This window comes from Ramlibacter pallidus, assembly GCF_015070875.1.
Taxonomy (GTDB): Bacteria; Pseudomonadota; Gammaproteobacteria; order Burkholderiales; family Burkholderiaceae_C; genus Ramlibacter; species Ramlibacter pallidus.
In genome coordinates, this window is sequence record NZ_JADDIV010000003.1 from 1 (window position 1) to 57671 (window position 57671).

41 protein-coding genes (1 of these 41 running past the window's edge) are annotated in these 57671 nt (G+C 71.1%); 31 read left to right on the forward strand and 10 right to left on the reverse strand.

Going from position 1 to position 57671, the window contains the following annotated elements; translation table 11 throughout:
* The first annotated feature begins 277 nt into the window (after nucleotides 1–277).
* The 12 genes from ccoG to IM787_RS09265 all read left to right on the forward strand — a co-directional run bounded on the left by ccoG (nucleotide 278) and on the right by IM787_RS09265 (nucleotide 17267).
* Nucleotides 278–1696 (forward strand): cytochrome c oxidase accessory protein CcoG, encoded by a 1419-nt coding sequence (gene ccoG / locus IM787_RS09210; RefSeq protein WP_193676387.1) that lies wholly within the window; start codon nucleotides 278–280, stop codon nucleotides 1694–1696.
* Between the two features lie 16 nt (nucleotides 1697–1712).
* Nucleotides 1713–1979: a FixH family protein gene (locus IM787_RS09215; RefSeq protein ID WP_193676388.1), complete on the forward strand. Its 267-nt coding sequence runs from the start codon at nucleotides 1713–1715 to the stop codon at nucleotides 1977–1979.
* 35 nt (nucleotides 1980–2014) lie between these two features.
* Nucleotides 2015–2311, forward strand: a complete 297-nt coding sequence (locus tag IM787_RS09220) for a hypothetical protein (protein ID WP_193676389.1) — start codon at nucleotides 2015–2017, stop codon at nucleotides 2309–2311.
* Between the two features lie 329 nt (nucleotides 2312–2640).
* Nucleotides 2641–3765, forward strand: a complete 1125-nt coding sequence (gene wecB, locus IM787_RS09225; RefSeq protein WP_193676390.1) for a non-hydrolyzing UDP-N-acetylglucosamine 2-epimerase — start codon at nucleotides 2641–2643, stop codon at nucleotides 3763–3765.
* 17 nt (nucleotides 3766–3782) lie between these two features.
* Nucleotides 3783–4181: a hypothetical protein gene (locus IM787_RS09230; protein WP_193676391.1), complete on the forward strand. Its 399-nt coding sequence runs from the start codon at nucleotides 3783–3785 to the stop codon at nucleotides 4179–4181.
* A 15-nt stretch (nucleotides 4182–4196) separates the two neighbouring features.
* Entirely contained in the window at nucleotides 4197–5888 is a 1692-nt protein-coding gene (locus tag IM787_RS09235) for a DUF2334 domain-containing protein (RefSeq protein WP_193676392.1), read from the forward strand.
* A gap of 34 nt (nucleotides 5889–5922) precedes the next feature.
* Nucleotides 5923–7992 carry a cellulose biosynthesis cyclic di-GMP-binding regulatory protein BcsB gene (locus IM787_RS09240; RefSeq protein ID WP_193676393.1) on the forward strand — a complete coding sequence of 690 codons (2070 nt, stop codon included), beginning with the start codon at nucleotides 5923–5925 and terminating at the stop codon, nucleotides 7990–7992.
* Nucleotides 7993–8031: 39 nt separating this feature from the next.
* Nucleotides 8032–10203, forward strand: a complete 2172-nt coding sequence (locus IM787_RS09245; protein WP_193676394.1) for a glycosyl transferase family protein — start codon at nucleotides 8032–8034, stop codon at nucleotides 10201–10203.
* 8 nt (nucleotides 10204–10211) lie between these two features.
* Nucleotides 10212–12509 (forward strand): NfrA family protein, encoded by a 2298-nt coding sequence (locus tag IM787_RS09250; protein WP_193676395.1) that lies wholly within the window; start codon nucleotides 10212–10214, stop codon nucleotides 12507–12509.
* Between the two features lie 2 nt (nucleotides 12510–12511).
* Nucleotides 12512–13342: an alpha-amylase family protein gene (locus tag IM787_RS09255; RefSeq protein WP_227494248.1), complete on the forward strand. Its 831-nt coding sequence runs from the start codon at nucleotides 12512–12514 to the stop codon at nucleotides 13340–13342.
* Between the two features lie 74 nt (nucleotides 13343–13416).
* Nucleotides 13417–15351, forward strand: a complete 1935-nt coding sequence (locus tag IM787_RS09260; RefSeq protein WP_193676396.1) for a hypothetical protein — start codon at nucleotides 13417–13419, stop codon at nucleotides 15349–15351.
* Between the two features lie 17 nt (nucleotides 15352–15368).
* On the forward strand, nucleotides 15369–17267 hold the full coding sequence (locus IM787_RS09265) for a putative bifunctional diguanylate cyclase/phosphodiesterase (RefSeq protein ID WP_193676397.1): 1899 nt from the start codon (nucleotides 15369–15371) through the stop codon (nucleotides 17265–17267).
* A gap of 31 nt (nucleotides 17268–17298) precedes the next feature.
* Here IM787_RS09265 and IM787_RS09270 read toward each other — a convergent pair whose 3' ends face one another.
* Nucleotides 17299–18555, reverse strand: coding sequence for a histidine kinase (locus tag IM787_RS09270; RefSeq protein WP_193676398.1), 1257 nt, complete (start codon nucleotides 18553–18555; stop codon nucleotides 17299–17301).
* Nucleotides 18552–18974 (reverse strand): response regulator, encoded by a 423-nt coding sequence (locus tag IM787_RS09275; protein ID WP_193676399.1) that lies wholly within the window; start codon nucleotides 18972–18974, stop codon nucleotides 18552–18554. Before IM787_RS09275 ends, IM787_RS09270 begins: the two co-directional genes overlap by 4 nt.
* A 158-nt stretch (nucleotides 18975–19132) precedes the next feature.
* On the opposite strand from IM787_RS09275, the gene IM787_RS09280 reads away from it, so the two are divergent.
* Nucleotides 19133–21613, forward strand: a complete 2481-nt coding sequence (locus tag IM787_RS09280; protein WP_193676400.1) for a sensor domain-containing protein — start codon at nucleotides 19133–19135, stop codon at nucleotides 21611–21613.
* Here the strand turns inward: IM787_RS09280 and IM787_RS09285 are convergent.
* Nucleotides 21582–22331 (reverse strand): hypothetical protein, encoded by a 750-nt coding sequence (locus tag IM787_RS09285; protein ID WP_193676401.1) that lies wholly within the window; start codon nucleotides 22329–22331, stop codon nucleotides 21582–21584. The two genes, IM787_RS09280 and IM787_RS09285, sit on opposite strands and share 32 nt — an antisense overlap.
* A gap of 211 nt (nucleotides 22332–22542) precedes the next feature.
* Here IM787_RS09285 and IM787_RS09290 point away from each other — a divergent pair, with 211 nt between their 5' ends.
* Nucleotides 22543–23598 (forward strand): PAS domain-containing sensor histidine kinase, encoded by a 1056-nt coding sequence (locus IM787_RS09290; protein WP_227494249.1) that lies wholly within the window; start codon nucleotides 22543–22545, stop codon nucleotides 23596–23598.
* On the forward strand, nucleotides 23595–24236 hold the full coding sequence (locus tag IM787_RS09295; protein ID WP_193676402.1) for a response regulator: 642 nt from the start codon (nucleotides 23595–23597) through the stop codon (nucleotides 24234–24236). Before IM787_RS09290 ends, IM787_RS09295 begins: the two co-directional genes overlap by 4 nt.
* A 5-nt stretch (nucleotides 24237–24241) precedes the next feature.
* Here IM787_RS09295 and IM787_RS09300 read toward each other — a convergent pair whose 3' ends face one another.
* Nucleotides 24242–24538: a DUF2917 domain-containing protein gene (locus IM787_RS09300; RefSeq protein ID WP_193676403.1), complete on the reverse strand. Its 297-nt coding sequence runs from the start codon at nucleotides 24536–24538 to the stop codon at nucleotides 24242–24244.
* Nucleotides 24539–24765: 227 nt separating this feature from the next.
* Between IM787_RS09300 and IM787_RS09305 the strand changes: the two genes are divergently transcribed.
* Complete coding sequence (locus IM787_RS09305) at nucleotides 24766–27540, forward strand: transglycosylase domain-containing protein (RefSeq protein ID WP_193676404.1); 2775 nt, start codon at nucleotides 24766–24768, stop codon at nucleotides 27538–27540.
* 61 nt (nucleotides 27541–27601) lie between these two features.
* Here IM787_RS09305 and IM787_RS09310 read toward each other — a convergent pair whose 3' ends face one another.
* Entirely contained in the window at nucleotides 27602–27829 is a 228-nt protein-coding gene (locus IM787_RS09310) for a CsbD family protein (protein WP_193676405.1), read from the reverse strand.
* Nucleotides 27830–27948: 119 nt separating this feature from the next.
* Entirely contained in the window at nucleotides 27949–28698 is a 750-nt protein-coding gene (fnr, locus tag IM787_RS09315; protein WP_193676406.1) for a fumarate/nitrate reduction transcriptional regulator Fnr, read from the reverse strand.
* Between the two features lie 133 nt (nucleotides 28699–28831).
* On the opposite strand from fnr, the gene hemN reads away from it, so the two are divergent.
* From hemN to IM787_RS09375, 12 genes are all read left to right on the forward strand, one after another.
* Nucleotides 28832–30220 carry an oxygen-independent coproporphyrinogen III oxidase gene (hemN, locus tag IM787_RS09320; RefSeq protein ID WP_193676407.1) on the forward strand — a complete coding sequence of 463 codons (1389 nt, stop codon included), beginning with the start codon at nucleotides 28832–28834 and terminating at the stop codon, nucleotides 30218–30220.
* 40 nt (nucleotides 30221–30260) lie between these two features.
* Entirely contained in the window at nucleotides 30261–30908 is a 648-nt protein-coding gene (locus IM787_RS09325) for a sulfite exporter TauE/SafE family protein (RefSeq protein ID WP_193677082.1), read from the forward strand.
* A gap of 55 nt (nucleotides 30909–30963) precedes the next feature.
* Entirely contained in the window at nucleotides 30964–31470 is a 507-nt protein-coding gene (locus IM787_RS09330; protein ID WP_193676408.1) for a hypothetical protein, read from the forward strand.
* A 31-nt stretch (nucleotides 31471–31501) separates the two neighbouring features.
* On the forward strand, nucleotides 31502–31963 hold the full coding sequence (locus tag IM787_RS09335) for a methyltransferase family protein (RefSeq protein ID WP_193676409.1): 462 nt from the start codon (nucleotides 31502–31504) through the stop codon (nucleotides 31961–31963).
* A 23-nt stretch (nucleotides 31964–31986) separates the two neighbouring features.
* A complete protein-coding gene (locus IM787_RS09340) occupies nucleotides 31987–32709 on the forward strand; it encodes a TSUP family transporter (protein WP_193676410.1) in 723 nt (240 codons plus the stop codon).
* Nucleotides 32710–32794: 85 nt separating this feature from the next.
* Nucleotides 32795–33211 carry a PaaI family thioesterase gene (locus tag IM787_RS09345; RefSeq protein ID WP_193676411.1) on the forward strand — a complete coding sequence of 139 codons (417 nt, stop codon included), beginning with the start codon at nucleotides 32795–32797 and terminating at the stop codon, nucleotides 33209–33211.
* 109 nt (nucleotides 33212–33320) lie between these two features.
* Entirely contained in the window at nucleotides 33321–34298 is a 978-nt protein-coding gene (gene murQ, locus IM787_RS09350; protein WP_227494250.1) for an N-acetylmuramic acid 6-phosphate etherase, read from the forward strand.
* Between the two features lie 218 nt (nucleotides 34299–34516).
* The gene (locus IM787_RS09355) at nucleotides 34517–43471 is read left to right on the forward strand and encodes an Ig-like domain-containing protein (protein WP_193676412.1); all 8955 of its coding nucleotides are present in this window, start codon (nucleotides 34517–34519) and stop codon (nucleotides 43469–43471) included.
* 188 nt (nucleotides 43472–43659) lie between these two features.
* On the forward strand, nucleotides 43660–45414 hold the full coding sequence (locus IM787_RS09360; protein ID WP_227494251.1) for a type I secretion system permease/ATPase: 1755 nt from the start codon (nucleotides 43660–43662) through the stop codon (nucleotides 45412–45414).
* Nucleotides 45411–47132, forward strand: coding sequence for a type I secretion system permease/ATPase (locus IM787_RS09365; RefSeq protein ID WP_193676413.1), 1722 nt, complete (start codon nucleotides 45411–45413; stop codon nucleotides 47130–47132). Before IM787_RS09360 ends, IM787_RS09365 begins: the two co-directional genes overlap by 4 nt.
* Nucleotides 47133–47148: 16 nt before the next feature.
* Complete coding sequence (locus IM787_RS09370) at nucleotides 47149–48522, forward strand: HlyD family type I secretion periplasmic adaptor subunit (RefSeq protein WP_255528534.1); 1374 nt, start codon at nucleotides 47149–47151, stop codon at nucleotides 48520–48522.
* 2 nt (nucleotides 48523–48524) lie between these two features.
* On the forward strand, nucleotides 48525–49865 hold the full coding sequence (locus IM787_RS09375) for a TolC family outer membrane protein (RefSeq protein ID WP_354004384.1): 1341 nt from the start codon (nucleotides 48525–48527) through the stop codon (nucleotides 49863–49865).
* A 21-nt stretch (nucleotides 49866–49886) separates the two neighbouring features.
* On the opposite strand, the gene IM787_RS09380 is transcribed toward IM787_RS09375, so the two are convergent.
* The 3 genes from IM787_RS09380 to IM787_RS09390 are packed head-to-tail and all read right to left on the reverse strand — an operon-like array spanning nucleotide 49887 to nucleotide 52828.
* On the reverse strand, nucleotides 49887–50867 hold the full coding sequence (locus IM787_RS09380) for a tripartite tricarboxylate transporter substrate binding protein (protein ID WP_193676415.1): 981 nt from the start codon (nucleotides 50865–50867) through the stop codon (nucleotides 49887–49889).
* 13 nt (nucleotides 50868–50880) lie between these two features.
* Nucleotides 50881–51558, reverse strand: a complete 678-nt coding sequence (locus IM787_RS09385; RefSeq protein ID WP_193676416.1) for an RraA family protein — start codon at nucleotides 51556–51558, stop codon at nucleotides 50881–50883.
* A gap of 28 nt (nucleotides 51559–51586) precedes the next feature.
* Complete coding sequence (locus IM787_RS09390) at nucleotides 51587–52828, reverse strand: alpha-hydroxy acid oxidase (RefSeq protein WP_193676417.1); 1242 nt, start codon at nucleotides 52826–52828, stop codon at nucleotides 51587–51589.
* Between the two features lie 83 nt (nucleotides 52829–52911).
* Between IM787_RS09390 and IM787_RS09395 the strand changes: the two genes are divergently transcribed.
* The 3 genes from IM787_RS09395 (at nucleotide 52912) to IM787_RS09405 (ending at nucleotide 55761) form a co-directional block, all read left to right on the forward strand.
* Nucleotides 52912–53820 (forward strand): LysR family transcriptional regulator, encoded by a 909-nt coding sequence (locus tag IM787_RS09395; protein ID WP_193676418.1) that lies wholly within the window; start codon nucleotides 52912–52914, stop codon nucleotides 53818–53820.
* 103 nt (nucleotides 53821–53923) lie between these two features.
* Nucleotides 53924–54871: a tripartite tricarboxylate transporter substrate binding protein gene (locus IM787_RS09400; protein ID WP_193676419.1), complete on the forward strand. Its 948-nt coding sequence runs from the start codon at nucleotides 53924–53926 to the stop codon at nucleotides 54869–54871.
* Nucleotides 54868–55761 (forward strand): NAD(P)-dependent oxidoreductase, encoded by an 894-nt coding sequence (locus tag IM787_RS09405; RefSeq protein WP_193676420.1) that lies wholly within the window; start codon nucleotides 54868–54870, stop codon nucleotides 55759–55761. Before IM787_RS09400 ends, IM787_RS09405 begins: the two co-directional genes overlap by 4 nt.
* Here the strand turns inward: IM787_RS09405 and IM787_RS09410 are convergent.
* Nucleotides 55758–57671: the 3' portion of a hybrid sensor histidine kinase/response regulator gene (locus IM787_RS09410; RefSeq protein WP_193676421.1), read on the reverse strand. The gene runs 294 nt beyond the window's last position; 1914 of the gene's 2208 nt are visible here — the last part of the coding sequence; its start codon lies beyond the right edge, outside the window — the gene reads right to left on this strand; the stop codon is at nucleotides 55758–55760. The two genes, IM787_RS09405 and IM787_RS09410, sit on opposite strands and share 4 nt — an antisense overlap.

Consider the following 57671-nt stretch of genomic DNA (forward strand, 5'->3'; position numbering starts at 1 on the left):
CTTCTGTTTGAACGGAGAGTTTGCCGCGCGCGGCAAACTCGGAAGTGAGTTAGGCCGGATCGCCGCCGGGAGCAGCCTTCCAGCGCACCCTGCGCGCAGCGCAGGGCGAGGCACCAGCGGGACTGCACCGCGCACCGCCTGCCGCGACGCACCCGGAATGCGGGCGCCCTGGATTCCCGCCTTCGCGGGGATGACGGAAACCGCGAGCCCCACTGATTTCCTTGCGTCTGATCAATGTCAAGTGCCGCCCGCCTCCGGGGCCGCATGATTTCCGGACATGAAAGTCATCCCCATCACTCCCGTCCCGGCCGGCGAGGAAGGCGCCGTCCAGGGCTTGTACGCGTCCGAGAAGAAGGTGTACCCGCGGTCGGTCACCGGCGTCTTCGCCCAGTGGCGCTGGGCCTTCGTGTGGCTGACGCAGCTGGTGTTCTACGGGCTGCCCTGGCTGCAGTGGGGCGAGCGGCAGGCGGTGCTGTTCGACCTGGCGGCCCGCCGCTTCTACATCTTCGGCTACGTCCTCTATCCGCAGGACTTCATCTACCTCACGGGCCTGCTGGTGATCAGCGCCCTGTCGCTGTTCCTCTTCACCGCGGTGGCCGGCCGGCTGTGGTGCGGCTTCGCCTGTCCGCAGACGGTGTACACGGAGATGTTCCTCTGGATCGAGCGCAAGGTGGAGGGCGACCGCCCGCAGCGCATGAAGCTGGATGCGGCGCCGCTGTCCGCGCGCAAGCTGGGCAAGAAGTCGCTCAAGCATTTCCTGTGGATCACGCTGGCCCTGTGGACGGGGTTCACGTTCGTCGGCTACTTCACCCCCGTCCACACGCTGTGGGCCGAGTCCTTCACGCTGTCGTTCGGCCCGTGGGAATGGTTCTGGGTGCTGTTCTACGGGTTCGCCACGTACGGCAACGCCGGCTTCATGCGCGAGCAGGTCTGCAAGTACATGTGCCCCTATGCGCGATTCCAGAGCGCGATGTTCGACAAGGACACCCTGATCGTCAGCTACGACACGGCGCGCGGCGACCCGCGCGGCACCCGCGGCCGGAAGGACGACCGGGCGGCCAAGGGGCTGGGCGACTGCATCGACTGCGGCTTGTGCGTGCAGGTCTGCCCCACCGGCATCGACATCCGCAACGGCCTGCAGTACGAATGCATCGGCTGCGCCGGCTGCGTGGACGTCTGCGACACGGTGATGGACAAGATGCACTACCCGCGCGGGCTGATCCGTTTCACGACGCAGCAGGCGCTGGCCACCGGCGGCAAGCGGCAGGACATCGTGCGCCGCGTGCTGCGGCCCCGCGTGCTGGTCTACACGGCGATCCTGCTGGGCCTCACGGCCGCGATGATGGCGACGCTGGCCATGCGCACGCCGCTGAAGGTGGACGTGGTGCGCGACCGCGCCGCGCTGTCGCGGATCGTCGCCGGCGGCAGGCTGGAGAACGTGTACCGCCTGCAGGTGATGAACGCCACCGAGCAGCCTCAGCGCTACCGCCTCTCCGCCGCCGGCCTGGAAGGGCTGTCGCTGGCTTCCGAGCCCGAGTTCGAGGTCGGTCCCGCCGGGTCGCGCTGGGTGCCGGTGCGGCTGCAGATCCCGTATGGCTCGGCGCCCGCCGGCTCGCACGCCATCCATTTCGACATCGCCACCGTCGGCGGCGACGCGCACGTGCGCGAGAAGTCGGTCTTCCTCGTGCCCCGCTGAACCCGAAGGACAGAACATGAACCCCAACGCCCCCCCATCCGGCGCAACCCCCGCTCCCTGGTGGAAGCACGGCCTCGTCTGGATGGTCATCGCCGGTCCCGCCTTCGTGGTGGTGGCCGGCATCGCCACGCTCGTCATCGCCGTGCGGCAGCCGGATCCGGTCGTCACGCCCGACTACTACCGCCGCGGGATCGAAATCAACAAGGCACTGGCCGCGCGCGACAAGGCCGCCTTGCCCGCGATGCAGGGCCGCAACCACGCGGCCACGCCGACGGCTCCCTGAGCCCCGGCAATGACAACCACGGAGGAGACGAGACGATGGCCAACCGCCTGATGTGGATCGTGTGGCCCGCCTTCCTGGCGGCCTGCGCGCTGGAACTGCTGGTGTTCGCCGTCGTCGACCCACTGGAGCTGCAATGGTCCGGCCACGCGCTCGGCTGGACGCGGCAGGCCGTGTATGCCTTTGGCTTCTTTACATTCTGGCTGGTCACGCTGGCGGCCTGCGGGCTCACCACGCTGCTGCGCATGTCGCCGGCGGAAGTGAACCGCTGCCCCTTCGATCCCGCACAGCGTCCGTCCGGCTGCCCGGGCAACGAAAGCGCCCCGCTTTCGTGAGGCGGGGGCAGCGCGCCGTGCAACGCGGCGCGCTTTACACGGCTCTGCGGTAGGCAGCGTCCTACTCGCGAATGCGGGCGATACCGTCGAACCCGCTGAACTTACAAACCCAACATCCCGTTCGAGTTTGAAACATACACGCTGAAACAAGCGCAGGCGAAAAGGGGCTGCACCTGCCCCGAAACGCACCAAATCGCCATGGACCCCATAGGCGAATCGCGCAGCAGCCGTGGATGTAAACAAGCGTGCAAGCCGACCGTAACCGCGGTTACGTCCGGCGCGAAGCAGTAACAGCCGGGCAGGGCCCGGATCGAACAGGGAGGCACGTCGTGGACAAGCGCATCGTCGGGATCGTGTGCGGCACCCGGCCGGAGATCATCAAGCTCGCACCGGTCTATCACGCGCTGCGTGGGCAGGAGGAGCTCTGCGTGATCTGGGTGCACACGGGGCAGCACGGGGACATGGCGGCGGACATGCTGCGCTCCTTCGGCATCACGCCGGACGAGCAGCTGTGCCGCAAGGGCACGTCGCTCGAGGAATTCAGCGTGGAGTGCCGTTCGCAGCTCGACGCGCTGATGGCGCGCCAGCGCTGGGACTTCTGCATCGTGCAGGGCGACACCGAGAGCGCCTTCCTCGGCGCGCTCACCGCCTTCTACCGCCGCATCCCCGTGGGCCACGTCGAGGCGGGCCTGCGCACCTACAACCTGGAACGCCCCTTCCCCGAGGAAGGCCTGCGCCAGATGATCAGCCGCATCACCAACATGCACTGGGCGCCGACCGAGCGCGCCCGCGCCGCGCTGCTGCGCGAAGGCATCGAGCCCGAGAAGATCGTGCTGACCGGCAACACCGTCGTCGATGCGCAGCAGTGGATCTGCGACAAGCACGGCATCCGCCGCGAAGGCCCCGCCTCGCAAGGCCACATCCTGGTGACGGCGCACCGCCGCGAGAACTGGGGCGAGGAGATGGCGCAGACCTTCCACGCCGTGGCGGACATCGCCCGCGCCTTCCCGCAGCGCCGCGTGCTGTTCCCGGTGCACCTGAACCCGGTGGTGCAGCGTCCGGCGCACGAGATCCTGGACGGCCTGGACAACGTGAAGCTGGTGGCGCCCCTCGACTACCTCGGCATGCAGCAGGCGCTCGTGAACGCGGTGCTGCTGCTCACGGACTCCGGCGGCCTGCAGGAAGAGGCGCCGACCTTCGGCGTCCCGACGCTCGTGCTGCGGCATGAAACCGAGCGCCCCGAAGCAGTCGAAGCCGGCTGCGCGCGACTCGTGGGACCGAAGCGCGATGCGATCGTCCGCGAAGCCACCCGCCTGCTGCAGGACGAGGCGGCCGCCGATGCGATGCGCAAGGTGTCCAACCCGTTCGGCGACGGGCAGGCCGCCCGTCGCATCGCCGACGAAGTGATGACGCGCCTGGTGGTGCGGGCCGACGCGGCCGCGATCGCCGCCTGAAAGCGCAGGAGAACCCGATGACCCTTCACCTGTTCCGCTGCTCGCTGCTGGGTGCGGCGTGCCTGGCCGGCCTCGCCCATGCGCAGGTCACGCCGCCCCCGCTGCCGCCCGGCTCGCACATGGTCCGGCCCGAGCCGGGCCTCAACGAGGAGGAGCGCAAGCGGCACGTCCGCGCGCACCACCACAAGTTCCACCACAAGAAGGACGTGACGCGCGACGACAGCGTCCACGGCCACGAGAGCCTCGTGCCGACCAGCGGCCCCGCCGGGGCTGCCGCCGGAGGGCAGGGCGGGGGCGCCGCCGCCGCACCCGGCCGCGCGGGCGCCGCGGGGCAGGGCGGTGCGGGCACCGGACCGCAGCGAGAGAAGACCGACCGGGGCGCCAGCTCCTATTTCCACGGCAACGACAAGAAGTGAAGTGAGAACCCAGCCATGAAACTCCTCCAGCGATTCCTGCTTCCGGCGCTTGCCGTCGCCGCCTTCGCGGGCACGCAGCTGCCCGCACAGGCCCAGACGCCCACGCGGACCGCCACCACGGCGAGCACGACGACCACCCCCACGACGACGCCGCCCAAGGCCCTGGTGCTGTACGACACCGCGCCCGGCACCGAGTGGGACAAGATGGGCCTCGCGTACTCCATCATGCTGCGCAACCTGCTGGGGCATTTCGACGCGCAGGTCGACCTGCTCCCGGTGCAGCAGTACACCGCCGGCAAGCTGAACAACTATACGGCCACCTTCTACCTTGGCGCCCTGTACGACACGCCGATCCCGGCCGCCTTCCTCGCCGACGCGAACACCACCACCAAGACGGTGGTCTGGTTCAAGTACAACCTGTGGCAGCTCGCCTGGAACCAGGCCTACAACTTCACCGCCGCCAAGGGCATCCAGCTCAATGGCCTGCGCGGCCTGAACGCGGCGCCCACGTCCACGAACCCCGAGCCCGGCTTCTTCAACACGGTGAAGTACAAGGGACTGGACTTCGTCAAGTACTACACCTACGACAGCGTCCGCAACGTCGTCAGCGCGGACCCGGACATGCTCGAGGTCGCGATCACCGACCCGGTCAAGGCGCAGGTCGTCGTCCCGGTGGCCAACCCGAAGGCGAACCAGACGGCGCCCTACGTCACGCGCTCGGGCAACTTCTGGTACGTGGCCGACCTGCCTTTCAGCTTCATCGGGCCGCGCGACCGCTACCTGGTCTTCAGCGACCTGCTGCACGACATCCTCGGCGTGCAGCACGCCGAAAGCCACAAGGCGCTGATCCGCCTGGAGGACGTCGGCGCGCTGGTGTCGGTGGACGCGATGAAGAAGCTCAGCGACTACATGAAGTCGCGCAACGTGCCCTTCTCGGTGGCGGTGATCCCGCGCTACGTCGACGGCCTCGGCGCGTACAACGGCGGCGTGCGGCAGGAGATCCACCTGTCGCAGGCGACCAACCTGCGCTCCTCTCTCGAATATGCCCGTGCCCGCGGCGCCGAGATGGTGATGCACGGCTTCACCCACCAGTACGGCACGATGAAGAACCCGCACACCGGCGTGAGCGGCGACGACTACGAGTTCTGGAACATCGTGGCCAACCAGCCCTTCCCGGAGGACTCGCCCTCCTGGGTGCTCGGCCGCCTGAACCAGGGCCTGACCGACATGAAGGCGCACGGCCTGAACCCCATCGCCTGGGAAGCGCCGCACTACCACACGTCCGCCATCGCGGCGAGGACGGCGCCGCAGCTGTTCAGCACCACCTACCAGCGCGTCGTGTACTACACCGCGGACAAGCCGGTGTTCTTCGGCACCAACAAGGACTTCAGCGTCGGCCAGTTCTACCCGTACGTGATCGGCAAGGACTACTACGGCCAGTACGTGCTGCCGGAGAACCTGGGCAACATCGAGTACGACATCAGCGAGATCGACCCGACCTCCAACTACAACTACACGGCGGACGACCTGCTGCTGAACGCGAAGTACGCCAAGACGGTGCGGGATGGCTTCGCCTCCTTCTTCTTCCACCCCTTCTGGCTCGAACCCAACCTCGGAACGCCCGGCTTCGAGGACTTCAAGAAAACGATCGAGGGGATCAGCGCGCTGGGCTTCACCTGGGTCGCTCCCGGCACGCTGCGCCGCTGAAGCCGCCCCGACATCCACATAACGAGGTACCAACATGAAACTTGCCCGTGTCCTGCCCGCCGCCGCGCTGGCGGCCCTGAGCCTGGTCCCGCTGTGGGGAACGGCGCAACAGGCGTCCCAGCCGCCGCTGCGCCCCGCCCAGCAGATGACCCCGCCCGCCGTGCCGCCGCAGACCTCGGTCTTCCGGCCCGTGGACCCCAACGCACCCGGCGCGCCGGCCGCGGCCGCCGAGGCCAACGCCGGCGTCTGGGTCCCGCGCACCATCACGTTCGCGGAACTGGGGTTCACCGAGCCGGTGGTGCTCGGCTACCCGGACACGATCAAGGAGATCTACCTGCCGGTGCCCCCGGGCGTGAACCTCTCCGGCGGTTCGCTGCAGCTCGATGCGAGCTACGTGCGCGCCGACGGCGGCCGCACGACGCTGGTGTACGCGATCGACGGCGCCCCGGTGCAGGCCATGGGCATGACCGCCGACCGCGGCGACGCCAGCGTCACCGTTCCCGTCGACGGCAAGCCGCGCCCGAGCGGCTTCGTCCGCCTGAACATCGACTGGCGCACCGCCGTCGCCCGCGAGAACACCTGCGCCGACGCCCGCACGCCCGGCAACATCCTGCGGATCGAGCCCACCAGCAAGTTCGTGTTCCGCTACGACGGTTCCGCCATCCAGGACCTGACCACGGCCTGGGGCGCGCTGCCGCCGATGCCGAACGTGCAGATCGCGTCCAGCAACCTGCAGTCGCAGGTGTACGACACTGCGTGGCGCGTGGGCGTGGCGCTGGAGCGCGCCGGCAAGCGGCCCCGCTTCCGCACCGCCGACGGCAGCGGCGCCCCGGCGGCCGCTCAGCCCGGCATGGCAGCCCCCGTGGCCGGCGGCTCCACCGAGCCCGACATCGTGATCGGCGGCCAGGCGGGCCCGAAGGAGATCCGCATCGCCAGCATGAACGGCCGCCCGGTGATCATGGTCGGCGCGGAGGCGGGGGCACAGGCCGCCGGCCTCTTCAGCCAGATCTGGTCGCAGGTCGCCGCAGGCTCCGCGCTGACCGTGAGCGCGATCGATGCGCCCAAGAGCGACTCCAACGCGGTGTCGCTGCAATACCTGGGCGCCAAGCCCGCCAGCTTCGACGTGCTGGCGCACGCGGACTGGAACGCCAGCTTCGACATCGGCGCCGTCGCCGCCGACGGCAAGGGTCCCGGCACGCTGGTGATCGACGTCGCCGCCTCGCCGAGCGCCGCCCGCACGCCCCCGGTCGTCTCGGTCTTCATGAACGACGTGCTGCTGGGCGCCAAGGAGATGGAAGCCAACGGCAAGCGCGAGCGCATCGTCGCGCCGGTGCCGCGGTATGCGCTGCAGACTCGCAACGTGATCCGCGTGTCCTTCGTGCGCCAGCTGGCCTCCGACCGCTGCCGCGAGACGCCCGAGGCGTACCCCGTGAGCGTGCTGGCCTCCAGCCACATGCTGCTGGACAAGATCGAGCCGCGCGGCGACTTCACCGGCCTGATGTCCAAGTTCGCCAACGGCGGGACGCTGCTGGTCCCGCAGTCGCACCTGGCCGACGCCGCCAACACGCTGCCGCGCGTGGTGCGCCTGGCCGCCAGCACCGGCCTGTCGCCGGTCAAGGCGAAGTTCCAGCCGACCTCCGGCAACACCGCCAAGGTGGAGGGCCCGTACCTCGCGATCGACGTCATGCCCGAGGGCGTGGCCGAGGGCGTGAAGCCGGAGCAGGACCGCCTGTTCCTGGCCGGCACCAAGGACCGCCCGCTGCTGGACGTCCGCGGCCTCAACCGGGTCGGCATCATCGAGGTGCACGGCACCGGCGACAACGTGGGCGCCGTCTACCGCACGCTCGGCAACACGCCGCCGTCCATGGAGAAGCCGATCCAGCTGTCCGGCGGCAACCTGGCCATCATGGGCAACAACGGCCTGCGCACGGAGGTCAACACGCACGACCCGTCGGGGCAGGGCGCGATGCGCGAGGCGCAGCCCGGCCTGTTCGAGCGCGGCTACTGGTGGCTGCTGCCGCTGGTGATCCTGGCGCTATTCATCGGCCTGCTGGTCTTCGCCTCCCGCATGCGCCGCCGCAAGGCCATGGCCGGGGACCGTTGAGTTGACGTGTTGCAGCAGTAGGCAACGAGGAGAGAAGCCATGAACTGGGACCTGATGATCGCGGAGTACAACTCCGGCCTCGAAGTGCTCGCCGCGATCCTGACGCTGGTCATCTTCGTCTCCTCGCTCGACGACCTGTTCATCGACCTCTGGTACTGGGTGCGGCGGATCTTCCGCCGGGCCCGGCTCGAGCGCACCCCGCAGTACCGCCGCCTCACCGTGGAACAGCTGCGCGACCGCGAGGAACAGCCGCTGGCGATCATGGTGCCGGCCTGGCAGGAAAGCGACGTGATCGCCGCCATGGTGCAGAACATGGTGGAGGTGCTGGAGTACCGCAACTACCGCGTGTTCGTCGGCACCTATCCCAACGACCAGCCCACCATCGACGAGGTGGAGCGCATGGTCAAGCGTTATCCGCAGCTGCAGCGGGTGCAGGTGCCGCATCCCGGCCCGACCAGCAAGGCCGACTGCCTGAACGCGGTGGTCGCCGCGATCTTCGAACACGAGCGCGAGCACGGCGTCGAGTTCGCGGGCGTGGCGCTGCACGACAGCGAGGACGTGCTCCATCCACTGGAGCTGAAGTTCTTCAACTACCTGCTGCCGCGCAAGGACATGATCCAGTTGCCGGTGGCGTCGCTGGAGCGCGAGTGGTACGAACTCGTCGCCGGCACCTACATGGACGAGTTCGCCGAGAGCCACGCCAAGGAGATGGTGGTGCGCGAGAGCGTCTCCGGCATGGTGCCGTCGGCCGGCGTGGGAACCTGCTTCTCGCGCAAGGCGCTGCTGGCGCTGATCGGCTCCACCCGCAACAAGCCCTTCAACATCGACAGCCTGACCGAGGACTACGACGTGGGCATGCGCCTGGCGCAGCTGAACATGACGTCGATCTTCGGCGTGTTCCCGGTCACCTTCCACATCAGCCGCACGTCCTGGGGCAGCAAGAAGCGCCGCGAGCTGCTGATGCAGATGCCTCTGTGCGTCCGCGAGTACTTCCCCGACAATTTCCGCGCGGCCTACCGGCAGAAGGCGCGCTGGGTGCTCGGCATCGGCCTGCAGAGCTGGGAGCAGATCAAGTGGCGCGGCCAGTCGCTGGCGGCGCGCTACCTGCTGCTGCACGACCGCAAGGGCGTGGTCACCTCGTTCGTCAGCATCCTGGCGTACATCCTGGTGGCGCACTTCATCCTGTTCCACGTCGGGCTTGCGACGGGCTGGTGGCACGCGTACTACCCGTCGCTGTTCCAGGAAGGCAGCATCTGGCGCGCGATGATCTACGTCAACGCCTTCTTCCTCGCGATCCGCGCGGCGCACCGGGTGTACTTCACTTCCGCGCTGTACGGCTGGGAGCACGGCGTGATGTCGCTGCCGCGCATGGTGGTCGGCAACTTCGTCAACTGCATGGCCGTGGCACGCGCCTGGAAGATGTACCTGGGCTACCTGTTCAAGGGCAACCGCCTGGCCTGGGACAAGACCGCGCACGAGTTCCCGAGCAGCACCCAGCTGGCGCGCCGCCGCCAGCGCCTGGGCGAGCTGCTGCAGTCGTGGAATGCGGTGGAGCCCGGCGCGCTGGAACGTGCGCTGGAGAAGCAGCAAAGCGGCGGCGTCCCGCTCGGCCGCGTGCTGGTGTCCAACGGCTGGCTGGACGAGGAGACGCTGGCCGAGGCCATCGCCTACCAGGCCGACCTGCCGCGTGCGCACCTGTCGGCCGAACTGGTGCGGCAGCATGCGGCCGACATGCCGCTGGAGCTGGCCGTGCGCCATCGCGCCGTGCACATGGGCCGCAACAAGAACGGCCGGCCGATCCTCGCGGTGACCAGCCCGCTGTCGGAAATGGCGCTGGCCGACATCACGCAGGCCATCGGCCAGGAGCCGGTGCAGCGCATCGCCCGCGAAGGCGAGCTCGCCGTGGCGCTGCGGCTGCTGCGCGAAACGCAGGGCGAGAAGGCCACCGCCGTGCCCAGCGGCCCGCTGCTGGGCGACATGCTGATCGAGCGCGGCCTGCTGCGCAAGGACGAGTTCGAGCACGCGATGCAGGAGTACAAGCCCAACCAGCATGGCCGCATCGGCGACTACCTCGTGGAGCGCGGCGTCATCGCGCGCGAGATGCTCGAGCAGGTCGTGCAGGAGCAGCGCAGCTTCTTCGCCCGTGCCGCCGCGCAGCCCGAACAACAGCAGAGGGGATTCTTCGGCAAGCCGTCCGCCCAACCCACCTAGGGGTCACGATGAAACAACAACAACGAAAGGCGCTGGCCCTCGCCGCCGTGCTGGCGCTTTCTTCCCTGGCAGCCGCGGCCCAGGCACCGGCGCGCCCGGCCGCACGGGGCGCGCAAGCCGCCCATGCGGCGGCCGACGCCGGCTACAAGGCGTACGCCCGGCGCGACTACGCCGCCGCGATGGCCGCTGCGCAGCGGGCGGTGCAGCTGGCCCCGGCGCGGCGCGACTACTGGCTGCTGCTGGCGCAGTCGCAACTGGCGCTGGGCCGGGCCGACGAGGCCGAGCAATCCCTCAACCGGGCCGCGCAGGCGAGTGGTGACGACGCCGCCCTGGCGCGCGCACGCGCCGACTGGTCCCGCTCGCGCGCCCTGGTGGCCGGCGAGGCCATGTACAAGGCGCTGCAGGCCGGCGACGTGCGCGGCGCGATCACGCAAGGCACCGAGGCCGTGCGGCTGGCGCCGGAGAACGCGGCCTTCCGGCTGGTGCTGGTGCACGCGCTCCTGCGCGACAACCGGCATGCCGACGCCGAGCGCGTCGCCACCGAAACCATCGCGCTGCTGCCGGACAGCGCGGCGCCCCTGGCGCTGCGTGCGTATGCGCGGCAGGGACTGAACCGCCCCTCCGACGCCGCGGCGGACCTGGAGCGCGCCCTGCAGCAGCGCGGCGTGCAGCCGGCCCACCAGCGGCAGTTGCGCCTGCTGGCCGCGGACCTGGCGCTGGCGCAAGGCAACGCCCAGCGGGCGGCGGACCTGCTGGCCGCATTCCCCGCCGACGATGCCGAAGCGGCGTCGCGCCGCGAGCTGGCCCGCCAGCGCATCGCCGGCACCGCGCCGGCGTACGCCTTGCGCGCGCCCGGCATCGACTGCAGCAACGTGGAGGCTTCGCAGACCTGCATCCTGCTGGCGGCGGCCGTGCCGCCGCAACCCGGCTTCGCCAATGCGACGGCCGCCTACCGCGCCCTCGAGGAGCGCGACGTCCAGCGAGCGCTCGCGCAGGCGCGCCTGGCGACGCAGGCGTCTCCCGGCCAGCGCGACTGGCACCTGATGCACATGAACGCGGCCCTGGCCGCCGGCGAGCAGGCCGAGGCGGAGCGCGCGGCGACCGCGGCCCTGGCGCTCGGCGCGGACCCGGTGGTGCTGGCGCAGCGCTCTTCGATCCGGCGCGGCCTCGGCGACGTGGCGGGCGCCAATGCGGACGCCGAAGCGGCCCTGCAGTCGGGCGCGCTGCCGCCCCAGCGCGAAGCCGCACTGCTGGCGGAACTGGGCCGCACGCGCGAAGCCCGCGCCCGGCTGGCGACCTTGCCGCCGACCGCGCAGACGCCCGCGGCCAACCTGGACATGGCGTACCTTTCCACGCGCGTCGGCGACGACAAGGCGGCCCGCGAGGCCTTCGCCAGGGCCGACGCCGCCGGCGGCCTGCCGCCGACGTCGCTGCTGGATGCCGGTTATGCCGCGATGCGCAGCCACCAGGACGGCGAGGCCGTTGCGTACTTCAAACGCGCGATCGACGCCGTGAACGGCCTGCAGCTGAAGATGGAGCCGCAGATGGTGTACGACACCCGCCGCACCATCGCCGACGTGTCGCGCAAGTGGGGCGTGCTGGCCTCGATCACGATGCGCAACGGCAGCGGCGTGCAGCCGGGCTTCGGCCAGGTCGGCGGAGGCGGTGGCCGGCGCACGTGGCAGGCCGGCGCCGAGGCCTACTACCGGCCCTGGGGCTTCCGCAATGGCCAGTTCGTCGAGCTGTTCGCGCGCGGCTTCGCCACGCTGGACGACCAGGCCGGCGGCAACACCGGCGGCGACAGTTTCCAGGGCGGCGTGGGCGTGCGCTGGAAGCCGCTCACGGCGCAGAACCTCGTGCTGTCCTTCAGCCGCGTGTTCGGCCCGAACGTCAACGACGACTGGCTGGCGCAGATCGGCTATTCGCTGGACTACGGCACCGACCTGCGCGTCGATGCCCGCAGCTGGTGGACGTCGCGCATGTATGCCGAGATCGGCCACTACCTGGAGAACGGCAACACCTACGGCATCGCGCAGGCGATGCTGGGGCGCAGCTATCTCGTGGGCGGCGATGGCCGCACGGTGCTGTTCCCGCACGGCTTCGTCGGCGTGGAGTACAGCTCGAACGACCCGGTGGCGAAGACCTCCGCCGGGATCGGGCCGGGCGTGAGCCTGCGGCGCTGGTTCCGCGAGGACACGTACAACGCGCCGCGGTCGTACTGGGACCTCACGCTGCAGTACCGCGCGCGCCTGTCGGGCGACGACCGCATGCGCGGCCTGTTCCTCAACGGGCTGCTGTCGTACTGACGATGCGGCGCTTCATCGTGGGCCTGGCGGCGGCCGCCATGCTGCTGGCGGGCTGCGCCTCGACGGTGCCGCCCATCGAGGGCGTCGTCTGGCAGATCGACAACGAGCACACCGATCCGCGCGGCGACTGGCAGAAGCTGGGCGTGAAGCACCTGCTGGTCCAGTGGAGCGTGGTGGACGACCTGGCTTTCGTGCCGGGGACCGGGCTGGCGCCGGGCAAGGCGATGCCGGACTGGCCGCGCATCGGCCGCGAGCCCTGGGCGGGCGAGGTGATCCTCGGCCTGGCCGGCCGCTTCGACGAACGCAGCGCGCGCGAGAACATCGACGCCCTGGTGCAATTGTCCGCCCGCGTCGCGAAGACGCCGCCGCCGGTGAACGTCACCGGCTGGTACTTCCCGGTGGAGATCGACCCGACCTGGATGGATGCGGCGCGGCTCGGCCCCTTGCTGCGGCAGCTGCCCAAGCCCCTCTGGATCAGCGTCTACGACAGCGCCAACGTCGGGCCGGAAGAACTGGCGCAGAGCCTGGTCGAGTGGCTGCCGCCGGACGTCGGCGTGTTCTTCCAGGACGGCGTGGGCGTGCATGCGCGCGAACCCTTCGTGGCGCGCCACTACGCGAACGTGCTGGTGCGCCGGCTCGGCCGGGACCGCGTGCGCGTCATCGCCGAAGCCTTCCGGCCGAAGGAGGGCGGGGGCTTCCGTCCGGCCACGCTGGAAGAGTTGAAGCCCCAGCTGGCCACCTACCGTGACTTTCGCATCTACTTGTTCGAGGGGCCGCGCTACGTGCCGCCGGCCCTGGTCGAGGGCCTCGCCGCAGGACAGGAACGGAGGTAGTCTGCGTCCTACAAGCTAAGCGCAGCGATTCCTACCCGACCGTCGCTGCCGAGCTTCTTACAGTGCGTAAGCCCATGAAAAAGTTGCTTACGCCCCGGCGGAACCTGGTCCTCGTCCTGTGCGTGGGGGCGTGGACGGGGTGGGCCGCTGCGCAGTCGCTGGGGGCCCCGGCCGCCGAAGCATGGATCGGCCGCCCGCTGGACATGACGGTGCCGGCGCGTTTCCTGTCGCCGGACGCCGAGTGCGTGCATGCCGACGTGTTCTATGGCGAGAACCGGCTGCGGAGCAGCCAGGTGCGCGCCAGCGTGACCGGAGGCGACGCCAAGCGCATCCGCATCCAGGCCGACGCGCTGATCGACGAGCCGATCGTCACCGTCTCCGTGCGGGCCGGCTGCGGCAGCTCCATCACGCGCAACTACACGCTGCTGCCCGAGTTGCCCAGCGAATCGGTGATCGCCGCCTGGAACCGCCAGGCCGCGGCCGTTGCCGCGGCACCGGCCGCTCCGCTGCGCATGGCGAACAGCGCCGCGCTCGCGACGAGCCCGCGCGTGCGCGCGCCACGGCCGGCCGCGGCGCAGGTGGCGGCCGCCCCCGCTCCGTCCGCGCCCGCACCGCGCTCGCGTGCGGCGGAAGCACCGCGCCAGGAAGCCGCCGCGGGCCCGCGCCTGCGGCTCGAGCCTCTGGAATTCGATCAGCAACCCCTGCTGCGCGTGAGCTCCAACCTCGCGGACCCGGCGGGCAATGCCGCGGGCCGGGCCACGGCCGCCTTGCTGTGGCAGGCGATCAACGCGGATCCGCAGGAGATCCTGCGCACCAGCGCCATGCTGCAGAAGCTGGAGACCGACCTCCTGCAGCTGCGCCGCACCAACGACCAGACGCGCGCCGAAATGGCCGCGCTGCGCAGCCGGCTCGACGAAGCGCAGCCCTGGCATGCATCGCCCGTCGTGGCACAGGTGCTGGCGCTGCTCGTGCTGGCGGCCGCCACGGCCGCCGGCGTGCTGTGGTTCCGCGGCCGGCGCGAGGAAGGCGCGCAGGCTTCCTGGTATGCGCAGGCCGAGCCGGCACCGGCCGAGGCCATGGCCGAAGTGCCTGCGGCGGCGCCGCCTCAGCACGTGCCGGTGCATGCGAGCCGGAGCGCCACGCCCGACGTCCCGACGCCGCCGCCTGCCGCAGTGCCCGCGCGGGGGGGCGCCGGGCCGATCGAGTTCGAAGCCGTCGTGCCCGTGCCGAGGCCCCCGCAGCGCCGTCCCGCGGTCATGCGCGTGGAGACGCTGGCGGCCACCTTCGAGGAAGCCGAGTTCCTCGCCTCCCTCGGCCTGGGCAAGGACGCGATGGACGTGCTGAAGGCCTACCTGCAAGACAGCGCCAGCCCGGCGCCGGTCGCCTTCTTCGAACTGATGCGGCTGTGCGAACAGGCCGGGGAACCGGCCGCGGTGGCGATGGTCCGCCGCCGCTACGAGAAGGCGTTCGGCCTCGAGCCGCCGCCGCTCGAGCGCCTGGCGGGGCCGGCGGGCCTGGAAAGCCTGCCTCGACTCAGCGCCCGTATCACGCAGGCCTGGGGCCGGCCCGAAGTCCTGGACATCCTGGAGGAGGCGCTGTTCCACGTCCCCGAGCCCGAGGGGGCGTTCACGCTGCAGGCGGGACGCGAGCTGATCTCCCTGCACGGCCTCGCGGTGGCGCTGGCCGAGGACGGCGAAGGGGCCCCGGTGGGCCACGAGGCCGATCCGCATCCGCTCGCGCCCTGGGCGCATGCCGACGACACCGCGTCCGCCCTGGCGGCGACGCAAGGCAGCGTCGGCGGGGAAGGCGGCCACCATTTCGCCCTCGACTTCGACCTGGGGACCGCGGCCCCGGAGGCCGCGCCGCAGGCCGAGGGCCCGCGCGCCGCGTTGCCGCTGCCGCCGTCGCGGGCGAACGCTTCGCGCGAGGCCGCGCGGCGGACGCGCGAGCAGGAGGACGCCTTCAGCGAGGCCATGCACGGCGAGCGGGTCCCCGTCAGCCGCTTCTGAAGACCCGAAGGAAGTCGATGGCCTTCGTGCAGCACAGTCCCTCGAGCGCCGACCCCGCCGCCCTGTTGCTCGATGCGGCGGGCACGCGGGGCGCGCGCCCGAGCCGCCCGGCCTGGCTGTACACGGCGGCCCTGCATCCCGCCGACGAGCCGCAGCGCATCGCCGAACTCCACGCGTTCGCCATCCTGGACACCGAGCCGGACGAAGACTTCGACCGCCTGGTGCAGCTGGCCACGGTGCTGTGCGGCACGCCGATGGGTGCGCTGACCCTGGTCGACAGCCAGCGGCAGTGGTACAAGTCGCGCGTCGGCGTGCCCGTGCAGCAGGTCGCCCGCGACAAGTCCTTCTGCGCCCACGCGATCCTCGAGACCGACCGCGTGCTGGAGATCCCGGACGTGTCGCGCCTCGGCTGGGCCGACCCGCAGCCCTGGGGCGCGAAGGGCCCCACGCTCGGCTTCTATGCGGGCGTGCCGCTGCGCACCGGCGACGGCAGCGCGATCGGCACGCTCTGCGTGATGGACCAGGTCCCGCGCCGGCTGACCGACAGCCAGCGCGATGGCCTCGTGAAGCTGGCCAAGGCCGTGTCCAGCCTGCTGAACCTGCGCCGCCAGCTGCGCATCGCCACCGAAACCGACCGGCTGACCGGGCTGCCCAACTGGTTCCACTTCGAGGCGGAGTTCGACCACCGCAAGCCGGCCTGCGGCATGGTCTGCTTCGTGCGCCTGAAGACCATCAACCAGATCAACTCGGCCCACGGCTTCCGCGTGGCCGACGGCCTGATCAAGCAGACGGCGGACCGCCTGCGCGTCTTCGGGGAGGGCGGCGCATTCATCGGGCGCATCAAGCGCGGGCTGTTCATCCTGTTCTTCCCGGATGCCAAACCCGGCGACTTCGCGCGCAGGATCGCCCCCGAACTGGCCGCGAGCCTGGGCCGCCCCTACGAGGTCAACAACCTGGCGCTGGTGTGCCCGGTGAACCTGGGCTTCGCCTCCTTCCCGGACGACGGCCGCAGCCTCGACGAGGTGGTGAACGCCGCGGACACCGCGTTGCAGGTGGCGATCGAACGCGAGGAGCCGATGGCCTTCTTCGACCGTTCGGTGCACAACGTCCAGAGCATGCATTACCGCCTGGAGCCGCAGCTGCGCCGGGCCCTCGCGTGCGACGAGTTCGTCAACTACTACCAGCCGAAGGTGGAGCTCGCCACCGGGCGGATCGTCGGCGTCGAGGCCCTGGTGCGCTGGATGGACCCGAACCGCGGCCTGGTGCCGCCGGGGGAGTTCGTGCCGGCGCTGGAGACCACCGGCCTCATCGGCGAGGTGGCGCAGAAGATCATGGAGCGCGCGATCGCCGACTGGTGCACGTGGCGCGATGCCGGCCTGGCCGCCCCGCGCGTCGCGGTGAACGTGGCCGCGACGCAGTTGCGCAACGACGATTTCGTGCCGTCGCTGCGCCGCGCGCTCGCTGCGCTGCGCGGCGACCCGGTGGCGCTGGGCATCGAAGTCACCGAAAGCATCCTGATCTCCAACATGGAGCGCGCCATCGAGGTGCTGCAGCAGGTGCGGGCACTGGGCGTGCCGGTCGCGATCGACGATTTCGGCACCGGCTATTCCTCGCTGGCATACATCGTCACGCTGCCCATCGACGAACTCAAGATCGACCGGGCCTTCGTCAAGAAGATCACGGCCGACAAGGCCTACGAAGGCATCGTGCGCACCTGCGTGTCGCTCGCGCGCGGGCTGAACCTCAAGGTGGTGGCCGAAGGCGTGGAGACCGAAGCGCAGGCCATCAAGCTGCGCGACCTGCAGTGCGACCAGGCGCAGGGCTTCTTCTACAGCCCGCCGGTCCCGGCGGACCAGCTGGTGCGCATGCTCAAGGCCGGCCCCATGGTGGTGCCGGGGGCGGACACGCCGGCCTGAAGGCGGTGGGCACCGGGTGCCCACCGCCCTTTCAGACCATCTTCACCAGCTCGAACAGCACGGTGGGCGGGAGTTCCACCGTCAGCTGCTCGCGCCCCACCTTGGGTGTTTCGAAGCGGTCGAAGCCGCTCAGGTGGAAGGACGGCAGTTCGCGCGTGATCTCCACGAGCGGGCAGCGGTCCTCGCCCCCCAGCACGCCGCCGCGGAAGGCGGCGACTTCCTCCGCCGGCACGTCGTAGGCCGTCACGAGCACGTTGGGGCGGGTGTCGGCGATCAGCGCCGTGGCTTCGGCGGTGCTGGCCGCGCATTGCGCGGCGATGCCCATCTTGCGCAACGACTCCAGCGCCTCGTGGCGCATGCGTTCGTCGCGCGCGACCACCAGCACCCAGGTTTCGCGCAAGGGCGCGGACGTCCCGTCGTGGCCGTCGGTGAGGTCGAGGCACGACAGGCCGTCGGTGCTCAGGAAGGTCTTGGGGAAGTCGATCGTCAACAAGGCGGCGCCCTGTTCACGCGAGCGGGTCACGTCCAGGCTCGACGACGCGGCGATCTGCCGCAGCATCATCCAGTGCAGGCCGTCGTTCAGGCGGCGTCCCCGCGGGCGCACGGTCCAGCCGACGCCGTTGGGATGCGCGCTGGCCGCGGGCGGCGGCGTGGTCACGCGCACCTTCATCTGCGCGGGGCCGGCGCCGCCGCCGCCCGTGCCCAGCGAGAAGTGGAGCTGCTTGCTGAAGCTCAGGGCCCAGTCCAGGATGCTGTTGACCAGGCTGATGGCGACCGGCGGGTCCAGCAGCACGTCGACCGACTCCAGCTCCGACGTCACGGAGGCGCCCGCCGCCTCGATCTCGGCCGTGCGGTCCTCCAGCACGTGGCGGACCAGTTCCGCCAGGTCGACGCGTTCGCGGGCCTGCCGGATGCGCCCGCTGGCCAGGCGCGTGATCTGCTGCGCGCGCAGGCTGGTGCCGCGCAGCTGGTGCATCGCGTCGCTCAGGGCCTTGGCCTCGGTGCGCCGCAGCCGGCCGGCGCCCACCAGGTAGTTCAGGGCGCGCAGCAGCAGGTTGCTGCTTTCCACCGCCTGCTCGGACAGCGCCGCGACGAGGTTGGGCCACTGCTGCGCCATCGACCACGGCGCGTTCGGGTCGGTCTGGACGAAGCCGCCGGCCCCGTCGGACCACCGCCTGCCCATGGCGGGGCCGTTGCTGGCGGGTGCCGGCGCGGGCTCGACGCGGGGCGCGGCGGCCGGCTCGGTCTGGACGAGCGTGAGTTCGGGGAAGTCGATGGTGTTGCTCATGGAGGGCCTCCGGTCGGGTGTTCGGGTGCGAGCGCCGCCTGGGCGCCCATCTGCGTGCAAAGGTGGGAGCAGTAGTCCACCAGCGCATCGATCTCGGTGGACTTGTCGAAGACGGCGTCCACGCCCAGCTGCGCGCAGCGCTTGCGCACGCCGGCATTGACGTAGTTGCTGAACACGATGATCTTCTGTTCGGGGCGCACCCGCTGCGCGCGCTGCACCAGCCGCATGCCGCTGCCGCCCTTGAGGAACAGGTCCACGATCAGCATGTCCCAGTCCAGGTGCGCGGCCAGCCATTCCAGCGCGCCTTCTTCGGTGCCGGTGCCGCCGACCACCTTCACGCACGTGAGTTCTTCCAGGGCCTCCACGAGGTTCTCCTGGATCTCTGCGTTGTCCTCGACGACGAAAACTGCAAGTTGCACGAGGGCTCAATCGGTAAGGTTCAGTGACAAGGCGTAAGGCACTCTATGCGCGTGGCTAGCGCGACCGCTCGGATGCACACGCGTTTGCATGTAGGAGGGTGCCTACGGCCGCACCCGCCGTGTTGCAGCCCCACGTAAGATGCGCGACAAGGAATCACATGGACCCGGTGAACGCGCACAACGCAGGCAACCTGCTGCAGCTGGTCGAACGCAGCGCCTTCCTGGGCTTCTGGCGCATGGACGTGCGGCAGGGGCAGCTGCACTGGTCCGAGCAGCTGGCGCGCCTGCATGGGGCCCCTCCGGGCTACACGCCCACCTTCGAGCACGCGCTGGACCACTACGCCGAGGAACACAAGGCCGAAGTCCAGGCGAAGGTCCGCGCGTGCCAGGAGCAGGGCACGCCCTTCGACATCGAGGTGCAGCTGCATTCGCTGCAGGGCCGGCGCATCTGGGCGCGCCTGGTGGGGCAGCCGTTGCGCGACGCATCCGGCGAGATCGTGGGCGCCGAGGGGCTGGTGCAGGAGATCGCGCCGGCCGGCTACGCTCCGGGCACCCTGCTGCGGCACACCGTCAGCATGGGCGGTGCGCTGGGCAGCGGCGAAGCGTTCGTCACGGTGGACCGCTACGGCCGCATCAGCTATGCGAACGAGCAGGCCGAGCAGCTGCTGGCCGGCGGCGGCGAAGCGCTGGTCGGGCGCAAGATCTGGAGCTTCTTCCAGAAGCGCGCGCGGCTCAAGCTCGAGGAGCGCCTCGTGCACGCGCTGGAGAAGCGCGAAGGCATCGAGCTGGAGGAGATGGACGCGCAGGTGAGCCACTGGCTCGAAGTGCGCGGCTTCCCCTTCGGTGCCGGGCTCGCGCTGCACCTGCGGGACGTCTCCGCCCGGCGGCGCGCGCAGCAGCACCTGATGCTGCTGGAAGGCAGCATCGCGCGCCTGAACGACATCGTCATCATCACGGAGGCCGCGCCGTTCCGTGCGCCGGGGCCCAGGATCGTGTTCGTCAACGAGGCCTTCGAACGCCGCACCGGCTACACGCGCCAGGAGGTGATCGGCCAGTCGCCGCGCTTCCTGCAGGGCGCCGACACCCAGCGCGCGCAGCTCGATCGCATCCGCGCCGCGCTCGAGCAGTGGGAGCGCGTCCGGGTCGACCTGATCAACTACACCAAGGCGGGCGAGCCGTACTGGGTCGACCTGGACGTGTCGCCGGTCTGGGACGACTCGCGCCGCCTCACGCACTGGGTGGCCGTCGGCCGCGACATCACCGAGCGCAAGCGCGACGAGGAGAAGATCCAGTACCTCGCCTTCTACGACCCGCTCACGCAGCTGCCGAACCGGCAGATGCTGCTGGACCGCCTGAACGAGGCCGCGGGCGAGAACGCGCACGGGCGCGACGGCGCGCTGATGTTCATCGACCTGGACAACTTCAAGGTCCTGAACGACACGCTCGGCCACCAGAAGGGCGACCTGCTGCTGCAGCAGGTGGCGCGGCGCCTGCGCAACTGCGTGGCCAAGGGCGACCTGGTCGCGCGCCTGGGCGGCGACGAGTTCGTCGTGCTGCTCGAGAACACGCCGGAGAAGCCGCTCGACCCCCTGACCGCGGCGCAGGTGGTCAGCCAGCGCATCCTGACCGCGCTGGGTGAGCCCTACGTGCTCCCCGGCTACCTGCACCACAGCACCTGCAGCATCGGCGTGACGCTGTTCGGCCGCCTGCCGTCCAGCGTGAACGAGCTCCTCAAGCAGGCCGACCTGGCCATGTACCAGGCGAAGGCGGCGGGGCGCAACGCCGTGCGGTTCTTCGACCCGGAGATGCAGGCGGTCGCCACCGCCAACGCGGCGCTCGCGTCCGACCTGCGCCAGGCGTGGCGCGACAACCACCTGAAGATCGAGTACCAGCCGCAGGTGGGCATGGACGGCGGCATGACGGGCGTGGAGGCCCTGTTGCGCTGGGAGCATCCCGTGCGCGGCACGGTGCAGCCCGACGAGTTCATCCCGACCGCCGAGGAAACCTCGCTGATCATCCCGATCGGCCACTGGGTGCTGGAAGCGGCCTGCGCGCAGCTCGCCGCCTGGGCGAAGCGGCCGGATCGGGCGCACCTCTCCATCGCGGTGAACGTCAGCGTGCGGCAGTTCCGCCATCCCGACTTCATCGATGACGTGATGTCCTGCATCCGCCGCTCGGGCATCCCGCCCGACCGCCTGAAGCTGGAACTGACCGAAAGCCTGCTGGCCAGCAACATCGATGCGGCCGTCGCCAAGATGCGCAACCTGAAGGACATGGGCGTGCGCCTGTCGGTGGACGACTTCGGCATCGGCTACTCGTCGCTGTCGTACCTGAAGCGCCTGCCCATCGACGAACTGAAGATCGACCGCGGCTTCGTGAAGGACATCCTCACCGACACCAACGACGCGGCGATCGCCGCCACCATCATCGGGCTGTGCCGCAGCCTGGGGCTGGAAGTGATCGCCGAAGGCGTGGAGACGGACGAACAGCGCGCTTACCTGGCGCGCCAGGGCTGCCACCGCTACCAGGGTTACCTGTTCTGCCGCCCGCTGCCGCTGGAGCAGCTGGAAGCCTTCATGCAGCGCCTGCCCGGAGGCGGCGGCACGGTCACACCGGAACCATCTTCAGTGGCGTCGTGACGACAGCGCGCGGCAGGCGCAGGATGATCGCCTGGCCGTTGCGCAGCAGCTCCACGTCGTGCTGCACGGCGAGGGCCTGCACTTCCACCCAGGACAGCGGCGGTTCGCCGGACTCGTGCAGCTGCGTGAAGGCGCCTTCGGGCTGCGGCTGGTATTCCACCGCGACGACCCCGTTGGTGGACGACTGTTCGGTGCGGACCACGATCTCGCCCGGGGCCGGCGCCGCATCGGCCAGCGTCAGGACGGCCGCGGCCAGCAGGAAGCGCACGGCGCTGCGGGAGACGTCGAACTCGCCGTCGCCGAACTCGGTGCGCAGGTCGAAGCCGCGGAAGTTCAGGCTGGTGGACAGCAGCCGGACCACCTCGCCGGCGCCTTCGCGCAGGGTGGTCGTGTCGTCCTCGGCCGGCTCCATCCAGGTGCAGACCTCCAGGCAGCGCGCCACCGCCTGGCGCGACAGCCGGTTGAGCTTGGAGACCGAGCCCTGCAGGTCGTCGGACGCGACGCTGCCGCGCTCCATGCGCGCGCTCAGCGCCTCGGCCATCATGCCCAGCGACTGCAGGTGCACCACCATGTCGTGCCTCAGCGGGGGCGTCAACCGGCGCAGGATGTCGTGCTGGGCGGCGCGCGCGAGGCTGCGCAGCCTTTGCGGCGACGGGTCCAGGACGGCCGGTGGCGGCGTCGCGCCGGAGGTGAGGATGGGGTCTTGGATGGCCAACACTTCGGAAGGAAAGGTTCAGGTTGGCAGCGAGTCTGGAGGGCCGCCTTCGCCGGCCTTGTCAGGGTCCCCATGCGCAGGCTGTAGGAATAGGACGGCACTGCGGCGAAGCGCCGCGGCTGCGGCGCGTGGGCTCGCGCCCGCTGCACGGACGCACGATCCCGGCCCGCCGAACGCTTGTGCTGTAATTTGCGGGACCAAGAGGTGACCCGCATTGCCTTTCCCTGACCCTTCCGAGGCGACCGCCGCCGCGCGGCTCGCCGGCCTGCTCGATTCCGCCATGGACGGGATCATCAGCGTGGACGATGCGCAGCGCATCGTGATGTACAACCGTGCCGCCGAAAGGATGTTCGGCTGGACGGCGGCCGAGGTGCTCGACCAGCCGCTGGACCTGCTGATCCCGCAGCGTTTCCGCGGCGGCCATTCGCAGCAGGTGCGCCGCTTCGGGGCCACGGGCACCACGTCGCGCCGCATGGGCGACACCACCGTGCTGTACGCGCTGCGCAAGGACGGCAGCGAATTCCCCATCGACGCCTCGATCTCGCAGCTGCATACCCCGGACGGCAAGCTTTACACCGTGATCCTGCGCGACGTGACGGAGCGCGTGAAGGCGCGGGAGGAGCTTGCCGCCTTCGCCGCGGAATCGGCCGGCGTGCGCGAACAGGAGAAGTCGCGGATCGCCCGCGAGCTGCACGACGAGCTGGCGCAGTCGCTCACGGCGCTGAAGATGGACACCATCTGGATGCGCGACCACCTGCCGGCGGCCGACGCCTCGGCGCAGGACAAGATCGCCAAGATGCTCGCCATGCTCGATGGGGCGGTCGCCTCCACCCGCAGGATCGCCGCCGACCTCCGGCCGCTGGTGCTGGACGACCTGGGGCTGGTCCCGGCCATCGAGTGGGTGGTGCAGAACTTCACGCAGCGCACCGGGGTGCCGTGCGAGCTGCTGGTGGACGAAGCGCTGGAACTCGACGAGCCCTATGCCACCGGCGTGTTCCGGATCGTGCAGGAATCGCTGACCAACGTGGCGAAGCACGCGCAGGCCACCGAGGTGGTCGTGGAGCTGCATCCCAGGGGAGAGATCCTGCTGCTGCGGGTGCAGGACAACGGCGTGGGCTTCCGCACCAGCGACCCGCGCAAGCCGCAGTCGCTGGGACTCGTCGGCCTGCGCGAACGCGCGCACCTGCTGCGCGGCGAGGTGCGCATCGACAGCAGCCCGGGCACGGGCACGCGGGTCGAGGCCCGCATCCCGATCGGGAGGGCGGCATGATCCGGATCGTGCTGGCCGACGACCATGCCATCGTCCGCGAAGGGCTCAAGCGCATCGTCGGCGACGTCGCCGACTTCGCCGTGGCCGGCGAAGCGGCCGACGGCACCGAGGTGATGCGGGTCGTGCGGGAAAAGGACTTCGACATCCTGGTGCTCGACCTGTCGATGCCCGGGCGCAGCGGCATGGAGCTGATCAAGCTGGTGAAGGCCGAAAAGCCGAAGCTGCGCATCCTCGTGCTCAGCATGCACCAGGAGATGCAGTATGCCGTCCGCGCCATCAAGTCCGGCGCCAGCGGCTACCTGACCAAGGAAAGCGCGCCGGCGCAGCTGGAGCAGGCGATCCGCAAGATCGCCGGCGGCGGCGCCTACATCAGCACCGAAGTCGCCGAGCAGCTGGCGCTCGGCGCCATGCCCGGCGCCTCGGACGCACTGCCGCACGAGAACCTGTCCGACCGCGAGTTCGAGGTGTTCCGGCTGCTCGTGGCTGGGGAGGCGGTGACCGACATCGCCGGCAAGTTGAACCTCTCGGTCAAGACGGTGAGCACGCACAAGGCCAACCTGATGCAGAAGCTCGGCCTGTCGAACCAGACCGAGCTGGTGCGGTATGCCCTGAAGAACGGGCTGGCGGACTTGGACTAGCGCCGCTACCCGTCGACCTGGATCTCCAGCACGCAATCCTTCAGCGCGTGCACGCGCATGCGGCGCCGGTCGCCCGCCTTGTAGCTCTCGCTCGCCTGCAGCATGACGTCGCGCGGATCGCCGTCATGGGTGATCCAGGCTTCGCCGCCGCGGCAGTGCACCGTGATGCGGCCCGGCGGCGCCTCGATCTCGCGGGTGCGGCCCGCCCGGACTTCGGCGGCGAACCAGCGGGTGACGCGCGGGCGCGCCGGAGCGGCGAACAGGCGCGCCATGAAGGCAGGGGCTTGGAGGGTGAGCAGCATGGGCGCTGATCATCCGCCGCGGCAACGCTGAAGAAGGCATCCGGACGTGCACCCGCGCGTGGGAGCGCGCCGGGACCGCTTGTCCTTGCACCGCCTACAGCCGCGCGGGAACGTCGTCCGATGGCGCGCGTGCCGCACGGCAAAGCCCCTCGTGCGTCGCGCGGCAGTCCTACAGGCGGCCGATCTGCCGCTCACCTAGATTGGCGCACTACGCAGGAACCTGGACCATGACGAGAAACTTCGAGGGAGTGGCGGGCCGCATCGGCCTGAAGTTGCGCGCCTGGGGCGGCGCGATCCGGCGGCATCCGGTGCGCGCTGCGGCCGCCTTGCCGCTGGCGCTGGTGCTTTACGTGGCCGCGCTCTACCCGTTCACCCCGGGCATCGGCGACATCCGAAAGGCCAAGCAGGAGTCGCCCTCGGTCGTCCTGTCCGCCGACGGCAAGGAGCTCGCCGTCTTCCGCCGCGCCAACCGCGACTGGGTGAAGCTGGAGGAGATCTCGCCCAACGTGAAGGAGGCCCTGATCTCCACCGAGGACCGGCGCTTCTACGACCACCACGGCATCGATTTCGTGCGGACCGCCAAGGCGGTGGTGAACACCCTGACCGGTGACGTCGAGGGCGGCTCCACGCTCACCCAGCAGCTGGCGCGCAACCTGTACCCCGAGGAGATCGGGCGGGAGCAGACCGTCACGCGCAAGGTGAAGGAGGCCATCACCGCGCTGAAGATCGAGGCCCTCTACAGCAAGGACGAGATCCTCGAGACCTACCTGAACTCCGTTTCGTTCCTCTACAACGCGTGGGGCATCGAGATGGCGGCGAAGACCTATTTCCAGAAGTCCGCCAGGGACCTGAACAAGCTGGAGGCGGCCACGCTGGTGGGCATGCTCAAGGGCACGAGCTACTACAACCCCGTGATCAACCCGGAGCGCGCAGTGCAGCGTCGCAACACCGTGCTGGCGATGATGGCGGAAGAGAACAAGATCAGCGGCAGCGAGCTCGAGCGCCTGAAGGCACAGCCGATGAAGCTGGACTTCGAGCGCGTGCCGGAGTTCAACGGCACGGCGCCGCACCTGACGGAGTACCTGCGCAAGTGGCTCACCGAGTGGGCCGACAAGCACGACTACAACATCTATTCCGACGGCCTCGTCGTCCGCACCACGATCGATTCGCGGCTGCAGGCGATGGCCACGCAGGCCGTGGAGCGCCAGGCGAAGAACCTGCAAGCCGTCGCGGACGTGGAGTGGAGCCGCAGCGGGCTGACCGCGCTGGGGAGCGACGCCGCGGCGTACGTCGCGCACCGCAGCAAGGTGCAGCCCTTCGAGTACTTCTGGAACAGCCGCAAGGACCTCGTGCGGTCGTGGATCAAGGACAGCGCGGAATACAAGGCGGCGCGCGAGCAGGGCCTGTCCGAGGAGGACGCGCTCAAGCAGCTACAGGCGGACGACCGCTTCATGGCCGAACTGCGCCGCCAGAAGACGATGCTTCAGGCCGGCTTCCTCGCCCTCGATCCCACCACCGGCCACATCAAGGCCTGGGTCGGCAGCCGCGACTACGCGGAGGACAAGTTCGACCACGTCCAGCAGGCCCGGCGCCAGCCCGGCTCCACCTTCAAGCCGTTCGTCTACGGCGCTGCCTTCGACATGGGCATCCCGGCCAGCGAAACGCTGATGGACGCGCCCGTCGCGATCCAGATCGACCGCAAGCAGGTGTGGCGGCCCACCGACGTGGGCGACGGTCCCACCGGCGCGCCGATGACGCTGCGTGAAGGCCTGGCCCGCTCCAAGAACACCATCACCGCGCAGCTGATGATGCGCGTCGGCCCGTCGCGCGTCGCCAGCCTCGCGCGGTCCATGGGGGTGCGCGACAGCAAGCTGGAGCCGGTGCCGTCGCTGGCGCTGGGCACCAGCCCGGTGACGCTCAAGGAGATGGTGAGCGCCTTCGGCACCATCGCCAACGGCGGCAGCTACATCGAGCCCGTCGTGGTGTCCGCCGTGGAAGACCGGGAGCGCAACGTGCTGGCGAGCTTCTCCGGCGGCGCCTCGGAGACCGCGCTGTCCAACCACGCCGCGATGACGCTGCTGGACGTGCTGCGCGGCGTCGTCGACGGCGGCACCGCGGCCGGCCTGAAGCCGCGCTTCGGCCTGACCGGCGACCTCGCCGGCAAGACGGGCACGACCCAGGACAACACCGACGGGTGGTTCATCCTGATGCATCCGCAGCTGGTGGCCGGGGCCTGGATGGGCTTCAACGACAACCGCGTGGCGATGCGCAGCGAATACTGGGGGCAGGGCGGCCACAACGCGCTGTTCGTGGTCGGCGACTTCATGCAGCAATCCACGAAGGCGGGGCTGGTGGACAGCAAGGCCGCCTTCGCCGCGCCGCGCATGAAGGATCTCGACCAGCCGCTGGTGGACCGCATGGGCGACTGGTGGAACAGCGTGTTCAGCACGCCGCCGTCCGCGGCCGAAGTCGCCGCCACGCAGCCGGTGCAGCTGCCCGCGCTGCCGCCGGTGAACCTGGAGCCGCCGCAGCTGGAACCGCCGCCGATGGCCATGGCACCGCGCCCGCTGCCGCCCTTGCCCGGCCCTGCGGTCACCCCGGACGCGCCGGTGATCGTCGAACCGCAGCGCGTGCCCGCCTTCCCCCGACCGCTGGAATCCACCCGCGCGAACGAATCGGCCCGCGTGCTCGAACCGACGCGGCCGATGGACAGCATCCCGGGCACGCAGGTCTACCGGGTGCCGGAAGCCACCGCCCGGATGCCGGATCCTTCCGTCCCGGCGGACGTCGTGCGGGCACCCGCCACCACCACCCGGGTCCTGCCTTCCACGAGCGCCGGCGCGACGGCGTCCTCGACGCCTGCCGTGCCATCCGCCACGTCGTCGATGGGCGCGGCCGGCGGCAGCGCGCCGCCGGCCACCGCCCCGTCCCCGGCCAGTGACGGCCCAGCCGTGGCGCCGGTCGGGCAGGCCACCGGCAGCGTGTCGGCTCCGGCGGAGTGACGTCCTCGCTGCTGCCATGAAAAAAGCGGCCCAAGGGGGCCGCTTTCCGTGGGCGCGGCGGTCAGCGGCGCGACGCGCGGGTCGAACGCTCCAGGTCGCGCTCACGCAGTTCGCGTTCGTCGTGGCGCACCACTTCCTTGGCGTCGCCCAGGCCCTGCTGCAGCTTGCCCTTGGCTTCGCGCGCGTGGCCCTTGGCCGTCAGGCTGCTGTCGCCCGTCAGGCGGCCCACCTGCTGCTTCACCTCGCCGGTGACGCGGTTCGTCATGCCCTTGACCTGGTGCTTGTTCATGCGTGCTCTCCTTGGATGGGTTGGATGCTTCCCATCTTGGGACGCCCCGCGTGCGCTCCCAGCGGCGAAGGGCCGGGATGGCCGTGCTCCGGCTCCTACACGGCCGCGCAGGGGTGGCACTAGAAGCTGCCGCCGGGCTGCGCCAGGATCGCCTTCAGGCGCTGCGTGTCCACGATGCGCACGTGCCGCTGGTGCACCTCGATCATCCCCTCCTCGGCGAACCGGGAGAACGTGCGGCTCACCGTTTCCAGCTTGAGCCCGAGGTAGCTTCCGATCTCCTGGCGCGTCATGCGAAGGACGAGCTCCGAGCGCGAGAACCCGCGGGCCTGCAGCCGCTGCACCAGGTTCAGCAGGAAGGCGGCCAGGCGCTCCTCCGCGCGCATCGTGCCGAGCAGCAGCATGACGCCGTGTTCGCGCACGATCTCGCGGCTCATCACCCGGTGCAGGTGGTGCTGCAGGGCGCCGACTTCGCGCGACAGCTCGCCGATGCGGTCGAAGGGCATGACGCAGACCTCGGAATCCTCCAGCGCGACGGCGTCGCAGGTGTGCTGGTCGTTCACGATGCCGTCCAGGCCGACGATCTCGCCCGCCATCTGGAAGCCCGTCACCTGGTCGCGTCCGTCCTCGGCCACCACGCAGGTCTTGAACACCCCCGTGCGGATGGCGTAGAGGGCGTGGAACTTCTCGCCGCTGCGGAACAGGGCGGTCTTGCGCTTGACCTTGCGGCGCGCGCTGATGACGTCGTCGATGCGCGCCATCTCGTCGTCGGACAGCCCCATCGGCATGCAGAGTTCGCGCAGGCTGCAGTTGGAGCAGGCGACCTTGATGCTTTCGCGGTCCGGCCGGCCGGCGGGGGGAGGGTTGCTCATGTTCGGGATCCGTCGCAGGGCGGCGCCCTGACCTGCGTCAAATTGTCCCGGGCACAGGCGGCACGCGATTGATGCATGTCAATCGGGCCCGCCCTCGCCGCGGGCACAGTCGGGGACATCGAGCGGAACCACCATGACTGCATCCCCCATCTCCTCCGACCTGCTGCGCAAGTACGACGTGCCGGGCCCGCGCTACACCTCGTACCCGACCGCCGACCGCTTCGTCGAGGCCTTCGGCCAGGCCGACTACCTGCAGGCGCTGACGCAGCGGCGGGAAGGTCCCTCGGCGATGGCGCTCCCGCTGTCCCTGTACGTGCACATCCCGTTCTGCGAGTCGCTCTGCTACTACTGCGCCTGCAACAAGATCATCACGAAGCACAAGAACCGGGCGGCCAGCTACCTGCGCTACCTCAGCCGCGAGGTGGAACTGCACACCGAGGTGCTCGGGCCGAACCAGCCGGTCAGCCAGCTGCACCTGGGCGGCGGCACGCCGACCTTCCTGTCCGACGCCGAACTCGGCGAGCTCATGGCCATGCTGCGCCGCAGTTTCGCCGTCGCGCCCGGCGCGGAATGCTCGATCGAGATCGACCCGCGCACGGTGGATGCGACGCGGCTGCAGGCGCTGGCCGACCTCGGCTTCAACCGCATCAGCTTCGGCGTGCAGGACTTCGACCCGGACGTGCAGAAGGCGGTGCACCGCGTGCAGCCGTACGCGCAGGTCGCCGCGCTCATGGAGGATGCCCGCCGCATCGGCTTCGACTCCATCAACGTGGACCTGATCTACGGCCTGCCGAAGCAGACCCCCGAATCCTTCGCCCGCACCCTGCAGCAGGTCGCCCAGCTGCGCCCGGACCGCATCGCCCTCTATGGCTACGCCCACCTGCCGGAGCGCTTCAAGCCGCAGCGGCGCATCCTGACGGCCGAACTGCCGGGGGGCGGGGCCAAGGTGGCCATGCTGTCGCAGGCCCTGGCTGCGTTCCTGAGCGCGGGCTACGTCTACATCGGCATGGACCATTTCGCGCTGCCGGGCGACGCGCTCGCGATCGCGAAGCGGCAGGGCCGCCTGCACCGGAACTTCCAGGGCTACAGCACGCAGGCCGACTGCGACCTGATCGGCCTGGGCGTGTCCGCCATCGGCAAGGTGGGCGCGACGTACAGCCAGAACGCCAAGACGCTGGAGGAGTACTGCGACCTCCTGGACCAGGGCAGGCTGCCGGTGAACCGCGGGCTCGCGCTCTCGCGCGACGACCTGGCGCGCCGGGCCGTGATCATGGCGCTGATGTGCCAGGGCCAGGTGGTGTTCGAGTCGATCGAGCTGGCCTGGCTGCTGGACTTCCGCAGCTACTTCGCCGCGGAAATGGAGCAGATGCGCGAGCTCGAGGCGCAGGGGATGGTCGCCGTCGACGACACCGGTATCCAGGTGACGGCGCAGGGCTGGTTCTTCGTCCGCGCCGTGGCGATGAAGTTCGACAAGTACCTGCAGGCCGACCGCAACCGGGCGCGCTTCTCCCGGATCATCTGACGTGGCCCTCACGCTGACGCTGGCCTCCACCGCCTTCCTCATGGGACTGGCAGGGGGGCCGCATTGCCTGGCGATGTGCGGCGCCGCGTGCGGCGGCGTGGTCCGCGGCGCGGGCGTGCCGCCGGTGCGCGGGATGTGGAGCTTCCAGGGCGGCCGCCTGCTCGGCTACGCCGCCGCCGGTGCCGCCGCCGGTGCCGCGGTGCAAAGTTTCGCGTGGCTGTCGCAGCAGACGTCCGCGCTGCGGCCCGCCTGGACGCTGTTCCACCTGGCCGTGCTGGCCTGGGGCCTGATGCTGCTGGCGCAGGCGCGCCAGCCTGCCTGGGTGGAGCACGCCGGCCGCACCGTGTGGAGCCGTGTGCGGCCCCTCGCGCAGAAGCGCGGCGGCTTGGTGGCGACGGGCGCCTTGTGGACCTTCATGCCCTGCGGGCTGCTGTATTCGGCCCTGCTGGTCGCGTCGCTCTCCGGAGGCCCGCTCGAAGGCGCCGCCGCCATGGCGCTGTTCGCCGTCGGCAGCGGGATCTCGCTGGGGCTGGGACCCGCGGCGCTGCGCCGGCTGCAGTTGCTGGGCAATCGCCTGCGCAAGGATTCCGGCACCCGCATCGCCGGCGCCCTGCTGGCCGCGACCGCCGCCTGGGCGCTGTGGATGGACGTGGCCCATCGCGTCGCGGTGTGGTGCGGGCTGGCCTGAGCCGGCCTGCGCGCATATCCAACCCGCGCCGGTACGGCTGTGCCACGATGCGGGCATGAAGCTCCTGCTCGCGGCGTTCGCCTTCCTCCACGGCGTGATCGCCATCCTCTTCGCCTGCGCCGCGCTCGCCCTGCTGGGCCTCGCCGTGCAGGTGGGCTGGTCGGCGCTCGCCAACGACTTCGGTCCGGGCGCCGCGCAGAAGATGATCGAGGCGGTGGGCCTGCTGGCGGCGGCCGTGCTGGCGCTGCAGATCTCCCAGACCATCGTCGAGGAGGAGATCGTCCGCGGCGCGCACAGCAGCACGCCCACCCGCGTGCGCCGCTTCCTTTCGCGCTTCTTCGTCGTGGTGACCGTGGCACTGGCCATCGAAGGCCTGGTGGCGACGTTCCACGCCGTGCACGAGGACCTGACCCAGCTGCTGTACGCCGCGGCGCTGCTGGCCGGCACCGCCAGCCTGGTCGCCGCCTGGGGCCTGTTCGTCTGGTTCAACCGTGCCGCCGAGGACGTGGAGCCCGAGGGCATGCGCGAGGTGAAGAGGGAGGACGAGAAGCTGCGCGACTGAGGCGGCACGGCGACGCGCTATGCTCGCCCGCATGCCTTCCCTGGAGCTTCGCGTCCCGCCGGTGGCGCAAGTCCTCGTCGCGGCGGTCCTCATGGGGCTGCTGGCGCGGGCCTTTCCCACGGGCCCCCTCGTGTTCACGCCACCGTATGCGCTGGCCGGCGCGCTGGCGGGCCTCGGATGCGCGATCGCCGTGGCCGGCGTGCTCGCCTTCCGCCGCGCCCGCACGACGGTGAACCCGATGACCCCCGGTGCCTCGTCGGCGGTGGTCTCGACCGGCATCTACGGCCTGACGCGCAACCCGATGTACCTGGGTTTCCTCCTCGCGCTGCTGGGATGGGCGCTGGCCCTGGGGCACGGGCTGGCCCTGTTGCCGGTGGCCGGGTTCGTGGCGTGGATGACGCGCTTCCAGATCGTCCCGGAAGAGCGCGCGCTGCGGGAGAAGTTCGGCGAGGGGTACGAGCACTACCTGCGGCGGGTGCGCAGGTGGATCTGATCCGCCGGCTTCGCACCTGAGGCGTGGAGTACGCCTTCGTCCTCGTGCTGGGCCTGTTCGCGGGCACGCTGGGCGGCGTGGTCGGCACCGGTTCGTCGCTGGTGCTGATGCCGGTGCTGGTCGTGATGTTCGGCCCGCGCGAGGCGGTGCCGATCATGGCGATCGCCGCGCTGCTCGGGAACCTCGGCCGCGTCGTCGCCTGGTGGGACGCCATCCGCTGGAAGGCCTGCGCCGCCTGGTGCGCGACGGCGGTGCCCGGGGCCATGCTCGGCGCGCGCCTGCTGCTGGCGATCCCGCCGGGGGCGGCGGAGCTCGCGCTGGGCGTCTTCTTCCTGGCCCTCATCCCGCTGCGGCACTGGCTCGCCCGCCGGGATTTCACGTTGTCGCTGGCGCACCTGGCCCTGCTGGGCGGGCCGCTGGGACTCGTCACCGGGCTGGTGGTCTCCACGGGGCCGCTCACCGTCCCGCTTTTCGCCTTCCACGGACTCGGCCAGGGGGCGCTGCTGGGCACCGAGGCTGCTGCTTCCATCGGCATGTACGGCGCGAAGGTGGGCACCTTCGGCGCCCTCGATGCATTGCCGCGGGACGTGGTGTGGCAGGGACTGCTCGTGGGCACCACGCTGATGGCGGGATCCTTCATCGGCCGCCGCATCGTGCTGGCGCTGACGCCGGGCGCGTTCCGCCTGCTCGTGGACGCGCTGATGCTCTGTTCCGGCCTCGCGCTGCTCTGGGCGGCCTGGCGCTAGCTGTCGCTGCCGCGACCGCGCGTCCCGGCGACGACAGCCGCCGCGCCTGGTCCGGCCTAGATTGCCTCGGCACAAGGAGATTCGCATGGCACCGCAAGACGACCCCCTGGCCCTCATCCGCGGCATCAACGCGAGCGCCGCCTTCAACCGCTGGTGCGGCATCGAGGTCCTGTCGGCGGGGGAGGGCCGCGCCGAGATCGCGCTGGCGTGGCGTCCGGACCTGGGGCAGTACGCGGGCTTCCTGCACGCGGCGATCCTCGGCGGCCTCGTCGACACGGCCTGCGGCTTCGCCGCGGCGACGGTGGTCGGCCGCGTGCTGGCCTCGCATTACGCGGTGAACTGCCTGCGCCCGGCCGTCGGCGAACGGTTCATCGCGCGCGGCCGCGTGGTCAAGCCGGGGCGCACGCAGGTGTTCACGGCCTGCGAGCTGTTCGCGGTGAAGGACGGGCGCGAAACGCTGGTGGCGACCGGCGAGACGCTGCTGACCCCGGTTCCAGGCTAGCTGAGCGTCGCGGTGCGGCGGCGATACCACACAGGATTGCATGCCCCTCCTACATCCGTGTTCCCATGGCGGCGGGACCATGGCAGCACCTCTACCATGGGACATCCGCATGCCTGAGACGAAGCTGGAGGCCGCCCCCACCGCCATGACCGACGCCGCGCGCAAGCCCGATGCGATTCCCAAGCCGCCCCTGGATGCGCGCCTGACCGAGCAGCGCAACCCGCGCAGCATGCGCATCGACCAGCTGTCGACGCTGGAGATCGTCGACCTGATCAACGCGGAGGATCGCCTGGTCGCCGCCGCCGTCAGCGACGAGCGCGAAGCGATCGCGCGCGCCATCGACCTCGTGGTGGACTGCCTGCGGCAGGGCGGCCGCCTGCTCTACGTCGGCGCCGGCACGTCGGGCCGGCTGGGCGTGCTCGATGCCTCCGAGATGCCGCCGACCTACCGCACGGACCCCGACATGGTGCAGGGCGTGATGGCCGGGGGCTTCGAGGCGCTGCTGCGGGCGCAGGAGGGCGCCGAGGACCATCCGGAGGACGGCGCGGCCGCCATGGACGGTCGCAGCGTGGGGCCGCAGGATTTCGTGCTGGGCATCGCGGCGTCCGGCACCACGCCCTACGTGCACGGCGCGCTGAAGCGCGCGCGGGAGTTGGGCGCGCGCACCGGTTTCCTGCTGTGCACCTACCCCACCGAGGACCTGCTGCGCACGCACGACGTGGTCATCGCACCCTTGGTCGGCCCCGAGGTGATCACCGGCTCGACCCGCATGAAGGCCGGCACGGCGACCAAGATGGTGCTCAACACGATCAGCACCAGCAGCATGGTCAAGCTCGGCAAGGTGTACGGCAACCTGATGGTGGACCTGCAGGTCACCTGCCAGAAGCTGCAGGACCGCGGCGAACGCATCCTGATGGATACCCTCGCCGTTCCGCGCGAGGAGGCCGAACGCCTGCTCGATGCGGCCGGCGGCCATGTGAAGACGGCCATCGTGATGGGCCGCCTGGGCCTGGACGCGGCGGCGGCCCGCCGCCGGCTGCAGGAGAAGGGGGGCGCCATCGCCGCCCTCGTTGGTAAGCCAAAGTAACTCACTTTGTGCGCGGGAGGGCGCTCCGGCGCCACGCGACGCTCCCCGGAAAAACGTCACGCCAGCGTCAATCCCCCGTTCGGGGGGCGTCTGCTGCGCGCTACATCTGTTGCCCTTCGTTTACGGATCGATACACTGCCCGCTGGCGAGCGGCCTTGGGCCCTCCCAGCCATCGCGGCCGCCGGTGCGGCTGTCCCGAGAACGAACGAGGGGTTTTCTTGACGATCGCAAACACCACCGCCGCGGGCGGACGTACGCTTTTCACGGTCGAAGCCGATGCCGGCCCGCAACTCTGGGCCTATGACAACGGCGTCCGGGTCCTCCTTGCCACCGGTCTCACCGCGCCCTACCCGAAACCGGTCGTCCTCGACGGCTTCTCCTACTACACCAGCTTCGCCCAACCCGGCATCTGGAAGAGCGACGGCACGGTGGATGGCACCGTGCAGGTGTTCTCCGGTACGAACGTCAACCAGGTGGGCGTGCACGACGGCAGCCTGTACTTCACTCGGTTCAATCCGTACACGGCACAGAGCGACCTGTGGCGTGTCGAGGAGAACGGCGCCGTCCAGCTCAGCGGCACGGTGAACGCGGACACCGGGGCGGCGCTTGCGACGCCCCTCGGCGCGGTGGACGTCCTGGACTTTCAGGGAGCAGAGGGCGGCCTCTACCTCAGGACCTACGCTCCGGGCGGCTTCCAGGGCCTGCAGTTCTGGCCGGAGGGCGGATCCCTCACGGCGGTGGGCGGCGCCTTCCCGAGCGACGCGCAGATCGTGGGCAGCGCCGCGGGCAAGCTCCTGTTCGTGGCGGGCGATCCCTGGAACGGCGGCACGACCAGTGCGTTGTTCGTCGTCGAAGGCGGGAACATCGCCCGCGTGGGCGAAGCCAGCAGCCTCGTCGACTTCAACAGCGTGCGCATGATCGACGGCGAGCTGTTCTTCACCGCCACGCAGAACCACATCTGGGGCAGCGCCACGGAGCTGTACCGCTTCGACGGCAGCCTGCACGCCGTCACGACGGCAAGGGAGGGGGACCCGGGAGCCGGCGAACCGGCTTTCGTCTCCAACGACGTCTGGCAGTACGGCTTCGCCGGCGACGCCCTGTTCTTCGGCGGTGGCGGCGGCAACGGCAGCGCGACCAAGCGCGTCGACGGCGTCGATTACGTGCTTTCCCGCCCCGGCGGCGACTACAGGGGTTTCTTCGGCGGCGACGTGGTCGGCGACGAATTCTTCTTCCACGCCGTCAACACGGCCAACGATGCGCACGTGCTGGTCCGCTCCGGCGCGGGCACGGCACCGCCCGCGGTGGTGGCCGATTTCCCGCAGTTCGTCTACCCGGAGTTCGAGATCGTCGAAAGCGGCGGCGCCTACTTCCTGGCGCTGCAGAGCGGACCGGAAGCCTTCCACCTGGGCTACATTGCCGCTGGCTCGGACGTGATCGAGTATCTTTCGCCGACCACCTTCACCCGCATCGTCGACCTGCGCGTCATCGACGGCACGGTGTACTTCACGGGCGCAGACACCGAGGACGGCGCGGAGCTCTGGACCACGGACGGCACGCTGGACGGCACGGTCATGGCGCAAGAGTTCACCGCCGGGCTCTTCGGCTCCGGCCCGCGCAACTACGTGGAGCTGTCGGAGGGCGGCGGCAACAACGAGCCCACGGGCGGCATCGTGATCACCGGCACCCCGGCGCAGGGCCAGACCCTGACCCTGGTGAACACGCTCGACGACGCCGACGGCATGAACCTCGTGAGCTACCAGTGGTACCGCGACGGCGTCGCCATCGAAGGCGCCATGGGCATCATCTACACGCTGACCGCAACGGACGTCGACAAGGCCATCACCGCGAAGGCCTCGTACACCGACCAGCTCGGCACCTTCGAGGAAGTGGAATCGGCGCCCACGGCCGACGTCGCGGGCGCGCTGCCCACCCCCACGCTGCTTCCCCTGGCTCCGCTGCAGGACACCGGCATCAGCCAGGGCGACGGCGTCACGCGCATCGTCACCCCCACCCTGAGCGGAACGGCGGCACCGGGCACGTCCGTCCGCATCTACGACGGCGACACGCTGCTGGGCGCCGCGCCGGTCGCCGCGAACGGGACCTGGTCGTTCCGCAGCCCGACGCTCGGCGACGGCGCGCACCAGCTGACGGTCCAGGCGGTCGACAACAGCGGCGCGATCAGCAACCGCTCGCCCGCGCTGGCGGTCACCATCGACACCCAGGCGCCGACGAAGCCGGTGGTCGCGCTCAACGCGGGCAACGGCCCCTTGCCCGCGGGGGCGTTCACGTCGAGCACCGCGCTGGTCGTGAGCGGCACCGCCGAAGCGGGCACGCGGGTGGACATCCTGGACGGCAACACGCTGGTCGGCACGACCCAGGCAGACGGCTCCGGCAACTTCAGCTTCGAGGTGCTCGGGCTCGCGCAGGGCAGCCACAAGATCTACGCGCGTTCGGTCGACCAGGCCGGCAACCTTTCGCTTTCCAGCGGCTCGGTGGTGACCGTCGACACGACCCCGCCCCCGATGCCGGTGGTGCAGGGCCTGCATGCGTCCACCGACACGGGTGCCAGCAGCACCGACGGCATCACGCGCACGACGCGTCCGCTGCTGACGGGCACGGCCGAGGCCGGCACCACGGTGTACTTCCATGACAGCCTGAACGGCGGGGGCTATACCCTGATCGGCAGCGTGGTGGTCGGTTCCACCGGGACGTGGTCGTTCCGGCCGGCCGGCACGCTGGGCGACGGCAGCCATCGCATCATCGCGCAGGCGGTCGATCGCGCCGGCAACGTCAGCGAGACGACGCCGGGGCTGGTGCTCACGATCGACACCTCCGCGCCCACCGCTCCCACGCTCGTCGTGTCGTCCGGCGGCACCACCCTGCCGAACGGCGGCACCTCGCTGGACGGGGACCTGGTGGTTTCGGGCACCGTCGAAGCCAACGCGCGCGTGGAGCTGTTCGAAGGCGGCACGCTCGTGGGAACGGCCACGGCGGGCGCGAACGGCCAGTTCAGCATCACGCTGTCCGGCGTCGCCGACGGACAGCACAAGTACCACGCGTGGGTCTACGACGTCGCGGGCAACGGCGCATCCTCCGCGCTCGCCACGGTCACGGTCGATGCGAACGCGCCGCTTGCGCCCGTCATCACCGGCATGCTCGCGGTCTCGGACCTGGGCGAGAGTTCCAGCGACGGCGTGACGCGCGTGAAGACGCCCACGATCGTCGGCACCGCGGAAGCCGGCACCACCATCCGCTTCTACGACGCGGCGAACAACGAACTCGGCAGCACCCTCACGGGCACGAACGGCGCCTGGTCGTTCCGGCTGCCGACGATGGCCGATGGCAACCACGCGATCACGGCCGTGCCGACGGACCGCGGCGGCAACGTCGGCGCCGCCTCGGCGCCGCTCGCGATCACGATCGACAGCGTGGGGCCCGCGAAACCCACGATGGCCATCACCGCCAACGGCCTGCCCGTCCCCGCCAGCGCGGTGATCGGCAACCTGCCGCTGCAGATCTCCGGCACGACGGAAGCGAACGCGCTGGTGGACCTCCTCGACGGATCCACCGTGCTTGCCACCGTGCGCGCCGACGCCAGCGGCAACTACAGCTTCTCCCCGGTGGTGACCGAGGGCGTGCACCGCCTGGGGACGCGCGCCACGGACCTCGCGGGCAACGCCGTCCTGTCGGACACGCTGCTCTTCACCATGGACGCCTCGGCGCCCGGCGCGCCGCAGATCACCGGGCTGGCGACCGGCACCGACACGGGCGCGAGCGCGACCGACGGCATCACGCGCACCAAGACGCCGGTGGTGACGGGCAACGGCGAGGCCGGCGCGACGGTGCAGGTGTACCTTGACGACGTGCTGGTCGGCACGACGCAGGTGGGCACCGGCGGCACCTGGTCGTATCGCCTGCCGACGCTGGCCGACGGGGGCCACCAGGTCCAGGCCCGCGTGGTCGATCGCGCCGGCAACGCCGGCGACATGTCGCCGGCGTACGCCATCACCGTCGACACGGTCGCCCCGGGCACCGGGCCGGTCGCCGTGACGGCCAACGGCACGCCGGTCCCCAACGGCGGAGCGACCGACAGCGCCACGCTGGTGTTCAGCGGCAGCGCGGAAGCCGGCGCCACCGTGCAGATCCTCGACGGCGCGAACGTGCTGGGCAGCGTCACGGCCACGGCCGAGGGCACGTTCAGCTTCGTGGTGAGCGGCCTGGCCGACGGGGCCCACACGCTCTCTGCCAAGGCCACCGACCTGGCCGGCAACACGGTGGCCTTCGGCCACACCGCGCTGACGGTGGACACGCTGCCGCCGGCCACGCCGCAGATCGTGGGCCTGGCCGCCGGGACCGACACGGGCCCGAGCGCCTCCGACAACGTGACCCGCGTGAACACGCCGGTGCTCACCGGCTTCGCCGAGGCGGGCAGCACCGTGCGCTTCTACGACGCCAACGACAACCTGCTGGGCAGCACCGTGGCGAGCAGCAGCGGGGCGTGGAACTTCCGGACGCCGGTGCTGGCGGACGGGACGTACGAGATCTCGGCGCGTGCGACCGACCGCGTCGGCAAGGTGAGTGCGGAGTCGACTTCGCTGGCGATCACGGTGGACACGCAGATCGTCAAGCCCGTCCTGAACGTCGCGCTGTCGGGGCCGTCGCGGCCGGCTGACGGCTATGTCACGGTCGGTGGCGTGGTGGGGCTCTCGGGCTCGGCGGAGCCCGGCTCGACGGTGGAAATCGTGGACGGCAACGCGGTGATCGCCACCGTGGTGGCGGCAGCCAACGGCAGCTGGTCACTGGACCTGGATTCGCTGGCCCACGGGACGCACACCCTCACGGTGCGCGAGACCGACCTCGCCGGCAACCGCTCGGTCTCGGATGCCCGGACGGTGAACGTGGACCTGGTCGTTTCGCCGACCCACGTCACTGCGGTCGCGGCCAATGCCATGGGCTACACCTTCAGCGGCGTGACCGAGCAGTACACGTCGATCCAGATCCTGCGCGACGGCCAGGTGGTCGGCACCGGCCAGGCCGGAAGCAGCGGCACGTGGTCGCTCGCCGCGGGCGGGTCGCTCGACGCCATTCCCCGCTTCGAAGTGCGCGGCACCACGCTGTCGGGCACGGTCTTCACCCAGCAGGTGGTGATCGGCAGCGGCTACACGGGCGCGGAAGGCGTGCACGTGGACGAGGGGCCGAACGTCACCTTCGTCGGCTCCGACGCCGCCGACTTCCTGCATGCCGGCGGCGGGGTGAACTTCTTCGACGGCGGCAAGCAGGTCGGCACCACGGTGCAGGGCCCGGGCTATGGCGACCTCCTGATGGTGTATGCGGCGGGACCCGCCGAGGCGGACGCCGTGACGCTCACGCAGCTCGCCAGCACGGCGACGGGCACCGACCGCGCCGCGTTCTACGCGGGCTATGCCTACAAGGTGGTGAACGGCGACGAGGTCACCTACCTCAAGAACGTGGAGGCGGTGCAGATCCAGACCTGGGTCGATGCCAACGGCAACGGAACGCGCGAGTACGGCGAGGTGAACTTCGCCCGCGTGATCCCGCTGACGCTGAGCACCAGTTCGGTCCCGCTCGACCCGAACGACCCGACCCGCACGCAATGGGGCCAGCCCCTGCAGGAGCAGTACCACGTGGCCTTCGCCTCCGGCGGGCCCGGCGCCGACAACTTCGTGGCCACGCGCGACCTGTCGGCGCAGGCGCAGTCGCTGATGGCCACCTGGGGCCGCGGCGTCTATGTCGACCTCGGCGCGGGCGCCGACCAGGCGGTCGGCTCCGACTGGGGCGACCACTTCGTCATGGGCGATGGCGTCAACTACGTGAACGGCGGGGCGGACCTGGGGACGGACCCCCTGGGCCAGCCGGCGGAGGACGGTGTCGAGACCTTCGTGGCGAACGGGGCGCAGGCCGCCGCCGTCACGGTGACGGAACTCGCCGCCGGCAGCGGCGCCGACGGCACCGCCTACGCGAACGGCTACCGCTACAAGCTGGTGAACGGCGCCGAGACCACGTACATGCGCAACGTCGAGTGGGTCAGCGTCAACCAGTGGACGGACCACAACGGCAACGGCGTGCGCGACGGCGGTGAAACGTCGCCGGCGCGGCACATCCGCATCTCGCCGACCATCACGGTCACCGCTGAAGACCCGGGCAACCCGGGCCACACCACCTGGGGCCAGCCGCTGGGACAGGTCTACCACCTGGCCCAGGTGAACCCGGGGCTGGCGAACGACACGTTCGACGCCGAAACGGACCTCGCGCCGTCGGCGCTGGAACTGATGGCCGACTACCAGCGCGGCGCCTGGGTCGACCTGGGCGGCGGCAACGACATCGCGGCCGGCAGCAACTGGGGAGACACCTTCGTCATGGGGGCCGGCACGAACTACGTCGACGGGCGGGGCAACGCGGGAACGGACCCGGCCGGCAACCCCGCGCGTGACACCGTGGACATCACGGTCAACAGCCTGGCAGCCGCCGATGCCGTGCAGGTCACGGCCCTGTCCGCCGCGACCGACCCGCTCGACCAGCAGGCCTTCGAGGCCGGCTACACGCACAAGGTGGTCTCCGGCGCGGAGACCACCTACATGCGCGGCATCGAGAGCGTGAACGTCACGGTGTGGAACGACAGCAACGGCAACGGCGTGCGCGACCAGGGAGAAACCGGCCCGGGCCGGTTCATCAGCCTCGCGGCCCTGAGCTCGCCGATCCCGCTGCATCCCACGAACCCGGCCCTGACGGTCTGGGGCACCCCGGTCTCGAACGAGATGTGGGTGTCCTTCGTGAGGGGCAGCGCCTTCGAGGATGCCTGGGACGCGACGCAGTTCGATAGCCTGTCCAGCGACCTCATGAACGCGTTCGGCCGCGGCGCCTTCTTCGACATGGGCGACGGCAACGACAACGTCACCGGCACCGGCTGGGGCGACTTCTTCAACATGGGTTCCGGCCTGAACACCGTCGATGGCGGCGACGACAACGGCACCGATCCGATGGGCAACCCGTCCATCGACGAGTTGCAGGTCACGGTCGCTCCGGGGCAGGAGGACGCCATCGAGGTCGTGCAGCTGACGGCGGACAGCCCGTTCATCGACGGCCTGGCGTACCAGATCGGCTTCCGCTTCAAGGTGGTGACGCCGCAGGAGACCACGTACCTGCGCAACATCGAGCGCGTGTCCGCGGAAAGCTGGGTCGACGCGAACGGCAACGGGCAGAAGGACGGCGGGGAAACGCAATACCTCGGGTCGGCGGACCTGGTGGCGCAGTTCTTCGCGATCCATCCCGGCAACGGCCAGGCCGGCGTGCTGAACGGCACGGAGTTCGACGACGTCCTGTCGGCGAACAGCGTCGTGGTCCCGCAGTCGGTGCGCGACCAGATGGTGGCGCAGCGACTGGGCCTGAACCTGAACGGCGGCGAAGGCAACGACACGCTGACCGGCACCGACTACAGCGACATCTTCTCGGGCGGATCCGGCGTGAACTGGATCGACGGCGGTGCCAACAGCGGCACCACCGGCAGCTTCGTCAACGCGAACCGCGACGTCCTGAACGTGACGGTCGGCAGCGTCGCCGACGCCAACCTGGTCACGGTGGTCGAACTGAACGGCGGGATGGCCGAGGCCGACCTCGCGGCGTTCCAGGCCGGCTACCGCTACCGGGTGCACAACCCGGCGGGCGGCGAGACCAACTACGTCAAGGACGTCGAGCTGGTCAACATCGTCGTCTACAACGACGCCAACGGCAACGGCGTGCCCGACCAGGGCGAGAGCTTCGTCCACCGCGTCCGTTCCCTCGAGCCGCAGTTCAACAACAACGCGCCGTCGGTGGGCAACCAGGTGGGTGCGCTGGGCTACGTGTTCGGCACGCACTTCGACGACGTGATCGACGGCAGCCAGGTGTTCACCGAGTTGAACAAGACCTTCGACCCGGGCAATGCGCACGGTGCGTACGTCTTCGCGCTCGGCGGCAACGACGTCGTCACCGGCACCGCCGGCAACGACGTGGCCACCGTGACGCAGATCGGCTCGCACCTCTTCGACGGGGGCGCGGACGAGGGGTACTACCACTTCGCGCCGGTGTCGGCGTACGTGTCGTCCGACCAGTACCGCCTGGTGGAGCAGCGCACGAGCGTGCCGAACCCGAACGCGCCGAACGGCGGCCTCACGTCCGGCAACTTCAATCCCACCCGGTACCGCCTCGTGGAGCTCGATCGCTGGAGCGAATTCGCCACGGCGAGCCTGACCGAGCTGGGCGCGGACGACGCCGGCCAGCTGCTGAACCGCCTGAACGGCACGGCCCTCAGCGCCACCGACGCGGCGAACATCGCGGCGAAGGCCGGCGAGCTGGGCCTCACGGGCGCGGGCGGCAACGGCTACACGGTCGCCGTGGTGAAGTACGACGCCAGCGGCAACCTGCTGGGGGTCGACTTCCTGAAGGACGTCGAGACGGTCCGCTTCGACCTCTGGTACGACTTCAACCGCAACGACGTCGCGAACGGCACGGCCGGCGAGACGGTGGCGACGCCGTTCCAGTACAACATGGTCGCGGACAGCCTGACGCTGGACCAGTCCGAGGCCTCGTACCTGACGCTCACGCTGGACGGCGCGGCGCGCCAGTTCGCGGGCATCGGCACCGGCAGCTCGTTCTCGGAAGCCGACCTGGATTTCAGCGGACTGGCGCTGGCGCCGTGGCTGCAGCCCGGCACCGGCTATCGACTGTCCGACCTGGGCGGCAACGACCACCTGACGGCCACGGCCGGCAACGACCTGATCGCGCTGGGCGGCGGCAACGACGTCATCGACGGCGGCGATGGCGACGACTACGCGGCGGTGTACTGGTCCGGGGCGGCGGGCGCGACCCTGCAGCAGAGCGAGGAAGTGGTCAACGGCTTCAAGGAGATCACCGTGACCCAGGTGGACGGCGGGATCACCACCGAGCTGTTCACGCTGAGCGAGCAGGCCGGCGGCAGCTGGCTCCTCGACGTCGCGGACGGCGCGGACAGCCTCGTGCGGCCGCAGGGCTCGGCGACCAACGCCGTCGGCGACGACGTGCTGGTGAACGTGGAGCACTTCGCCATCTTCCGCGCCGGCAGCGTGAGCCTGACGACCGGCGACGGCACGACCGGCGCGCCCAGCCTGGAGATCGACCTGGTCGGCGTCCAGGCCTGAGGCCGGCGGCGGGCGGACGGCCGCGGGGCCGCCGCCTGCACGCGACACTCGCTCGCGCAGCGCAGGAATTGTTGTGCATTCGGCGCGGCGCCCGGGTGCCCGCGGGGGCGCCCGGACGCCGCGCCGGTAAACTGCGCGGCGACGGCACCGTCGGGCTGCCGGCTGCATCCACGGAGGAAGGGGACCCCTTGAGCCAAGGCGAGCTGCGAGCCGCCCTCGCGGGCAGCGGGCCGCTGCTGCGCCGCGCGGCGGCGTTCGCGCTGATCGGGGCGTTGCTGGTGCTGATGCCCAGCTGGTACATGCTGGAGGTCTACGACCGTGTCGTGGGCAGCCGCAGCCACCTGACCCTGGCGATGCTCACCCTGCTGGTGCTGGGTGCGTATGCGGTCATGGAGGTCCTCGACTGGGCCGCCGGCAGCCTGCTGCACCAGGCGGGCGTGGACTTCGAGAAGCGCCTCGCGCCCCGCACCTTCGAAGCGTGCTTCACGGCCGGCTGGCGCCGGCTGCCGGTGGGCGGCCTGCAGCCGCTGCAGGACCTGCGCACGCTGCGCGATGTCTTCGCGGGGCCGGCGGTGCGCTCGGTCCTCGAGATGCCGGTGTCGCTGGTCTTCCTGGCGCTGGTGTTCGCGATCCACCCGGCGCTCGGCTGGCTGACCCTGGTGGCCGCCATCGTGCAGGCGTTCGTCGCATGGATGAACGAGCGCGACACGCAGGAGCCGCTGGCGGCGGCGGGGCGGGCGGCGCGCGAAGCGCAGGTCCATGCGGATGCCTCGCTGCGCAACGCGCAGGTGATCGAAGCCATGGGCATGCTGCCGGACGTGCGCCGCCGCTGGCTGGAGCGGCAGGGTGAATTCCTGCGGCTGCAGGCCACCGCGTCGGACCGCTCCGGCACCTGGCAGGCCCTCGGCAAGCTGGTGCAGACCGTCGTCGCCTCGGCGCTGCTCGGGCTCGGCGCCTGGCTGCTGCTGCGGGAGATGCTCGTGGACGACGGCGCGCTGATGATCGTCGCCTCCATCCTCGGCGGCCGGGTGCTGGCGCCCATCGTGCAGCTGGTCGCGCAGTGGCGCGCGGTGGTCGGCGCGCGGGAGGCGTGGCAACGCCTGCACCAGCTCCTGGAGACGCTGCCGGCCCGGCCGCCGGCGATGCCGCTGCCGGCGCCGACGGGGCGCTTCGCGGCTGAAAACCTCGTGGTTCCCGCGCCGGGATCGACCGCTCCCATCCTCAAGGGCGTCAGTTTCGGGCTGCAGCCGGGCGAGGTGCTGGCGGTGGTCGGCCCCTCCGCCTCCGGCAAGACGACGCTGGCGCGCGCCCTGGTCGGACTCTGGCCATCGGCCGGCGGCAAGGCCCGACTGGACGGTGCCGACGTGTATGCCTGGGACAAGGCGGAGCTCGGCCCGCACGTGGGTTACCTGCCGCAGGGCGTCGAGCTCCTGGACGGCACCATCGCCGACAACATCGCGCGCTTCGGCGCGCCGGATCCTGCCCGCGTGGAAGCGGCGGCCCGCCAGGTCGGCCTGCACGAATTCGTGATGGCGCTGCCCCAGGGCTACGACACGGAGATCGGCACCGAAGGCGCGCGCCTCTCCGGGGGCGAACGCCAGCGGCTGGCGCTCGCGCGGGCCCTGTACGGTGCGCCGGCCTTCGTCGTGCTGGACGAGCCGAACGCCAGCCTCGACGAGGCGGGTGACGCGGCGCTCGCGGCCGCCATCGCCGCCGCCAAGGCGCGCGGCACCACCTTCGTCGTCATCACGCACCGCACCAGCGTGCTGGCGGTCGCCGACCGGCTGCTGGTGCTGAACGACGGCCAGGTCCAGGGTTTCGGGCCGCGCGACGAAGTGCTGGCCAAGCTGGCGCGGGCGGCGCAGGCGGCCCGCGAACAGCAGGCCGCGCCGCGGCGGCTGCCCGCGACGGCCGTCCGTCCGGCGGCGGAGGGCGCGCCATGAGCTTCGTGGGACGCGCTCAGCACCGGCTGGGCCCCTTGCTCTGGTCGTTCCGACGCGAGTTCATCGCGGTGGGCCTCTTCAGCGGCGTCGCCAACCTGCTGCTGCTGGCGCCCACGGTGTACATGCTGCAGGTGTACGACCGCGTGCTGGTGAGCCGCAGCGAGCTGACCCTGCTGGCGGTGTCGCTGGTCGCGCTGTTCCTGTTCGGAGCGGGGGCTTTCGCCGAAGGCGTGCGCACGCGGGTGCTCGTGCGCGCCGGCGTGCGGCTGGACCGGCAACTGGGCACGCGCACCTTCGACGCGAGCTTCGCCGCTTCGCTGGCGGATGGCCGCAGCAGCCCCGGGCGCGCTTTCGCCGACCTGCTGCAGGTGCGGCAGTTCCTCACCGGCAACGGGATCTTCGCCTTCTTCGACGTGCCCTGGGTGCCGATCTACCTCGCGGTGATCTTCATCCTGCACCCGATGCTGGGCTGGGTTTCGCTGTTCTTCGCCGCCGTGCAGGTGGTGCTGGCGCGGGTCGCGCACGGCCGCACCGCGCGGCCGACCGAGGCGGCGGCGCGGGCCGGCACCGACGTCCACCTGTACCTGCAGGGCAAGCTGCGCAGCGCCGAGACGCTGGAAGCGATGGGCATGCTGGGCGGCCTGCGGCAGCGCTGGCAGGCGCGCCAGGCGGCGGCGCTGGCCAGGCAATCCGCGGCGCAGGACACGACGCAGCGCGTCACGTCCGTGAGCAAGTTCATCCGCTACAGCCAGCAGTCGCTGACGCTCGCCGCCGGCGCGCTGCTGGTCATCGACGGCCAGCTGAGCGCCGGTGCCATGATCGCGGCCAACGTGCTCATGACGCGCGCGCTCGCCCCCATCGACGCGGTGGTGGGCAACTGGCGCAGCTTCCTGGCCGCGCGCGCGGCCTTCGACCGCCTGCGCGCCCTGCTGGAGGCCGTACCCGCCGGCGGCCAGGCCGCGCCCGCGGCGCGGCCGGCCGGCGCCTTGCGCCTGCGCGGCCTCGTCGCCCGCGCCGAAGGGCGGGCCGAGCCGATCCTGCGCGGCATCGACCTGGACATCGACGCCGGCCAGACGGTGGTGGTGCTCGGGCCGTCCGGGTCCGGCAAGTCCACGCTGGTGCGCTGCCTGGTCGGCATCTGGCCGCAGGCGGAAGGCGAAGTCCTGCTCGATGGCGTGCCGCTCGCCCACTGGAGCAGGGAAGCGCTCGGTCCGCACATCGGCTACCTGCCGCAGGACATCGAGCTCTTCGACGGCACGATCGCCGAGAACGTCGCGCGCATGGCGGAGCCCGATTCGCCCAAGGTCATCGCCGCCGCACGTGCGACCGGACTGCACGAAGCGATCCTGCGCATGCCGCGCGGCTACGACACGCCGATCGGCGAAGCCGGCGGCCTGCTTTCCGGCGGGCAGCGGCAGCGGCTGGCGCTCGCGCGTGCCCTGTACGGCGATCCGTCGCTGGTCGTGCTGGACGAACCCAACGCCAACCTGGACGACGCCGGCGAAGCCGCCCTCGCGGCGACGCTCGGCGCGCTGCGGCGCCAGGGCCGCACCGTCCTCCTCATCACCCACCGGTTGCCGGCGGCGCAACTGGCCGATCGCGTGCTGTTGTTGCGCGACGGCCGGGTGGCCGCGTTCGGCCCGCCGGCCGAAGTGCTCCCGCCCGCGCCGTCGCCCACCGGCGGCCGCCCCGCGGGCGACACCGCGCAACCCGCCTGAGACTGGATTCCCCCGCATGGCCCTCCTGCCCTTTCCGCAACGCAAGCTGCCCGCGCCCGACCCGGGCACGGGGACCGACCTGTTGCCCGTGGACGGCGGCACGCCGGCCGACGATGCCCGCCGGCCGATGCGCATCGGCCTGTGGGCGCTGGCCATCGGCTTCGGCGGTTTCCTGCTGTGGGCCGCATTGGCGCCGCTCGACGAAGGCGTGGTGGCGCCGGGCAACGTCTCCATCGACACGCGGCGCAAGACCGTGCAGCACCTGAGCGGCGGCATCGTGCGCGAGCTGCTGGTGCGCGAGGGCGAGCAGGTCCGCGAGGGGCAGCCCCTGCTGCGCCTCGATTCGGCGATGTCGCGCGCGACCTTCGAGGCTTCGCGCCAGCGCTACCTCGGCCTGCGCGCGGTGCAGTCGCGCCTGCTCGCGGAGCAGGCCGGCCGCGCCTCGATCGCCTGGCATCCCGACCTGGCCGCGGCCGCCCAGGACGTGCTGGTGCGCCAGCAGATGGACAACCAGCAGCAGCTGATGGCGTCGCGCCGCGCCGCGCTGGCCGCCGAACTGCAGGCGATCCAGGAAGGCATCGCGGGGCAGGAAGGCCTGGTGCAGTCCTACCAGCTGATGGCGCAGAGCCGGCGTGGGCAGCTGGAGCTGCTGCAGGAGGAGCTGAAGAACACGCGCGGCCTCGTGCAGGAAGGCTATGCCCCGCGCAACCGGCAGCTGGAACTGGAGCGCATGGCGGCCGAGTCGGCCACCGCGCAGGCGGAGCTGCAGGGCAACCTGGTGCGCGCGCGGCGGGCGATCACCGAGCAGCGCCAGCGCGCCATCGCTCGGCAGCAGGACTTCCGCAAGGAAGTGGAGCAGGAGCTCGCCGAAGCCTCGCGCGAGGTGATCTCCGAAGGCGAGAAGCTCCGCGCGCTGCAGGACGACCTGCAGCGCACCGAGATCCGCGCCCCGGCCTCCGGACAGGTCGTCGGCCTCGCCATGCACACCGTCGGCGGCGTCGTCGCCCCCGGCGGCAAGCTCATGGACATCGTGCCGGGCAGCGAGCCGCTGCTGCTCGAAGCGCGCGTCGCGCCGCAGTTCATCGACCGCGTGCGGCCCGGCCTGCCGGTCGACATCCGCTTCAACGCCTTCGCCCATTCGCCGCAGCTGGTGGTCGAGGGCAAGGTGGGATCGATCTCGGGCGACCTCATCATCGAGAACCCGAACACGCCCCCGTACTACCTGGCGCGCATCAGCGTCACGCCCGAGGGCCTGCGCAAGCTGGGTTCGCGGCAGATGCAGCCCGGCATGCCGGCGGAAGTGGTGTTCCGCACCGGCGAGCGTTCGCTCCTCACCTACCTGCTGCACCCGCTCACGAAGCGCGTGGCCGCCTCCATGAAGGAGGAGTGAGCGTGGCGCGACGACGGCTCCCCGCGGTGGCGTGCGCCTGCGTGCTCGCCGCGCTTTCGGCGAACGCGGCCGCGCTCGACCTGCTGCAGGCGTGGCAGGCCGCGCAGGCGAACGACCAGCAGCTGCGTGCCGCCCGCGCCGCGGCCGAAGCCAACCGCGAGCGCCTGCCGCAGGCCCGGGCGCAGCTGCGGCCGCAGGTCAGCGCGAGCTTCAGCCGCAACCGCAACGAACTCCGCTCGGAGCAGGCCGGGTTCCTGGGCATTCCGGTGCAGGAGCACGAGCACTACACGAGCGCCAGCGACGCGCTCACGGTGCGCCAGCCGCTGTACCGGCCGCAGCTGACCGCGCAACTGCGGCAGGCGCGGGCACTGGTGGCCAACGGCGACGCCGTGCTCGAGACCGAGGAGCAGAAGCTGGTGATGCGGCTCACGCAGGCCTACCTGGAGGCGCTGCAGGCCGAGGAGCAGCAGCGCCTGGTGGAAGTCCAGCGGCTTGCCTTCGTGGCGCAGCTCGATGCGGCGCGCAAGGGCTTCGCCGCCGGCGGCGGCACGCGCACGGACGTCGACGAGGCGCAGGCCCGCATCGACCTCAACACGGCGCAGGCGCTGGAGGCGCGCCAGTCGGTCGACTTCGCCCGCCAGCAGCTGGCGATGGTGGTCGGCGCCCCCGTGCAGGAACTCGCCCCCATCGCCGTCGACCGCCTGCCCCTCGCCGTGCCGCAGCCGGCGCGGCTGGAGGAGTGGCTGGCGCGCGCCGAGGCCGCCAGTCCCGAGTTGCGGGCCGGGGCGGCGCAGCTGGAAGCCGCGCGCGAGGCGGTCCGTGTCGCGCGGGCCGGACACCATCCGACGCTGGACGCCATCGCCCAGGTCAGCCGCAGCGAGAGCGACAACCCGACCCGCGTCGATTCCAAGTACCGGCAGGCCCTGGTCGGCGTGCAGCTCACCGTGCCGCTCTACGAGGGTGGGGCGGTGAATTCCCGCATCCGCCAGGCATTGGCCGAGGCGGAACGCGCGGAGGGCGCGCTGCAGGCCACGCGCCTCGACCTGGGTTCGCGCGTGCACCGCGAATTCCGGGGCGTCACCGAAGGGATCGCGCGGGTGCGCGCGCTGGAGCAGGCGGTGCGGTCGAACGAGCAGCTGGTGCAGTCCAGCCGCCGCTCGCAACAGGCCGGCGCCCGCACCATCCTCGACATCCTGAACGCCGAACAGCAGCTCGGCACCGCGCGGCGCGACCTGGCGCAGGCGCGGTTCGCCTACGTCCTGGCCCTGGTGCGCCTGCGCGCCCTGGCGGGCGACATGGGCGAGGCGAGCCTCGCCGAAGTCAACGGCTGGCTGGCGCGCTGAGCGCGGGCCGCCGAGGCGATCTCACTTGTCCGCCCAGGGCATCGCCTGCCACAGCTGCCGGAACCCGCCCTCGGCTTCCTTGAGCTCCGCCTCGTAGCGTTGCGGCGGCAGGTAGCGCAGCGGCGCGAAGTGGTTCGCGGCCTTGGCCTGGAACTCCGGGTCGGCGGCGGCCTTCTGGATGGCGTTCACCAGCTGCTCGCGCACCGGCGGCGGCAGGCCCCTGGGCGCCGCGATGCCGCGCAGCGAGGCCATCACGATGTCGTAGCCCTGTTCCTTGAAGGTCGGCACGTTCGGCGCGAGCGTGGTGCGCGCGGTGCTCATCTGCCCGAGGTGGCGCAGCGGCGTGCCACCCTTGGCGTACTGCAGGGCCTCGCCGATGTTCATGGCGGCCATCATGATCTGCTTGCCGGCGATGGCGTTGTGCACTTCGGCCGCGCCCTTGAACGGCACGTGCGTGAGCTTCACGCCCGCCGCGCGCTCGAACATCAGCGCCGCCAGGTGGTCGTCCGAGCCGATGCCGGTGGTGCCGTAGGTGACGGCGCCTGGGTTCGCCTTCGCGTAGGCGACGAGTTCCTTCAGGTTCCGGATCGGGCTGTCCGCGTGCACGGAGAAATTGCCCGGGTCGTCGATGACGTTGCCCAGCAGGTCGAAGCCCTGCCAGTGGAAGTTCGACTTGCGCTCGATCGGGATCGTCAGCACGTTGGGCGTGTTGATGAAGCCGATCGTGTAGCCGTCCGGCGCCGCGTTGGCCACCTCGGCGAAGCCGATGCCGCCGCCGGCGCCGGCGCGGTTGTGCACGACGATGCTGGCGTTGTTGCCCAGGTACCTGGCGATGTAGGGCGCCATCACGCGGGCGATGATGTCGGTGCCGCCGCCGGCGCCGTAGGCGACGACCATCTTGACCGGTTGCTCGGGGTAGGCGGCGTGCGCGGCGAACGGAGCGGCCGCTGAGAGCAGCAGGGCCGGCAGCAGGCGGCGCAGGAGGGCGGAGTACGTCTTCATGGCAGGCAGGGCATCAGCGCGGCTGCGGATCGCAGCCGATCGCCTTGAGCTTCACGTCGATCCAGGAGGTGTCCAGTGTGCCGGCCGCGATGTCGGCCAGCGCCTTCTCCTCGGCGGCCATCTTCTCGCGCACGGCGGCGAGCACCGCCTCGGCGTCGTCGCAGGGGACGCACAGCAGGCCGTCGGCGTCGCCGACGACCAGGTCGCCGGGCTGGATCACCATGCCGTCGATCGCGATCGGCACGTTGATCTCGCCGGGCCCGTCCTTGTAGGGGCCGCGGTGGCTGATGCCGGCCGCGTAGACCGGGAAGTCCCCGGCGGCGATGATGGCCGAGTCGCGCACGGCGCCGTTGAGCACCACGCCGGCCACGCCGCGCTGGATCGCGGTCCCGACCATCAGTTCACCGTAGAGCGAGTTGGTCAGGTCACCGCCGGCATCCACGACGATCACGTCGCCGGGCTGCGCCATCGTCAGCGCCTTGTGGATCATGAGGTTGTCGCCGGGCCGCGTCTTCACGGTGAGCGCCGGGCCGGCAAGGTAGCCGCCCCTGTGCATCGGGCGCAGCCGGGCGCCGCCCGCCGTCAGGCGCGCCATGCAGTCGCTGATGTTCGCCACCGGCACGTCGCGAAAGGCCTGCACGAGGTGCCCGGCGACCTGGCGCCGGCGCTGGAGGATCTGGAGACCGACCATGGGATTCCTTGGGGATGGGTGAAGGGGTTCAGGCGGGTTCGGCCCGCCGCAGGTAGCTGGGATCGAGGGCGTCGAGCGACGTCACGCCCAGCATCGCCATGTTGCGCGAGACCTCGTCGCGCAGCAGGGCGATGCCCTTGCGCACGCCGTCCTCGCCGGCCACCGCCGCCGCGTAGTTGAAGGGCCGGCCGACGAAGACGAACTTCGCGCCGAGCGCCAGCGCCTTGAGCACGTCGGTGCCGCGGCGAAAGCCGCTGTCGATCATCACCGGAACCTGCGGGCAGGCCGCGACGATCTCGGGCAGCACGCGCAGCGGCGCGACCGTGGAATCGAGCTGGCGGCCGCCGTGGTTCGACACGATGATCGCGTCGGCCCCGTGCTCCACCGCCAGGCGCGCGTCGCGCACGTCGAGGATGCCCTTGAGTACCAGCTGGCCGGGCCACATGGCGCGGATGCGGCGCAGGTGCTCCCAGTTCAGGTGCCCGCGGTCCGAGAAGTCGCGCTCGACGCTCGCCGACAGGATGGGCGCGCCGCGCCAGGCGTAGTTGTTCTCGAAATGCGGCATGCCGTGCCGCACCAGCGTCTTCAGGAAGGTGCCGAACAGCCAGCGCGGATGCGTGAGGCCCTCCCACGCCAGCCGCGCGCTGGGGCGCAGCGGGGTGGAGAAGCCGGCGCGCACGTTGTTCTCGCGGTTGGAGGCGATCGAAGCGTCCACCGTCACGACGAGGGTGCGGAAGCCCGCCGCCTGCACGCGCTGGACCAGCGCGGCGATCTCCGCGTCCGCGCCGGGCAGGTAGGCCTGGAACCAGGCGTCCGGGTTGGCCGCCACGATCTCCTCCATGCGGATCAGCGAGGAGCCGCTCATGACCATGGGGACGTTCTCCCGCGCCGCGGCCTGCGCCAGCACCAGGTCGCCGCGGTAGGCCGACAGGGCGCTGATGCCCATGGGCGCCAGGCCGAAGGGCGCGGACCAGCGCTTGCCGAGCACCGTCGTGGCGGTGCTGCGGCGCGACATGTCGATCAGCACCCGCGTGACGAACTCGTACTGCTCGAAGGACCGTGCGTTGGCCCGCAGGGAATGGTTGCGCTCGACCGCGCCCGAGATGTAGGCGTAGACCGGCCGCGGTAGGTGGCCGCGCGCCGCGCGCTCGAAATCGTCGAGCGACAGGATGTGGCCCAGCCGGCCGGGCAGCGCCACCGGGCCGGAGGCGGCCGGCGTCGTCTGGGGCGCATGCCTGGCGGCAGTGCCGGCGGAAGGATCGAGCTGCATGTCGGCCGCAAGTGTGTCCCCGCGCCATCCATGCGTCCAATACATAATGAGCCTTCTTTTGATGCCGGCAAGGCATCGCCAAGATGATCGACATCCGCCAGCTGCGCTACTTCCAGGCCGTCGCCGAGGAACTGCATTTCGGCCGCGCCGCCGCCCGCCTGGCGATCGCGCAGCCGGCGCTGTCGCGGCAGGTCCAGCAGCTCGAGGAGGAGCTCGGCACGCCGCTGCTGCGGCGCACGCAGCGCCGCGTGGAACTGCTCCCGGCCGGGGCGCTCCTGCTGGAACGTGCCCGGGCGATCCAGCAGGAACTGGCGCGCGCGGTCGCCGACACGCGCCGGACCGGCGCCGGCGAGATGGGCCGGCTCTCGGTCGGCTTCATCCATTCCTCGACGTATGGCCTGCTGCCGTCGATCGTGGGACGTTTCCGCCAGCTCTATCCGGGCATCGCGTTGGAGCTGCACGAGCTGCCCATCACGGCCCAGCACGCGGCGCTGGTGCGGGGCACCATCGACATCGGCCTGCTGCGCGTGCAGGCCGCGCCGGCGGAGCTGGAGGTCGTCCCCGTGCTGCCCGACCCCTTCGTGCTCGCGGTCCCGTCGCTGCATCCGCTCGCGGGCCGCACGCGCGTGCGCCTGCGCAGCGTCGCCGACGACCCGTTCGTGATGTTCTCGCGCGACGAGGCGCCGCTGTTCCACGCACGCGTGCAGGCGCTGTGCGAGCAGGCCGGGTTCCGGCCGCAGGTGGCGCAGCATGCGACCCAGATCCACACCGTCATCGGTCTCGTCGGTGCGGGCCTCGGTGTCGCCGTCGTGCCGGCGACCGGACGGAACCTGCACCCCCGCAACGTGCGTTTCCTGCAGCTGTCCGACAAGGCCGAGCCGGTGCACATCGCGCTGGCCTGGCGGCGCGGGCAGGAGACGCCGGCGGGCCGGTCGTTCCGCAAGGTGACGCAGGAGGTCGTGGCCAGCCTGCTGCACGGCGCCGGCCGCTGAGGCCGCACGATGCCGCGCGGGCATCAATGGCGCCGAAATTATGTATTGGACGGCCGGCGGCGCGGCGGGGACACTCCGCCGCGACAGAACCAGGAGACACACGATGACCCTCAACCGCCGCCAGGCCACGCTCGGCCTGCTCGCCGCCGCCGCCGCGCCCGCCTGGGCGCAGGAATGGACCCCCGCGCAGCCCATCACGATCCTGGTGGGCTTCGCGCCCGGCGGCTCGGCCGACCAGATCGCGCGCCAGCTGTCCTTCGCCGCGAAGGGGATCCTCCCCGTGCCCGTGCTCGTGGTGAACCGGGCCGGCGCCGCCGGGGCCATCGCCGCGCAGGCGGTCGCCGAAGCCAGGCCGGACGGCTACACGCTGTTCGTCGGGGGCGGCAGCGAGACCACTTCGGTCGGCAACTTCAAGGCCTTGCCCTACGACCCGCGCAAGTCCTTCACCACGGTGATCAAGGTGTCGCGCGCGCCGAGCATCCTGGCCGTGCGCGCGGATTCGAAGTTCGCCGACATGAAGGCTTTCCTGGCCGAGGCGAAGCAGGCGCCCGAAAAGGTCTCCTACGGTTCCACGGGCGAAGGCGGGATCTTCCACGCCACCGGCCTGGTGCTGGAGAAGCAGGCCGGACTGAAGCTGCTCCACGTGCCGTACAAGGGCGCGGCGGATGCCATGAACGCGCTGCTGGGCGGCCAGGTCGATTCCGCCTTCGGGGCCTACGAGGAGATGAAGCCGATGATCGATGCCGGGCGCGTGCGCCCGCTGGCGCTGTTCTCGCGCAGCCGCCTGCCCGGCCTGCCGAACGTGCCGACGATGACCGAGATCGGCGTGCCCGTGGCGCTGGACAACATGAAGGGCCTGATGGGTCCGGCCGGCCTGCCGCAGCCGGTCACGCGCTACCTGCACGATGCCTTCCGCAAGGCCATGCAGACGCCGGCCTGGAAGGAGTACGTCGCCAAGTCGGGCCTGACCGAGGACTACGCCGAAGGGCCCGCGTTCCAGAAGGAAGTGGTCGAGGCGTACGAACTGATCGGCAAGGCGCTGGCGCGATGAAGGCTTTCGATCCGCAGGCCCGGGTGGGCTTCATCGGGCTCGGCGTGATGGGCGGCGGCATGGCGCATTGCCTGCTGCGCGCGGGCTACGCGCTGACGGTTCAGGCGCGGCGCACCGACGCCATGCAGCCGTTCGTGGCCGCCGGCGCCGTCGCCGCCGCCACGCCGGCGGAGCTGGGGCGGCGCTGCGACCTGGTGTTCCTGTGCCTGTCCGACGACGCGGCGGTGGAGCAGGTGCTGTTCGGCCCCGGCGGGCTGGCGGAGGGCCTCGCTTCCGGCAGCTGTGTCGTCGACACCAGCACCATCGCCGCCGCCTCGGTGCGCGCCTTCGGCGAACGGCTGCGGGCCGGGGCCATCGCCTTCCTCGACGCGCCCATCAGCGGCGGCCAGCAGGGCGCCGAAAGCGGCACGCTGAACACCATGGTCGGTGGCGAGGCCGAGGTGGTGGAGGCTTGCCGGCCGGTGCTGTCGGCGTTCTGCAGGACGATCACGCACGTGGGCGCGCTCGGCGCCGGCCAGACCGTCAAGGCCTGCAACCAGGTGGCGGTGGCCGGCGCGCTGCTCGGCGTCGCCGACGCGATCGCCCTGGCGAAGTCGCAGGGCGTGGACCCGGCCGTCATGCGCGACGTGCTGCTGGCCGGCACCGCGCGCAGCTTCGTGCTGGAAAAGCACGGGCAGCGCGTGATCGCCGGCGACTTCCAGCCGGGCTTCCGCGCCCACCTGATGCGCAAGGACCTGCGCATCGCCTTGCGCACGGCACGCGCGGCTGGCGCCTTCCTGGCCGCGGCGCCGGTCGCCGAGCAGTTGCTCGACGAGGTGGTGCAGGGCGGCGACGGCGAACTGGACTGGGCCGTGCTCGGCCGTCTGGTGCAACGGAAGAAGTCCGGCTAGGCTGCTTCGCCGACACCGCGCTGCACCGCGCGCAGCAGGTCGACCGGCGAGGCGGGCTTGACGAGGTGCTGCGCGAACCCCGCTTCGCCCGCCTTGGCGATGTCCGCGGCGGTGCCGTAGCCGGTCAAGGCGACCAGGTGGCAGCGCGCGCCGTTGCGGTGGGCGCGCACGCGTTGCGCCAGCTCGTAGCCGCTCATGCCGGGCAGGCCGATGTCCAGCACCGCCACCTGCGGCACGAACTGGTCCAGCAGCGTGAGCGCGACGCCGGGGTCGTAGGCCACCTTCACTTCGTAGCCGGACAGCTGCAGCAGCGCCGCCGCCGTGTCGGCCGCGTCCTGGTTGTCGTCGACCAGCAGCACGCGCGCGTGGCTGCCTTCCGGCGCGGCCGGCGCGGAGCTCTCCACGAAGGCCTGGGGTGGCGCGACCTGCGGCAGCGTGATCGTGAAGGTGCTGCCCTGGCCCTCGCCGGGGCTCGTCGCGCGCACGGCGCCGCCATGCATCTCCACGAGGCTGCGCGAGATCGCCAGCCCCAGGCCCAGGCCGCCGCGCGAACGGTCGGTGCCCTGCGGCGCCTGGTAGAACAGGTCGAACACGTGCGCCAGCACTTCCGGTGCCATGCCCAGGCCGGTGTCCGACACCTCGACTTCCGCCTGCGTGCCGGCCCGGCGCAGGGCCAGGCGGATGCTGCCCTCGGGCCCCGTGAACTTGATGGCGTTGCCCAGCAGGTTGGTGAGCACCTGGCCGAGGCGCACTTCGTCCGCCGACACCCAGAGGTCCTCGGCGTCCGGCGCGACCTCGACGCCGAAACGGCGCAGCCCCAGCACCGGCTGCACCGACTGGGCGGCGTGCCGCACCACGTCGGCCAGGCGCACCGGCTGCATGCGCATCTCCAGGCGCTTGCCGGTGATGCGCGAGACGTCCAGCAGGTCGTCCACCAGCCGCTGCATGTGGGTGACCTGGCGCTGCATCACCTCGCGCTCCAGCCGCGTGCCTGGGTCGCCCTTGCGCTTCATCAGGTGCAGCGCCGTGGCCATCGGCGCGAGGGGGTTGCGCAGCTCGTGGCCCAGCATCGCCAGGAATTCGTCCTTGCTGCGGCCCGCCTCCTCGGCCTGGCGCAGGGCTTCCGTCGCGCGGGCCAGCAGCGTTTCGCGCTCGCGGGCGGCGAGGTCGCGGTCGACGGCGGCCTGCTTCAACGCGGCGCCGACGTCCTGCAGCTCCGCGATGTCGAGCCGGCTCACGAGCACCGGTTCGCCCCGGCCCAGCGCCTGGGCGGCGGCCTTGAGCGCCTCGATCGGCTCGATGACGTCGCGCGAGAAGTACCAGGCCACGAAGGCGGCGAGCGCGAGCGAAGCCAGCAGTCCCGCGCCCACCGCGCCGATCACGCTGTACAGCCCGGTGTCCGCGTCCTCGGCGGAGATGCCGGTGACCACGGTCCACCCCCAGTCCTGCAGCCGGCTGAAGCCGGTGTGGCTGCGCATGCCCTCGAGCGTGGTGGTGTTCCCCGTGCCTTCGCGCTCCGGCGTCGCCAGCAGGGCCGCCAGCGACGGGGACGGCCCCGGCGACGTGTGCTGCCGGGAGCGCGCCACGCGTGTCAGCTTCTGGTCGAGAACGGTGACGATGGAGGTGCCGGGCACGTTCTGGCGCAGCAGGACGCCGAGGATGTGTTCGGCGGGGATCACCGCGCTGAGCACGTACCGCAACTGCCCGTCGCGCAGGACCGGCAGGCGCACGGCGAAGGCCTGGTTGTTCCTCGGGCCGGTCGTCACGGTGCCGACCACCGGCAGCCGCGTGGCGATGGCCTTCTGCATGCTTTCGGGGTCCACGGCGTCGGGCGCCGGCGCGGACAGGGCATGGGCGGAGCTGAGGAGCAGCTTTCCTTGCGGATCCGCCAGCACGACGGCGCGCCAGCC

What these genes read in the sequence shown, in the direction of transcription:
- ccoG (WP_193676387.1), top strand. Translation starts at nt 278, where the DNA reads ATGAAAGTCATCCCCATCACTCCCGTCCCGGCCGGCGAGGAAGGCGCC.
- IM787_RS09215 (WP_193676388.1), top strand. Translation starts at nt 1,713, where the DNA reads ATGAACCCCAACGCCCCCCCATCCGGCGCAACCCCCGCTCCCTGGTGG.
- IM787_RS09220 (WP_193676389.1), top strand. Translation starts at nt 2,015, where the DNA reads ATGGCCAACCGCCTGATGTGGATCGTGTGGCCCGCCTTCCTGGCGGCC.
- IM787_RS09230 (WP_193676391.1), top strand. Translation starts at nt 3,783, where the DNA reads ATGACCCTTCACCTGTTCCGCTGCTCGCTGCTGGGTGCGGCGTGCCTG.
- IM787_RS09235 (WP_193676392.1), top strand. Translation starts at nt 4,197, where the DNA reads ATGAAACTCCTCCAGCGATTCCTGCTTCCGGCGCTTGCCGTCGCCGCC.
- IM787_RS09240 (WP_193676393.1), top strand. Translation starts at nt 5,923, where the DNA reads ATGAAACTTGCCCGTGTCCTGCCCGCCGCCGCGCTGGCGGCCCTGAGC.
- IM787_RS09245 (WP_193676394.1), top strand. Translation starts at nt 8,032, where the DNA reads ATGAACTGGGACCTGATGATCGCGGAGTACAACTCCGGCCTCGAAGTG.
- IM787_RS09250 (WP_193676395.1), top strand. Translation starts at nt 10,212, where the DNA reads ATGAAACAACAACAACGAAAGGCGCTGGCCCTCGCCGCCGTGCTGGCG.
- IM787_RS09255 (WP_227494248.1), top strand. Translation starts at nt 12,512, where the DNA reads ATGCGGCGCTTCATCGTGGGCCTGGCGGCGGCCGCCATGCTGCTGGCG.
- IM787_RS09260 (WP_193676396.1), top strand. Translation starts at nt 13,417, where the DNA reads ATGAAAAAGTTGCTTACGCCCCGGCGGAACCTGGTCCTCGTCCTGTGC.
- IM787_RS09265 (WP_193676397.1), top strand. Translation starts at nt 15,369, where the DNA reads ATGGCCTTCGTGCAGCACAGTCCCTCGAGCGCCGACCCCGCCGCCCTG.
- IM787_RS09270 (WP_193676398.1), bottom strand. Translation starts at nt 18,555, where the DNA reads ATGAGCAACACCATCGACTTCCCCGAACTCACGCTCGTCCAGACCGAG.
- IM787_RS09280 (WP_193676400.1), top strand. Translation starts at nt 19,133, where the DNA reads ATGGACCCGGTGAACGCGCACAACGCAGGCAACCTGCTGCAGCTGGTC.
- IM787_RS09295 (WP_193676402.1), top strand. Translation starts at nt 23,595, where the DNA reads ATGATCCGGATCGTGCTGGCCGACGACCATGCCATCGTCCGCGAAGGG.
- IM787_RS09300 (WP_193676403.1), bottom strand. Translation starts at nt 24,538, where the DNA reads ATGCTGCTCACCCTCCAAGCCCCTGCCTTCATGGCGCGCCTGTTCGCC.
- IM787_RS09305 (WP_193676404.1), top strand. Translation starts at nt 24,766, where the DNA reads ATGACGAGAAACTTCGAGGGAGTGGCGGGCCGCATCGGCCTGAAGTTG.
- IM787_RS09310 (WP_193676405.1), bottom strand. Translation starts at nt 27,829, where the DNA reads ATGAACAAGCACCAGGTCAAGGGCATGACGAACCGCGTCACCGGCGAG.
- fnr (WP_193676406.1), bottom strand. Translation starts at nt 28,698, where the DNA reads ATGAGCAACCCTCCCCCCGCCGGCCGGCCGGACCGCGAAAGCATCAAG.
- hemN (WP_193676407.1), top strand. Translation starts at nt 28,832, where the DNA reads ATGACTGCATCCCCCATCTCCTCCGACCTGCTGCGCAAGTACGACGTG.
- IM787_RS09325 (WP_193677082.1), top strand. Translation starts at nt 30,261, where the DNA reads ATGGGACTGGCAGGGGGGCCGCATTGCCTGGCGATGTGCGGCGCCGCG.
- IM787_RS09330 (WP_193676408.1), top strand. Translation starts at nt 30,964, where the DNA reads ATGAAGCTCCTGCTCGCGGCGTTCGCCTTCCTCCACGGCGTGATCGCC.
- IM787_RS09335 (WP_193676409.1), top strand. Translation starts at nt 31,502, where the DNA reads ATGCCTTCCCTGGAGCTTCGCGTCCCGCCGGTGGCGCAAGTCCTCGTC.
- IM787_RS09345 (WP_193676411.1), top strand. Translation starts at nt 32,795, where the DNA reads ATGGCACCGCAAGACGACCCCCTGGCCCTCATCCGCGGCATCAACGCG.
- murQ (WP_227494250.1), top strand. Translation starts at nt 33,321, where the DNA reads ATGCCTGAGACGAAGCTGGAGGCCGCCCCCACCGCCATGACCGACGCC.
- IM787_RS09365 (WP_193676413.1), top strand. Translation starts at nt 45,411, where the DNA reads ATGAGCTTCGTGGGACGCGCTCAGCACCGGCTGGGCCCCTTGCTCTGG.
- IM787_RS09370 (WP_255528534.1), top strand. Translation starts at nt 47,149, where the DNA reads ATGGCCCTCCTGCCCTTTCCGCAACGCAAGCTGCCCGCGCCCGACCCG.
- IM787_RS09380 (WP_193676415.1), bottom strand. Translation starts at nt 50,867, where the DNA reads ATGAAGACGTACTCCGCCCTCCTGCGCCGCCTGCTGCCGGCCCTGCTG.
- IM787_RS09385 (WP_193676416.1), bottom strand. Translation starts at nt 51,558, where the DNA reads ATGGTCGGTCTCCAGATCCTCCAGCGCCGGCGCCAGGTCGCCGGGCAC.
- IM787_RS09390 (WP_193676417.1), bottom strand. Translation starts at nt 52,828, where the DNA reads ATGCAGCTCGATCCTTCCGCCGGCACTGCCGCCAGGCATGCGCCCCAG.
- IM787_RS09395 (WP_193676418.1), top strand. Translation starts at nt 52,912, where the DNA reads ATGATCGACATCCGCCAGCTGCGCTACTTCCAGGCCGTCGCCGAGGAA.
- IM787_RS09400 (WP_193676419.1), top strand. Translation starts at nt 53,924, where the DNA reads ATGACCCTCAACCGCCGCCAGGCCACGCTCGGCCTGCTCGCCGCCGCC.
- IM787_RS09405 (WP_193676420.1), top strand. Translation starts at nt 54,868, where the DNA reads ATGAAGGCTTTCGATCCGCAGGCCCGGGTGGGCTTCATCGGGCTCGGC.